This window comes from Qipengyuania sp. S6317L1, assembly GCF_023015615.1.
Lineage (GTDB): Bacteria > Pseudomonadota > Alphaproteobacteria > Sphingomonadales > Sphingomonadaceae > Erythrobacter.
This window is the reverse complement of record NZ_JALKAJ010000002.1, coordinates 395,395-453,065: the sequence shown is the minus strand read 5'-3', so window position 1 is coordinate 453,065 and position 57,671 is coordinate 395,395. Positions and strand designations below refer to the sequence as shown.

At 58.2% G+C, this 57,671-nt stretch carries 51 protein-coding genes and 2 riboswitches (2 of these 53 only partly in view); of the genes, 26 read left to right on the top strand and 25 right to left on the bottom strand.

The annotated features are described in order from the left end of the window. The 4 genes in view from MWU38_RS03445 to MWU38_RS03430 are tightly spaced (at most 36 nt apart) and all read right to left on the bottom strand, a layout consistent with a single transcriptional unit that may run on beyond the window. Positions 1–1,026, bottom strand: the 5' portion of a protein-coding gene (locus tag MWU38_RS03445; protein WP_247270431.1) for an acyl-CoA dehydrogenase family protein. The gene continues 45 nt to the left of window position 1, outside the view; the window shows 1,026 of its 1,071 coding nt (coding positions 1–1,026); the start codon lies at positions 1,024–1,026; its stop codon lies off the left edge, out of view. Between the two features lie 16 nt (positions 1,027–1,042). Next, on the bottom strand, positions 1,043–2,254 hold the full coding sequence (locus MWU38_RS03440) for an acyl-CoA dehydrogenase family protein (RefSeq protein WP_247270430.1): 1,212 nt from the start codon (positions 2,252–2,254) through the stop codon (positions 1,043–1,045). A 36-nt stretch (positions 2,255–2,290) separates the two neighbouring features. Further along, positions 2,291–3,796: an MFS transporter gene (locus MWU38_RS03435; protein WP_247270429.1), complete on the bottom strand. Its 1,506-nt coding sequence runs from the start codon at positions 3,794–3,796 to the stop codon at positions 2,291–2,293. Next, on the bottom strand, positions 3,793–5,097 hold the full coding sequence (locus MWU38_RS03430; RefSeq protein WP_247270428.1) for an acyl-CoA dehydrogenase family protein: 1,305 nt from the start codon (positions 5,095–5,097) through the stop codon (positions 3,793–3,795). Before MWU38_RS03430 ends, MWU38_RS03435 begins: the two co-directional genes overlap by 4 nt. 274 nt (positions 5,098–5,371) lie before the next feature. Between MWU38_RS03430 and MWU38_RS03425 the strand changes: the two genes are divergently transcribed. Together MWU38_RS03425 and MWU38_RS03420 are read left to right on the top strand one after the other, a co-directional pair. Beyond that, positions 5,372–7,186, top strand: a complete 1,815-nt coding sequence (locus MWU38_RS03425; protein ID WP_247270427.1) for a CAP domain-containing protein — start codon at positions 5,372–5,374, stop codon at positions 7,184–7,186. Between the two features lie 57 nt (positions 7,187–7,243). Beyond that, the gene (locus tag MWU38_RS03420) at positions 7,244–8,113 is read left to right on the top strand and encodes an NAD(P)-dependent oxidoreductase (protein ID WP_247270426.1); all 870 of its coding nucleotides are present in this window, start codon (positions 7,244–7,246) and stop codon (positions 8,111–8,113) included. A gap of 28 nt (positions 8,114–8,141) precedes the next feature. Here MWU38_RS03420 and MWU38_RS03415 read toward each other — a convergent pair whose 3' ends face one another. The 8 genes from MWU38_RS03415 to MWU38_RS03380 form a co-directional block, all read right to left on the bottom strand. Then, the gene (locus MWU38_RS03415) at positions 8,142–10,091 is read right to left on the bottom strand and encodes a hypothetical protein (protein WP_247270425.1); all 1,950 of its coding nucleotides are present in this window, start codon (positions 10,089–10,091) and stop codon (positions 8,142–8,144) included. A 169-nt stretch (positions 10,092–10,260) separates the two neighbouring features. Further along, a complete protein-coding gene (locus tag MWU38_RS03410; RefSeq protein WP_247270424.1) occupies positions 10,261–11,061 on the bottom strand; it encodes an ABC transporter ATP-binding protein in 801 nt (266 codons plus the stop codon). Beyond that, positions 11,058–12,035 (bottom strand): iron ABC transporter permease, encoded by a 978-nt coding sequence (locus MWU38_RS03405; protein WP_247270423.1) that lies wholly within the window; start codon positions 12,033–12,035, stop codon positions 11,058–11,060. Before MWU38_RS03405 ends, MWU38_RS03410 begins: the two co-directional genes overlap by 4 nt. Then, positions 12,032–12,886, bottom strand: a complete 855-nt coding sequence (locus MWU38_RS03400) for an ABC transporter substrate-binding protein (RefSeq protein ID WP_247270422.1) — start codon at positions 12,884–12,886, stop codon at positions 12,032–12,034. The genes MWU38_RS03405 and MWU38_RS03400 overlap by 4 nt, the downstream gene beginning before the upstream one ends. Positions 12,887–12,891: 5 nt before the next feature. Further along, positions 12,892–14,817 (bottom strand): TonB-dependent receptor, encoded by a 1,926-nt coding sequence (locus MWU38_RS03395; RefSeq protein WP_247270421.1) that lies wholly within the window; start codon positions 14,815–14,817, stop codon positions 12,892–12,894. Positions 14,818–14,978: 161 nt separating this feature from the next. Beyond that, a riboswitch (cobalamin riboswitch) is annotated at positions 14,979–15,203 on the bottom strand. 45 nt (positions 15,204–15,248) lie between these two features. Beyond that, positions 15,249–16,505 carry a UDP-N-acetyl-D-mannosamine dehydrogenase gene (gene wecC, locus MWU38_RS03390; RefSeq protein ID WP_281494510.1) on the bottom strand — a complete coding sequence of 419 codons (1,257 nt, stop codon included), beginning with the start codon at positions 16,503–16,505 and terminating at the stop codon, positions 15,249–15,251. A gap of 89 nt (positions 16,506–16,594) precedes the next feature. After that, complete coding sequence (gene wecB, locus MWU38_RS03385; protein WP_247270420.1) at positions 16,595–17,716, bottom strand: UDP-N-acetylglucosamine 2-epimerase (non-hydrolyzing); 1,122 nt, start codon at positions 17,714–17,716, stop codon at positions 16,595–16,597. A gap of 24 nt (positions 17,717–17,740) precedes the next feature. Next, positions 17,741–18,754: a CDP-alcohol phosphatidyltransferase family protein gene (locus MWU38_RS03380; protein ID WP_247270419.1), complete on the bottom strand. Its 1,014-nt coding sequence runs from the start codon at positions 18,752–18,754 to the stop codon at positions 17,741–17,743. Positions 18,755–18,867: 113 nt separating this feature from the next. Here MWU38_RS03380 and MWU38_RS03375 point away from each other — a divergent pair, with 113 nt between their 5' ends. Next, entirely contained in the window at positions 18,868–19,758 is an 891-nt protein-coding gene (locus MWU38_RS03375; protein ID WP_247270418.1) for a CDP-alcohol phosphatidyltransferase family protein, read from the top strand. On the opposite strand, the gene MWU38_RS03370 is transcribed toward MWU38_RS03375, so the two are convergent. After that, positions 19,737–20,627 carry a glycosyltransferase family 1 protein gene (locus MWU38_RS03370; RefSeq protein ID WP_247270417.1) on the bottom strand — a complete coding sequence of 297 codons (891 nt, stop codon included), beginning with the start codon at positions 20,625–20,627 and terminating at the stop codon, positions 19,737–19,739. The two genes, MWU38_RS03375 and MWU38_RS03370, sit on opposite strands and share 22 nt — an antisense overlap. A gap of 627 nt (positions 20,628–21,254) precedes the next feature. Here MWU38_RS03370 and MWU38_RS03365 point away from each other — a divergent pair. From MWU38_RS03365 to MWU38_RS03335, 7 genes are read left to right on the top strand one after another with little or no spacing between them, the layout of a single operon-like run. After that, positions 21,255–22,358, top strand: a complete 1,104-nt coding sequence (locus tag MWU38_RS03365) for an inositol-3-phosphate synthase (RefSeq protein WP_247270416.1) — start codon at positions 21,255–21,257, stop codon at positions 22,356–22,358. 47 nt (positions 22,359–22,405) lie between these two features. Further along, on the top strand, positions 22,406–23,161 hold the full coding sequence (locus MWU38_RS03360) for an NTP transferase domain-containing protein (RefSeq protein WP_247270415.1): 756 nt from the start codon (positions 22,406–22,408) through the stop codon (positions 23,159–23,161). Beyond that, on the top strand, positions 23,158–24,402 hold the full coding sequence (locus MWU38_RS03355) for a glycosyltransferase family 1 protein (RefSeq protein ID WP_247270414.1): 1,245 nt from the start codon (positions 23,158–23,160) through the stop codon (positions 24,400–24,402). Before MWU38_RS03360 ends, MWU38_RS03355 begins: the two co-directional genes overlap by 4 nt. Then, on the top strand, positions 24,387–25,493 hold the full coding sequence (locus tag MWU38_RS03350) for a hypothetical protein (protein WP_247270413.1): 1,107 nt from the start codon (positions 24,387–24,389) through the stop codon (positions 25,491–25,493). The genes MWU38_RS03355 and MWU38_RS03350 overlap by 16 nt, the downstream gene beginning before the upstream one ends. Continuing rightward, on the top strand, positions 25,493–26,308 hold the full coding sequence (locus MWU38_RS03345) for an ABC transporter permease (protein WP_247270412.1): 816 nt from the start codon (positions 25,493–25,495) through the stop codon (positions 26,306–26,308). Before MWU38_RS03350 ends, MWU38_RS03345 begins: the two co-directional genes overlap by 1 nt. Next, positions 26,305–27,792, top strand: coding sequence for an ABC transporter ATP-binding protein (locus MWU38_RS14980; RefSeq protein WP_348646861.1), 1,488 nt, complete (start codon positions 26,305–26,307; stop codon positions 27,790–27,792). Before MWU38_RS03345 ends, MWU38_RS14980 begins: the two co-directional genes overlap by 4 nt. A 45-nt stretch (positions 27,793–27,837) precedes the next feature. Continuing rightward, a complete protein-coding gene (locus MWU38_RS03335) occupies positions 27,838–29,058 on the top strand; it encodes a polysaccharide biosynthesis/export family protein (RefSeq protein WP_247270411.1) in 1,221 nt (406 codons plus the stop codon). Between the two features lie 22 nt (positions 29,059–29,080). Here MWU38_RS03335 and MWU38_RS03330 read toward each other — a convergent pair whose 3' ends face one another. From MWU38_RS03330 to MWU38_RS03320, 3 genes are read right to left on the bottom strand one after another with little or no spacing between them, the layout of a single operon-like run. Next, a complete protein-coding gene (locus MWU38_RS03330) occupies positions 29,081–30,220 on the bottom strand; it encodes an acyl-CoA dehydrogenase (RefSeq protein ID WP_247270410.1) in 1,140 nt (379 codons plus the stop codon). After that, positions 30,183–31,391: an acyl-CoA dehydrogenase family protein gene (locus MWU38_RS03325; RefSeq protein ID WP_247270409.1), complete on the bottom strand. Its 1,209-nt coding sequence runs from the start codon at positions 31,389–31,391 to the stop codon at positions 30,183–30,185. The genes MWU38_RS03330 and MWU38_RS03325 overlap by 38 nt, the downstream gene beginning before the upstream one ends. 11 nt (positions 31,392–31,402) lie before the next feature. Beyond that, entirely contained in the window at positions 31,403–32,197 is a 795-nt protein-coding gene (locus MWU38_RS03320) for an SDR family oxidoreductase (protein ID WP_247270408.1), read from the bottom strand. A gap of 124 nt (positions 32,198–32,321) precedes the next feature. On the opposite strand from MWU38_RS03320, the gene MWU38_RS03315 reads away from it, so the two are divergent. The 4 genes from MWU38_RS03315 (at position 32,322) to MWU38_RS03300 (ending at position 34,691) form a co-directional block, all read left to right on the top strand. Further along, entirely contained in the window at positions 32,322–32,885 is a 564-nt protein-coding gene (locus tag MWU38_RS03315; RefSeq protein WP_247270407.1) for a hypothetical protein, read from the top strand. Between the two features lie 144 nt (positions 32,886–33,029). Then, positions 33,030–33,491 (top strand): DNA starvation/stationary phase protection protein, encoded by a 462-nt coding sequence (locus MWU38_RS03310; protein ID WP_247270406.1) that lies wholly within the window; start codon positions 33,030–33,032, stop codon positions 33,489–33,491. A gap of 94 nt (positions 33,492–33,585) precedes the next feature. Then, on the top strand, positions 33,586–34,194 hold the full coding sequence (locus tag MWU38_RS03305; RefSeq protein WP_247270405.1) for a 6-phosphogluconolactonase: 609 nt from the start codon (positions 33,586–33,588) through the stop codon (positions 34,192–34,194). Next, positions 34,182–34,691: an NUDIX domain-containing protein gene (locus tag MWU38_RS03300; RefSeq protein WP_247270404.1), complete on the top strand. Its 510-nt coding sequence runs from the start codon at positions 34,182–34,184 to the stop codon at positions 34,689–34,691. The genes MWU38_RS03305 and MWU38_RS03300 overlap by 13 nt, the downstream gene beginning before the upstream one ends. Here MWU38_RS03300 and dinB read toward each other — a convergent pair. Further along, positions 34,673–35,812, bottom strand: a complete 1,140-nt coding sequence (dinB, locus tag MWU38_RS03295; RefSeq protein WP_247270403.1) for a DNA polymerase IV — start codon at positions 35,810–35,812, stop codon at positions 34,673–34,675. The genes MWU38_RS03300 and dinB overlap by 19 nt on opposite strands. A gap of 87 nt (positions 35,813–35,899) precedes the next feature. Here dinB and MWU38_RS03290 point away from each other — a divergent pair, with 87 nt between their 5' ends. Continuing rightward, a complete protein-coding gene (locus MWU38_RS03290) occupies positions 35,900–37,219 on the top strand; it encodes a multidrug effflux MFS transporter (protein ID WP_247270402.1) in 1,320 nt (439 codons plus the stop codon). On the opposite strand, the gene MWU38_RS03285 is transcribed toward MWU38_RS03290, so the two are convergent. From MWU38_RS03285 to crtY, 7 genes are all read right to left on the bottom strand, one after another. Then, complete coding sequence (locus MWU38_RS03285; protein ID WP_247270401.1) at positions 37,220–38,770, bottom strand: carboxyl transferase domain-containing protein; 1,551 nt, start codon at positions 38,768–38,770, stop codon at positions 37,220–37,222. 112 nt (positions 38,771–38,882) lie between these two features. Then, positions 38,883–40,805 (bottom strand): acetyl/propionyl/methylcrotonyl-CoA carboxylase subunit alpha, encoded by a 1,923-nt coding sequence (locus MWU38_RS03280; RefSeq protein ID WP_247270400.1) that lies wholly within the window; start codon positions 40,803–40,805, stop codon positions 38,883–38,885. Beyond that, the gene (locus MWU38_RS03275) at positions 40,805–41,296 is read right to left on the bottom strand and encodes a hypothetical protein (RefSeq protein ID WP_247270399.1); all 492 of its coding nucleotides are present in this window, start codon (positions 41,294–41,296) and stop codon (positions 40,805–40,807) included. The genes MWU38_RS03280 and MWU38_RS03275 overlap by 1 nt, the downstream gene beginning before the upstream one ends. 88 nt (positions 41,297–41,384) lie before the next feature. Then, positions 41,385–42,353 (bottom strand): phytoene/squalene synthase family protein, encoded by a 969-nt coding sequence (locus MWU38_RS03270; RefSeq protein ID WP_247271232.1) that lies wholly within the window; start codon positions 42,351–42,353, stop codon positions 41,385–41,387. Positions 42,354–42,385: 32 nt separating this feature from the next. Then, positions 42,386–42,967 carry a TIGR00730 family Rossman fold protein gene (locus MWU38_RS03265; RefSeq protein ID WP_247270398.1) on the bottom strand — a complete coding sequence of 194 codons (582 nt, stop codon included), beginning with the start codon at positions 42,965–42,967 and terminating at the stop codon, positions 42,386–42,388. Positions 42,968–43,045: 78 nt separating this feature from the next. Then, on the bottom strand, positions 43,046–44,578 hold the full coding sequence (locus tag MWU38_RS03260) for a phytoene desaturase (protein WP_247271231.1): 1,533 nt from the start codon (positions 44,576–44,578) through the stop codon (positions 43,046–43,048). Positions 44,579–44,622: 44 nt separating this feature from the next. Continuing rightward, positions 44,623–45,900, bottom strand: a complete 1,278-nt coding sequence (gene crtY / locus MWU38_RS03255; protein ID WP_247270397.1) for a lycopene beta-cyclase CrtY — start codon at positions 45,898–45,900, stop codon at positions 44,623–44,625. Positions 45,901–46,274: 374 nt separating this feature from the next. Between crtY and MWU38_RS03250 the strand changes: the two genes are divergently transcribed. Beyond that, positions 46,275–46,874 (top strand): DUF2585 family protein, encoded by a 600-nt coding sequence (locus MWU38_RS03250; RefSeq protein WP_247270396.1) that lies wholly within the window; start codon positions 46,275–46,277, stop codon positions 46,872–46,874. 104 nt (positions 46,875–46,978) lie between these two features. Continuing rightward, positions 46,979–48,280, top strand: coding sequence for an amidohydrolase family protein (locus MWU38_RS03245; protein ID WP_247270395.1), 1,302 nt, complete (start codon positions 46,979–46,981; stop codon positions 48,278–48,280). Positions 48,281–48,293: 13 nt separating this feature from the next. Here MWU38_RS03245 and MWU38_RS03240 read toward each other — a convergent pair whose 3' ends face one another. After that, positions 48,294–49,412: a nitronate monooxygenase gene (locus tag MWU38_RS03240; RefSeq protein ID WP_247270394.1), complete on the bottom strand. Its 1,119-nt coding sequence runs from the start codon at positions 49,410–49,412 to the stop codon at positions 48,294–48,296. Positions 49,413–49,556: 144 nt separating this feature from the next. Here MWU38_RS03240 and MWU38_RS03235 point away from each other — a divergent pair, with 144 nt between their 5' ends. The 9 genes from MWU38_RS03235 to MWU38_RS03195 all read left to right on the top strand — a co-directional run. Continuing rightward, on the top strand, positions 49,557–50,156 hold the full coding sequence (locus MWU38_RS03235; protein WP_247270393.1) for a thiamine biosynthesis protein ThiC: 600 nt from the start codon (positions 49,557–49,559) through the stop codon (positions 50,154–50,156). Between the two features lie 70 nt (positions 50,157–50,226). After that, entirely contained in the window at positions 50,227–51,366 is a 1,140-nt protein-coding gene (locus MWU38_RS03230; RefSeq protein ID WP_247270392.1) for a hypothetical protein, read from the top strand. A gap of 33 nt (positions 51,367–51,399) precedes the next feature. Next, positions 51,400–51,510: riboswitch (TPP riboswitch) on the top strand. 34 nt (positions 51,511–51,544) lie between these two features. Next, positions 51,545–53,443, top strand: a complete 1,899-nt coding sequence (gene thiC / locus MWU38_RS03225; RefSeq protein WP_247270391.1) for a phosphomethylpyrimidine synthase ThiC — start codon at positions 51,545–51,547, stop codon at positions 53,441–53,443. A gap of 277 nt (positions 53,444–53,720) precedes the next feature. Continuing rightward, positions 53,721–54,035: a hypothetical protein gene (locus MWU38_RS03220; protein ID WP_247270390.1), complete on the top strand. Its 315-nt coding sequence runs from the start codon at positions 53,721–53,723 to the stop codon at positions 54,033–54,035. 84 nt (positions 54,036–54,119) lie between these two features. Then, positions 54,120–54,638, top strand: a complete 519-nt coding sequence (locus MWU38_RS03215; protein WP_247270389.1) for a hypothetical protein — start codon at positions 54,120–54,122, stop codon at positions 54,636–54,638. Then, positions 54,635–55,168 carry a hypothetical protein gene (locus tag MWU38_RS03210; RefSeq protein ID WP_247270388.1) on the top strand — a complete coding sequence of 178 codons (534 nt, stop codon included), beginning with the start codon at positions 54,635–54,637 and terminating at the stop codon, positions 55,166–55,168. Before MWU38_RS03215 ends, MWU38_RS03210 begins: the two co-directional genes overlap by 4 nt. 21 nt (positions 55,169–55,189) lie before the next feature. Next, positions 55,190–56,068 (top strand): RidA family protein, encoded by an 879-nt coding sequence (locus MWU38_RS03205; protein WP_247270387.1) that lies wholly within the window; start codon positions 55,190–55,192, stop codon positions 56,066–56,068. Positions 56,069–56,302: 234 nt separating this feature from the next. Further along, entirely contained in the window at positions 56,303–57,295 is a 993-nt protein-coding gene (locus MWU38_RS03200) for a hypothetical protein (protein ID WP_247270386.1), read from the top strand. A gap of 288 nt (positions 57,296–57,583) precedes the next feature. Beyond that, positions 57,584–57,671, top strand: partial view of an HPF/RaiA family ribosome-associated protein gene (locus tag MWU38_RS03195; RefSeq protein WP_247270385.1) — the 5' portion only. It continues 257 nt past the right edge of the window; 88 of the gene's 345 nt are visible here — the first part of the coding sequence; its start codon is at positions 57,584–57,586; its stop codon lies beyond the right edge, outside the window.

The following is a 57,671-nucleotide window of genomic DNA, read 5'->3' as shown; positions in this document are numbered from 1 at the left end:
GCTGCCCCAACTCGCTTCGAGTACACGGGCACGCTTCAAATAGAAGCCCATATCGTATTCATCGGTCATGCCGATCCCGCCGTGCAACTGTACACCTTCGCGGCTCATCATGTGCAGCACGCGGTTCGCTTCGGCCTTGGCAAGTGCGGCTGCCTGCGCAGCCCGGAAGCCAGAATCCAAAGCCTGCAAACCGCCTTCGACCGCTGAACGCATCATCGCAAGATCACCGAACAGGTCGGCCATACGGTGTTGCAATGCCTGGAAGGTTGCGAGCACCTGATTGAATTGCACGCGTTGTTTGAGATAGTCGAGCGTTGTGTCGAACACTGCCTGCGCCATGCCGAGCATTTCGCACGCGGTCAAAATGCGCGCTCGGTCAAGCACGTCGTCGAGCAGGCTGTCCTTACCGCTCGCCAGTTTGTCAGCAGCTGCGCCTTCGAAAGTTACCTGCGCATGGCTGCGCTGGTCGGTCAGCTTGCGGTCAGACAGCGAAACGCCTTTGCCCGCTTCGACCACATAGAGGCCATCTGCGGCAGCGACGATAAACAGTGTTGCTGCGTGCGGTTCGTGGACGAAAGCCTTGGTTCCGCTGATGGCCCCGTCCGATATGGTGGTCGCGAAATTGGAAGGGGCGTGGCGCGCGCCTTCATCGACTGCGAGCGTGCCGATCGCTTCCCCTCTGGCGAGTTTGGGCAAATATTTTGCCTTCTGTTCGTCACTGCCGCCCAGCACGATTGCCGCGGCTGCGATGGTGGTCGCAATCAGCGGGCTTGCAGTGAGCGTTTTGCCGAGTTCCTCGACTATCAGGCCTGCAGAAAGCCAGCCAAAGTCCGAACCTCCATATTCTTCCGGAATAATCACTCCAGCCCAGCCCATTTCCGCCATCGCGCCCCAAGCGCCATCGTCGAAAGCCTTGGGATCGCCGCTCGATCGCACTTTGCGAAATTCGGTCACCGGGCTTTCATTGGTCGCCCATTCGCGCGCCATATCGCGCAGCATTTCCTGTTCTTCGTTGAGAACCGCCATTTTCAGCCCCCCCTTCTTACTGGTGATCGAGCATACCAAGCACGCGCTTGGCGATGATGTTGTTCTGGATCTCGGTTGAACCGCCGTAAACCGTCGTCGCCTTGCCAAACAGCCAGCCGCGCACGCCCGAAAGCTCTGCGTCGCTGAAGCCTTCACCTTCCCAGCCAAGCCCTTGCAGGCCCATGATCTCGATCATCATTTCGGAGCGTTCCTGCCCAAGTTTTGTCCCGAGTTTCTTGAGGACCGAACTGATTTCCGAAACGCCCCCATGCGCTTTGCTTTCCTCGGTGGCACGGCGGGCGGTAAGTAGGAAGGCGCCCCAACGGATTTCGAAATCGGCGATCCGGTCGCGCAGCGCCTTATCCGCGATCTCTCCCTTGTCATCTGTCTCCATATACTTCTTGGCGAAAGCAGACAGGCTCACACCCATTGCGCGAGCCACGGAGTTGCCGCCCGACAAATTGGTGCGTTCGTGCTGAAGCAAACGCTTTCCGATGGTCCAGCCTTGGCCTTCTTCGCCGACAAGGTTCTCCTTGGGCACCTTCACATCGGTGAAGAATGTTTCACAAAACGGGCTCATTCCGCTGATCATCTGGATAGGGCGAACCTCGACGCCCGGCGTATCCATGTCGATCAGAAGGAAGCTGATACCTTTGTGCTTGTCGGACCTGTCAGTGCGCACGAGGCAAAAGCATTTGTGCGCCCATTGCCCGCCGCTCGTCCATGTTTTCTGTCCGTTGACGAGGTAGTAGTCTCCCTTGTCCTCAGCGGTGGTTTGCAAATTGGCAAGATCCGAACCGGCATTGGGTTCGGAGTAGCCCTGACACCAGCGGATTTCACCGCGGCAGATGGGCGGGATGTGTTCGCGCTTCTGCTCCTCGTTTCCATATTCGAGGAGTGTAGGGCCAAACATCATGACACCCATTCCGCCGATCGGGTTGTAGGCGCCGGCTTTCACCAGTTCTTCGCCCAGAACCGCGGCCTGTTTGCGTGTGAGGCCGCCGCCGCCGTATTCCCGGGGCCAGGTGGGGGTGCCCCAACCGCGTGCGCCCATCGCCTCGCGCCATGCTTTTTGCGCATCGCTTTCGCGAAGGGCGCTCTCGATACCGGCTAGCGGGTTGCCCTTGGCTTTCAGTTCTTGCGGGAAGTTCTCGGCCAGAAAGGCGCGCACTTCTTCGCGAAACGCATCTGTCTCACTTCGATCTGCGGTGTTAGTTTGGGTCGCCATCTTTGCTTCCTTTTCCGGTGTGTTGTCGCGCAGGCTCTACCGCGCCGGACTGCCGATGGGCGCATCGCGCAACTCTTGCTCGCGCGCTTCGGCTTCGCGGGCACGAAGCACCTCTACATTGCGTTCGTGCCGCTCTTGCGTGATCGGGTAGAACAGCAGGATCAGCGCTCCCACAGTCCATAGCCCCAATGATGTCGGGACATAATGAAGGATCAGACTGTCGACCGTCGCATCGGCAATCGTCGCGGGGTCGGCTCGTTCTGGGAAGCTGGATGCAGCCAGCACTTGGCCTGCCAGAAAGATCCCCACCGCGTTCGAGCATTGCTGCATGAAGCTTGAGGCTGAGAAGAAGGTCCCTGCTTCGTGCCGCCCCGTTTCCACCGCGCTGTCTTCGACCACGTCCGCGAGCATGGCCGATGTGTTGATCAAGGAAATCGCCACCATCGAACCGTAAACCGCGCCTATGGCAAAGAGCGTAGGCAACAACATGGGATCCCCCGGCAAAAAGAACGCATCGAAATAGCTCAGGATGAGAGGGGAAACGCCAATCGAGACCCCCACGATGGCAAATATCATCGAGCTTGCACGTTTCCCGATCAATCTCGAAAATACTGGCGCAAGCGGGGCGGCGAGCGTCGCTGCGACAAGGCTATCAACCGTAAGGATCGCGAGCTCGACCGTGTTCAGCTTGAAAAGATATGTGCCGAAATAGAGGGTGGTGGCGCTGTACAGTCCGATCGCAGAATACTTGCACACGCCAAATCCAAAGATCGCCAGAAAACCGCGATTTCGAAATGCGGCTAACATTTCGCCCAGATGTTGCCCGAAGGACAGTTTTTCATCATCGGGTACAACGCTCGCCTGCCGCATATAGGGCACGCGGTTTTGCGTCCCTACGCTGCAGATCACCATGGCAAGGAACATGAGGCCCGCACCCAGCGCGGCAAAACTTTCGTAGCTTGCCGGGTTCAACTGGCCTTGCGGGAAAGCTTGCGTCTCAACGAAAATGAACGCGAGACAGAAGCTGGTGAAGCCATAGGCCCCTGCATATCCAAACCAGTAGCGCAGGCTGAACAGCTTGGTTCTGTGTGCGTAGACTTCGGTCAATTCCGCAGCCATCGCCGAGGTGTTGATCTCAAATGCGCTGATAGAGGCGCGCGTCGCCGCAGCTAATGCGAATATCCATAAGCCCAGCTGGATATGGGAGAGCCCGTCAGGCGGGAACCATGTCAGGAAGAAAAATATCGAGGTCGGAATGATCGCTGCATACATGAATGGGTGGCGTCGTCCCAACCGGCTGTGGGTCATGTCTGCCCACCGTCCCAGGAACGGATCGACCACTGCATCAACCAAAAGAGTGCAGGCCAGCGCCGTGCCCACGATAGACGCCGGCACGCCCACGACCTGATTGAAGTAGAGCATCAAATAGCTGGAAAACGCAGCGCCCTTGATGCCATTTGCCATCGCGCCGGTCCCGTACGAGACGCGGTTCACCAGCGACAGGGGCGGGGCGGTGTTCACCGCTTGAGATGCCTCGGTCACTCTGCTGCTTCCGCTGCCTCGACCAATTCTTCAGGAGGGCCGTACCTCTGCAACGCCTGCTCCCTCCGCGCTATCAGCGAGTAATCGGGAAATATCGGATCGCCGACATCCTTGTAATCGCGCAGGTGCTGCTTTGCGACAGTCACCTTATGGACTTCGGTTGGACCATCGGCGATGCCCATCACCATCGAGCCAATAAGGTTGCCCACGAAGGGCATTTCGTTCGACACGCCGAGCGAGCCGTGGATGTGGATGCAGCGCTTCGCGATGTTGTGGTACACCGTCGGCATCAAAGCTTTGATCGCCGCGATGTCTTTGCGAACCTTCAGATAATCCTGATATTTGTCGATCATCCATGCGGTCTTGAGCACGAACAATCTGAATTGTTCCAGTTCGATATAACTGTCTGCGATCTGCATCTTCACTGTCTGGTAGTCAGCGACGACGCCGGTGCGCGTCTTGCGGCTGACCGCGCGGCGGCTCATCGCATCGAGGAGGCGCTTGCAATTGCCTACGGTGCGCATGGCATGGTGCACGCGGCCACCACCCAGGCGCGTTTGCGAAATCGCAAAAGCTTCGCCCTGTTCGCCGAGCAGATGATCGGCAGGGACGCGCGCGTCGGTATAGCGCACATAGCTTTCCGAGCCGTCTTGCTGACCATAGACACCGACATTTCGGATGATTTCCACGCCGGGCGTATCAACCGGCACGATAAACATGCTCATGCGCTTGTGACGCTGTGCATCGGGATTGGTAACGGCCATGACGATCAGGAAATCGGCCCATTTGCCATTGGTCGAGAACCACTTCTCGCCGTTGATTTTCCAATGATTGCCGTCGAGCACGGCGGTGGTAGCAAAATTTGTAGGGTCGGAACCACCTTGTGGTTCTGTCATCGAAAAGGCCGAAACGATTTCATTCTCGAGCAAAGGTTCAAGATACCGTGCCTTCTGTTCGTCGGTCCCGTAATGCGCAATGATCTCTGCATTTCCGGTGTCGGGAGCCTGGCAGCCAAACACGATCGGCGCAAAAGTGGCACCGCCCAAAATCTCGTTCATCAGGCCCAGTTTAACCTGACCATACCCTCGCCCGCCCAGTTCAGGCCCAAGATGACAAGCCCACAAACCCCTATCCTTAACTTCCTGCTGTAGCGGGCGGACCAGTTCGTTCCTGCGGGGGTTTTTGACATCGTATGGGTGTATTCCGAGCATTCCGAGCGGCTCGACTTTTTCACGGACGAACTCTTCCATCCAATCGAGTTGTTCCTGAAATTCTGGGTCGGTTTCGAAATCCCATGCCATCAATTTCTCTCCCAATGGCACCATTCTTGGCGCTCTTGACAAATGGCATACCCATTTTTTGAAAAACGGGCAAGGTTCATAGGGCTCGCCCCATTTCCCCGTCCGGCCGTTTACTTGCCGTTGAGATCCCGAATACTGGAGGGGGCAAACGGTGGTCGCACCGCGCGCCCCGCTTGTCGCAAAGCACCTCTCATTTGCCGCATTCAGGAGTGATAAAGCGGGTTAACGATAGTTTTCTACCCCGTGATAATCATCCTTGGGGGAAGGTGAGTGTATGTCGACTGCAACCGATCTTGAGCAATATAACCTCGAACTGATCAATGACGCGCGTCTTGATCCGATGGGGAACGCGGCGCGTTATATTTCTTCCTATGACCCGTTGACGGCACGCTTTTCGAACATCCAATCGGCGCTCAATTTCTTTGGCGTGGATGCAGACGATCTGCTTTCGGGGTTCGAGGCGCTCGTGCCCACCGCTCCGGTTGCCTGGAATGATAATCTCGCGCTCGCCGCGCGCACCCACAACGGTGAGATGATTGCGGCTGACGAGCAAAGTCACCGGCTGCCCGGAGAGGCCGGGCTCGGCGATAGGATTACGGCGGCCGGATACACCGGGTGGTTTACGGTCGCCGAGAACGTCTTCGCTTTCACGCAGGATATCATGTACGGCCACGCAGGTTTCATGGTCGATTGGGGATTTGAGCCCAACGGTATCCAGAATCCGGCCGGCCATCGCATTGCGATCATGAACCCCAATTATTCTGAGATCGGCATCGGGGCGACCCCTGAAAACAATCCCGGCACCGATGTCGGTCCGCTTGTGGTAACGCAAAACTTCGGCAACCGGGGCGGCATATTCCTTCTGGGCGTTGCCTACACCGATAGCGATCAGGACGCGTTTTACACGCCTGGCGAAGGGCTCGGCACGCTCAATGTGACCGTGGGTGGGCAGCAATTCACGAGCGGCTCGGCGGGGGGCTATAATGTCGAGCTTTCCCAGACCTCCAATGTTCAAGTGACCTTTGGCGGGGCTGCAACCAATCAATCTGCCTCCCTCACTCTCACGAATGTGACGCAGAACGTGAAAGCAGATGTGGTCAATGGCGACACTCTGCGGCTGTCTGGTTCGGGCCATGTTGAAGGCTTTGCCAACATTGTCGTGATATCGCTTGCCGGCCTCACGGTTTCATCGGGCGAGGGTGCGCAGACATTCCTTGGCCACGCCGGCAATGACACATTCGATGGCGGGAGCGGGATCGATACGGCGGCTTTCGGCGGGGCTTCATCCAGTTTTACCGTCACCCAGACCGCGCTCGGCGTGTTCGAGGTGTCCGGCGCAAATGGCACCGATACGCTCACCAATATCGAATATCTCGAGTTTGATGATACTGTCATCCGCCTGCTTCGCGGTACCGGGGTAAGTGTCAATTTCGATACGGTGGACCCATCGGTCTATCAGTCGGCGATGGACAATATCCTCGATTTCGACGGCAATGCGCTTGGTGGAAATGGCGCATGGCTGCGCATTGGCTCGACCGACGTGAACGGCGATGGCGATGTGGATCAGATCCTCGTCAACGATGCAATTGGCCGCTTTGCGACGGTTGGCACGGCAGATGACGGGCTTGTCTATTTCAACGACAACACATGGGCCGGTGAGACCCGGGTAGCGGGCATTTACATCGACCCGCTGGTTGAAGCCGGCATCGTCGAGCAGTTTGGCCCCAACGATAGCCAGCAACGCTTCCAGAACGACCTTCAGATCGAGAACATCAACAGGGTGCTTGGTTCAAACGACTATGATGGCGACGGCATCTGGGAGGTCTATTTCGCGCTTACCGACGGCACGGCATACCTGCGCGCGCTGATGCACGCGGATGGCAACATTCGCTATGCCAACTATCAGTCTGAGCAGGGGGTGCGCGATTACCTGACCGCGCACGGTTTTGGCGAAGAAACATTCGGCACGTGGTTTGGCGGCGGCGCTGACGGACAAAGCGCCGATAACCCCCCGGTCGCCCTGTCAGGCGCGGACACGAGCGCGATGTTGCACTTTCTTGATCCAATGCAGCACGAGTTCTTCGGCTGATTGGCGCAGCGCCAAAAGACTTTGCCTGTTTCCCGTTCAATGGATTAGGCAATGCGCATGGCACGCTACGCTATAACAGGCAGTTCGGGGCGCATCGGGCGGGCGATCCACCGCGCGCTTCTTGGCGATCATGATGTCGTCGGACTAGATCGTTCGCCGTGCTCGGCGACCAGCATGATCGGCGATCTGTGCGACGAAGACCTCCTGAAGCGCGCCTTTGAAGGGTGCGAGGCGGTGTATCATACTGCGGCTCTGCACGCCCCGCACGTGGATATTTTGCCAGATGAAGAGTTTGAACGGATAAATGTCGAAGGGACTGCGAATGTCCTGCGGATCGCGAGCGAACAAGGAGTGCGGCGGGTAGTCCTGACAAGCACAACCGCGCTTTATGGTTATGCTTCGCATGACGATGGCAAAGCCACCTGGATCACGGAAAAAACCACACCGCAGCCGCGCACGATCTATCATCGCACCAAGCTTGCAGCAGAAGCGCTTGCTTGCGATGCTTCCAGTGACGCGCTTAAAATTGGCGTCATCCGCATGTCGCGCTGTTTTCCAGAGGCAGCTCCACTCATGGCGGTCTATCGGCTGCACCGGGGCATTGATGCGCGTGATGTGGCAAAGGCGCATCTGGCGGCCGCACAGGCGGATTTCGGACGATTTGGCGTGTTCATCATTTCAGGACAAACCCCCTTCAACCCCGGCGATTGTGGGGCGCTCAAGTCCGATGCTGGCGCAGTGCTGCGCGAAAGGGCGCTTGATCTGGCAGAAGCCTTCGACGCCCGCCATTGGACGCTTCCTCATAGCATCGACCGCATCTACGTGGCTGACAAAGCGCAAGAAGTGCTTGGCTGGAAAAGCGAATTTGGCTTTGCCGAAGTGATCGACGAGCTTGATCGCGGCTCAAGCGAAGTGTTGCCAGCATGAGGCGGGCACGCGCGCTTATCAGGCAGCTCTAGCCATGTGACTGGCTGTTTCTCTTGCGCAGCCACACTGCCCACATGCTCAAACATGCCTGCATGATCGAGTTGAGAAGAAGCAGGAGAAACAGAACCACGACCGGCGCGAACGGGCGATGTTTGCCGAATAGACATTCTACCCAACCCTGCACATGATCGAGCCCCATGACGCATTTGACAACAGCGTCGATCGCACTTGCGAAGACCGCCATCCAGATGACAATAGTCGGAAAACCGAACAGGATATTGGCCCAGTAGGACACACGATCGATTGTGATCCCGATTTTGAGATCACGCGCTCGCTCTTCGCTTGGTTCGGGACTTGCGTTCAGCTCGTATCGGCATTCGGCAAGATCGCGGCTCACCTCCTGACGATAGCGGGATATGCCCGCGGTATAGACCCCGCCCATCATCAAGCTCAGCCAGAACATCCCCCAACCCAGTATTGTAGGGATAAGCTCACTCCAGCTCCATTTCTTGGAAATGGGAACGGCATCCGGACTGAATTGGAAGCCAGCGGGAAGCGTTCCTCCCAATGCGGTTATCAAAAGACCGAGGAGTACAAAGCACGCGAGGTAAACGACCATCGTTGCCCAGAATGAATTGTTCAGCCTCTGGCGATCATGGGTTCGGACCGTGGCCTTTAGCGAAGCGATATGCGGAGGCTCGCTTGGTTCCCGGATGAGTTGATCGATCACTTCATCGTGAAAAGTCGCATAATGGCTGGGCTGTGTGGCTGTCCCACGCGCGCTTGACCATTCCGGCCTGAAATACGCCGTGTGCGATGCGCCATATAGCGCCCGGCTTGGACGCACGAGGTTCACCTCTTCAGGCAGGTCCCTTTGCTGCTCGGCAGGCAGATATTTTCTGTAGCGTTCCAGAAGGCCCGAGACGGGGTCTCCGCCTGACACGATGTTGATCCAGCGCGTGTTGTCGAAAACGCCGTGATCGCGCGCAATACCTTTGGCGCCAACCCCTTTTTCGAAAGCCACAATCCGTGGCCAAATGGCGCCGAAGCTGCCCAGCGGGCTGCCGTAGGTGACGAAATTCGTAAGGTTTGCGAACAGTTTGCCCTTGTTGATGCAGTCCGGGTGATCCAGCCATGCAGGCCGCGCGGGGATCATATCATGGGTATCATCGCGCAGGCGGCAATCGGGATCTCGTTTAAGGTCGTCTGGCAGATCATCCCAAAGCTCCTTCTCGCAATAATTGGGCAAGGTGTGCCCGATCTCACCGATCCCGTTGAAGGCGAGGACCGAGCCGAGTGAATGGGCAAGGATGCTCCAGGTGTCGTAATCGCGTGCGCCCATGGCGACCATCTGGCTTATCATACGCCGCCTGATCGCGACCCGCGTCGCATGACCGGGATCGCTTGGAACGCCCCGGTTGGGTGTTCCGCGCTTCTGATAAATTTCGACATCGCCCATGTAATCTACAATCAGGTCGAGCGAGACCTTCTTACCGGTGATAAGGCTCAGAACGCGAAAAATGCCCCATGTGCTGATGAAAAGGAGCGAGGCGACGATACCCGCCCACGCAAGGCTCATGCGGGAATAAACCTGTATGAGCGGGGACAAGGACGTCGATCGCGGCACGTGGACGCTCGGTCGTTTGGTCGTCTCGGGCATGTGCGAAAGCTTGGTCGCATCGCGTTTGGCGTAGATCGGCGCGTTCCATTGACCGAGCCCCCAAAGCCAGAAGCTGATCGCTTCGCCAAGACCACGCCGTTTCCCAAGATCCGCCCACCACACCTCGTGGCATTCGAACGCCACATCGATGCCTTTATCGGGCACGCGGTAATGAATGGTCATGGGCGCAGCGGGATGTTCGTGATTGCCCGCACGTCTGATGCGAGGTGTATCGAGCGGATCGCCCCACTCATGCGTGCGATCCACAATCGAAACGTGCGCATCTCTATGGGGATGGACGCGGAGTAATTCAGCCAATCGGGCCGCTGTTTTTCGCAAATGCTCCCACGGCTTTTGCTGGCCGATGCCATGCACGAACAACAGGCCAATTCGTTTTGGCTGGCTCACATCATATCCCCCAAATCTTCAGACCTGCACCAGTCAGAACCGCAACATTGCCGAGAGGGGATACAGGTTCGGGGACGGGCTAGATGTGACGTTTGACCATATCGCCCGCAGGGCCTTCAATGTGCAGCTTAACCGCGCCCTGCGCCGTCCTATCAACGCGGGCCTCAATGCCGAAAACATCGCTGAGCCGCTCAGGGGTCAGGGTGTCGGCAGGACTTCCTTCGGCCACGATCTGCCCTTCCTTCATCCATACGATGCGGTCGCAATAGCGCGCAGCAAGAGCAAGGTCATGAATTACGCAAAGCACCGCGCGGCCATCGGTCGTGGCGCGTTTGAACAGGCTGAGCACCTCGTGCTGGTGCCGCGGATCGAGTGCGGCGACGGGCTCATCAGCGACTAGCACTGGCGTTTCGGCGGCAAGGGCCCTCGCTAGGTGGACGCGCGAAAGCTCTCCGCCGGAGAGAGTATCTGCCGGGCGGTTTTCAAAACCATCGAGGTTACAAGCGGTAAGGGCGCGGGCGATGGCCTGTTTATCGGTGTCTGAAAGCCGGTCAGGCGCGGCCCCATATGCGAACCGGCCAAGCGCCACGAGGTCGCGCACCGGTTGCGGCCAGGCGAGCGGGCGAGTTTGCGGCAAGTATGCGATTTTGCGCGCGCGTTCGATTGGCGAGAGAGATGCGATGTCACTGCCTTCGATGGCGGCGTGCCCTCTATCTGCTTTGAGCAGCCCCATGATAAGACGCAGAAACGTCGTTTTGCCCGCGCCATTGGGGCCAATCAATGCCGTAAGCGTGCCGGGGGTGAGGGAAAGGTTCGCACTCTGGACAAGTGGGCTTGCCTCGGCCGAATATGACAAATCGTGCGCTTCTAGCAGCGTCATGCCAGCCTCCTCCTGCTCGCGATCCAGATGAAGACGGGCGCACCGATAAGCGCAGCAACGACCCCCAGTTTGAGTTCCGCATCGGTCGGGATGACGCGCACGCCAATATCGGCGAGCACCAGCAGCACTGCACCGAGCAAAGCGGAAGGGACCAATAGGCGGCTGGCATCATAGCGAACGAAAGGGCGCACCAGATGCGGCGCGACGATGCCGACAAAGCCAATTGCCCCCGCAAGCGCGACCGACGCGCCTGTGGCAAGCCCCGCGCCGACGATTATGGCGATCCGTTGCTTCTTGAGGTCCAGGCCGAGCCCTGCGGCTGCCTCGTCCCCGAGCGTCAGGGCGGATAAGCCGCGCCGCATTGCCAGAAGTATCGCCATTCCCGCAAACGCGAATGGCGCTGCAAAGGCCAGGTCCTGAAAGCTGCGATTGGCGACCGTGCCAAGGGTCCAATTGACAAGATCGGCAAGGCTGAAGGGGTTGGGTGACAGGTTCATCAACAACGCCATGAGCGCGCCGGCAAAGCTGGACAGGCCAACACCGATAAGGATCAATGCAACTACCGATTGCGTACGAAGTGCTGCCGCTGCGACCAGAAATGTTGCGAGCAATGCTCCCGCGACCGCCGCGACGGGGAGCACGAAAGGTCCGCCCGCCGCGAGCCCGAAATAGAGCGTCACACTGGCGCAAAGGGCTGCGGTTGCAGAAACGCCGAGGATGCCGGGTTCGGCGAGAGGATTGCGCAAGAGGCCTTGCAACGCGGCTCCGCTCATTCCGAGGGTCGCTCCCACAAATGCAGCAGCGAGGCTCCTCGGCAAACGGATGTCCCAGATGACCAATTCATCGCCAGGGGATCCTGCGAATGTGAGCGCGCCAAGCACTCGGTCCAAGGGCAATGGTACTGAACCCAAGAGGAGCGAGGCGAGGATTGCTGCGGCCAACGCAAGCCCGAAAAGCATCGACATCCGGCTCATTTCTCGTCCGCCTTTGCCGCGCCGGCGGTGTTTGCCATCGCCTCAACCGCTTCGACCAAAAACCACCCACCGCACGCGGTCCAGGCGCCTTCGACCTTGGCGACCGGAAGCTCGCTCAACTGCTTTTGCGCAATGGTGTGGCGCGCGGCGCTCCAACTGTGGGTGCTGCCTGCTTCGTTTTCGAAGAATGATGCGACCACCACATCAGGCCGTTCATAAACAAGCCGTTCCAGCGGGATCGGGTTCCACCCGGCGCGATCCTGAAAGTTGGAAAGGCCTGCTGCGACCATGAGTTCATGCACGAGCGATCCCTTGCCCGAAGTTACTCCGCCTTCGGCCATGTAGAGAGCTTTGGGCAAGGGGTTTTTGGTCGCCTTGAGCCTAGCCAATCGGGCATCCATATCCGCAACCAGCGTGGTCGCCTCATCGGCTTTACCAAGCGCGCTGCCAATGCGTATTACTTCGCCGCGCACCTCGGCAATGGTTCCCGGATAGCCGATTTGCACAAGCTCGACCCCTGCGCGCTCGAGAAACGATCCTATCTGCGGACCGCCGCCATAGGAGCGCACGACCAGATCGGGTTCAAGCGCCAAGACATCGGCGCTGCGTGGGCGCACTTGCGCAATGTCGGAGGCCTCAGCGCGCAGATATGAGAAGGACTTGTCCGCATCGGGTGACAGCGCCACGATGTCCTCTCGCTCGGCAAACTGCAGGACATATTGGTCAGCACAATAATCGAGACTGACAATGCGCCGCGGCGCGTGCGCTGCTTCAGGTGCAGACGAAGCCTCCTCCGCTTCGGAACAACCGAAGAGGAAGAGGCTCAACAGCACTGAAAGACCCGCGCGCATCAGCATCACATCCGGTAGCGGACACCGCCAAAGACCGCACGGCCCGGCGTTCCAAAACTGGCGACCGTCTCGTAATCTTCATCGGTGATGTTCTCGATCCGGCCAAAGATTTCAAGAGCGTCGGTCACGGCATAGCTTGCTCGAACTTCTCCGACGAAATAGCTGTCGATGGAAACAGTGTTGAAGCTGTCATCGAAACTGTCACCAACCATCGAGACAGTCACACCAAAGCCAACGCCGCTGTCCGTCTGATAATCAGCGACAAGGCTCGCGGTATCCTTTGCTCGGCGTGCCAGACGGTTGCCGGTTGTGTCGTCAAAGGCGCTGATTGTGGTGTAATTGAGTGCAAGGTCGAAACCGTCGACGGGCTGCAATGCAACGCTGAATTCCCATCCATCTGCGCTTACGCTGTCAACATTGACATAAGTGCCAAACGGGCGAGGGGTGGCGGGATCGTTGCACACCGGGATGCTCGCGTCACATCCGGCAAAACCGATTTCATTCGTGCCATCGCGCACAAAATATGTGACGCCCACTTGCGCAGCGCCATCAAGGAAGCTGTGAGTGATGCCTGCATCCCAGCTTTCGGATTTTTCCGCAGTAAGGCCCGGATTGCCGAAATCGCTGAAACGTTGGAACAGGGAAGGGGCCTTGAACCCCTCACCATAACTAGCGCGGAGCACCGTTGCTCCACCGTTTGGCGAATACGCACCGCTCGCAGCAAAGATGGTCGCGCTGCCGAATGTGTCGGTATCGTCATAACGAAGCCCACCAGTGAGCGAGAGGCCTTCAAAGGGACTTACGGTGATTTCGGCATAGATGGAGTTGATCCATGCATCCTGCGGGTCGGTTACAGCGCCAAAGCTAACCGAAGAGTATTCGGATTCCTCGCGCTCTGCCCCGAACACGATTTCAACCGCATCGTCAGCGTCAATCACGCCTTGATATTCGAACCGGCGCGTTTCCCCGCTGCCGACAAAGGTTTCAAAGTTCGTGTCGTTGTTGAAGTTGCGGCGATCGATATCGGTGTAGCCAAAGCCGATCCGGTTGCGAAATGCGCCGTCGAAGAGGGCGGCATTTATCCCGGCATAGCCGACAAAATCCTCGCGAAAGGAGACTTCGCCCGTATCACCGAAAGAGAAATCAGGCAGGAAACCGTCAATCTCGGTCTCCCCATCAGCATAGAAAGCGCGAAGATCGAGCGAGACACCATCCGTGATTTCGACGAAAACTTTGCCGTTCACGCCAAAGCTCTCAAAGCCGTCATTCTCGACCCCGCCACGATCTTCATTAAACGTTGAGAAGCCGCCTGTTGTGAAATAGGTACCGCCAAGGCTCGCTGCCACGGGACCAAATTTGCCCGAGACGTTTCCGACAAATTCTGCGGTGTCGCGGCTGCCGTATTCGGCCTTGGCAAACACACCGAGCTCTTCGGTCGGCGCGCGGGTTAGAAGATTGACAATCCCGCCGATTGCCTGGCTGCCATAAAGTACAGATTGCGAGCCGCGTACGACTTCGACGCGGGCAATATTGCCTGTGAGCAGAGGGCCAAAATCAAACCCGCCGCCGATGGAAGAAGGGTCATTGATCTTGATGCCATCAACCAGAACGACTGTTTGCGCGCTCTGAGCGCCCCGAATGGAAACACCCGTGGCGGTCCCGATCCCGCCGTTGCGGTTGAACGTAACACCGGGAACGGTGCGAAGGATGTCCACTACATCGCTTGCCTGACGGGTAATGATTTCCTCTTCGCCAATCACAGTGACGCTTGCGCCCACTTCAGCAATAGGCCGGGCAGTGCGGTTGGCGGTGACGACGATTGCGTCAGAGCCCGGCATTTTCGCGCCTTGAGGGTCGGTGGTTTCCGCCTGAAGCGCGGCGGGAAGCAGCGCCAGGGTCGAGGCGGCTGCAACCAGATTAATCGGTTTCATTGCAATGCATTTCCAAAGTCTCGCCACGCAGAGGCCCCGAACCCCACACGGCACATTCGACAGTGGGCCCGCCGTGGTCGACAAACCACGAACGAGGGAGACACCCAAAGCTGTCGCTACTTCGGAAGCAATCTTCCTGTCCCACTGGGCTGGACCCGGCCCCGGACGAACGACGCGATGGCAGGTCTCCTGGCTTGCTGATCATTGCACCTGAACCGTCTTCCCAGCCTTAGTCCTAACGGACGCCGGCCAGTGACTTTGGTGGTTCAGGGCTCCCAGTTTACAGTTGCGGGCACAGCGCCGGACTTGCCTGTTTCTGGCTCACCGGCTTCCCTCTTAGCTGCGAACGCTTGCGCGCTCTCAGCACCATCTGGGACGCGGGCTAGAGCGGCGTGGCTTTTGTGTCAATTTTATCAGACTTATGAAAAGTGTTAGCTCCACACGCCGCGCGTGTCGTAGACCACCGCGTCTCCGCGTTCTTCGGGCGGGATGGCCTTGAAGACATCGTGATCGACGAGCAGCAACAGAATGCCGCAGTCCTCAAGCGCCTCGTCAATGTCGACAAGCTCGGCGTTCGTTCCGTCAAATTCGCGGGGTAGCTCGGAGGTGTAAGGTTCGACCACTTTGACACGGTTGCCGTAATCCTTGGCGAGTGACACCGCGATATCGAGCGCGGGGCTCTCCCGGAAATCGTCGATATTGGCCTTGAAGGCGAGGCCGAGACAGGCGATTTTTGCGTCAGGATTGGCGTCAGCGATCGCCTCAGCGCGGGCAAGCACGTGGTGCATTTTGCCATCGTTTGTCTCGCGCGCTTGGCGGATGATATTCGCCTCGTCGGGAGCGCCGTGGACGATAAACCACGGATCGACCGCAATGCAGTGGCCGCCGACACCGGGGCCCGGTTGCAAAACGTTCACGCGCGGGTGACGGTTGGCGAGGCGAATGACCTCCCACACATCAAGAGCCTGCTTGTCGGCGATCATCGACAATTCGTTGGCAAAGGCGATGTTCACGTCGCGAAAAGCGTTTTCGACAAGCTTTGTCATTTCCGCCGAACGCGCATCGGTGACGACGCATTCGCCTTTTACAAAGCGTTTGTAAAAGGCGAGCGCCTTTCTCGCGCAGCGCGGCGTGATCCCGCCGATCGAGCGATCATTGTGGATCAGTTCTTCCAGAATACGGCCCGGAAGCACGCGCTCTGGGCAATAGGCGATGGAAACATCGGGCGTGCCTTCGCACAGGCCCGGCATGGCAAGATCGGGGCGTTTTTCCGCGAAAACATCGCGCATCTTCTCGGTTGTCCCCACGGGCGAGGTCGACTCGAGGATTACGCAGTCGCCTTTTTTGAGGACGCCTGCGACTTTTTCGGCAGCTTGCAGGATGTAGGAGATATCCGGCGTGTGCTTCCCATCGTTCGAGAACGGGGTGGGCACCGCGATCACGAAAACGTCCGAAGGCTCAACATCGAGGCTCGCGGTAAGCAAACCGTCGTTGACGACCGCCTGAACAAGGCCGTCGAGATCGACCTCTTCAATATGCACTTCGCCGCGATTGATCGTTTCGACCACCGCTTCGCTCACATCCACGCCCTGCACCTTGCAGCCTGCGCGCGCCATGACCGCAGAGGTCGGCAATCCGATATAGCCAAGGCCAATCACACTGGCGTTGAGGGTCGTCTTCTTAAGCAATTGAGTGCTCCATGCTTGGGGCACGCTTTGCCCCGCGTGGCACACGCGTTAACTGCAAGAAGATAATAATCGGTAAGGACGAACCCGGTTTAGCGCGCGAGGAGATCGCAAATACGCTGTGAAGCATGTCCGTCGCCAAAGGGATTGTGCGCGCGGGCCATCGCTTCATAGGCCGTCTCATCGTCGAGCAACACGTTGACTTCGTGGACGATTTTGTCGGCATCGGTGCCGACCAGCTTGGCCGTGCCGGCCTGGACCCCTTCGGGCCTCTCGGTTGTCTCGCGCATCACCAAAACCGGCTTGCCAAGCGCAGGCGCCTCTTCCTGGACACCGCCACTATCGGTCAGCATGATCGTCGAGATATCGAGCAGGCGGGCAAAATGCGGATAATCGAGCGGCTCGATCAGCGCGACATTATCGAGCCCTGCAAGCTTCTCGTTCATTACGCTACGCACATTGGGGTTGAGGTGCACGGGGAAAATGATCGCCACGTCCTTGCGGGCAGCAATTTCGTGCACGGCACGGGCGATCGCCTCCATCCCGTCTCCAAAATTCTCGCGCCGGTGGCTTGTCATGCCGATGATGCGTTTGCCTGCAAAGTGGTCTTCGATCTCGGCAAGGCCCGCCGCGAGGTGGGGTTTTGCCGCAACCTCTTTCGTCACCCAATGCAGCGCATCGATCACCGTGTTGCCGGTGACGTGGATGGTCGCAGGATCGACGTTTTCCGCGCGTAGAGCAGCAGCGGCCGTTTCAGTTGGCGCGCAGTGGAGCTTGGCAAAGCCTCCCACGACCTTGCGGTTCACTTCTTCTGGCCACGGACGATAAATGTCTCCGCTGCGAAGTCCGGCTTCGACGTGGCAGACGGGGATCTGGCGGTAATAGGCGGCAAGCGCGCCTGCCATAACCGTCGTCGTATCGCCTTGGACGATTACCCAATCGGGTTTTTCCTCGTCCATCACCGCGCCAATCCCGGTGAGCGCTGCTGCTGTGAGCGCGTCGAGCGACTGGTTGGGCTTCATCAGATCAAGATCGTGATGAGGCTGGACACCGGCAATCTCAAGCACGGAATCGAGCATCGAGCGGTGCTGAGCGGATACGCAAATCCGGCTATCAAAGCGCGCATCCGCCTCCAGCGCGTGGAGCACGGGGAAGAGCTTGATCGCCTCGGGCCGTGTGCCGAAGACTGTGAGGATGCGCTTTTGATCAGACATGACGCCTCCGTTAACCGCTTTTCGTTAGGATTGTCTTGCGCTTGTGCGAACCAGGACAGCAAGGACGGTCACGAGCCAGATCGCGGTCGCGCAGGCAAAGATCAGAAGCATCTCCCGGGCAAATCCGAGCACGAAGGTAAGCGCAAAGATTGCCGCATAAACATCGCGCGAGGTGATCGCTGCGAGAAAGCTTGTGATCTTTGACGGGCGGGCACGGAAATTGTTCTTCACTGCATCGAATGTGAAGGGGCCGCCCATCGCCACCGACCTTAATCCCAATGCGGTCAAACCAATTGCCAATATGCCAAGCCCGATAGCGCCATAGGACGCTCCCCCGGTATCGCCCTGCCAGTAAAGGTTGAGCGAGGCGAAGCACAGAAAGGCGAGATTGGTGATGCCATCTGTTATCGTGTCGAGCTTCGCCCCGAACTGTGACGAGCGCATGGTAGCGCGCGCGATTTCGCCATCGACCCCGTCGATGACTGATGCCGCATGGAAGAGAAGAGCGCCCGCGATCAGGCCCTGTGCGCCATCAAAAAGCAGTGCTGCGGCCATCAGGAGCCCGGTGAAGGCTGCCAATCCGGTGGCGTGGATCGGTGTCACTCCAGGTATTTTTAGTAGCACTCGCGTGATCGAGCGCGAAATCGGGCGGTTCAAATAGCGCGAAACAAGGCCATCGGAGGGCTTGCCCGTGGCTTTCAATATGTCTGCGCCAAGAGCGCGGAGGGCCTTCTGAGGCGAGGCTGAATGCCTCCCGCAGAGCAATTCAATCGCGTCAATGGTCTCTACGGTTTTTTGAGATGCGCGTGCTGGAGGCTCGAAAGCCTCAACACCATTCGTTGGCAAAAGGCGCGCAAATTCGCTTTTCGACCATTCAGACGGGCTCCATCCGTCGCTTGCGGCGATTAAAACACTGTCACCTTCGGCCAAAGCGGCGCGCTCTTTCAAAGCAATCCCTGCACGCACCGCGGCCGGAACCCCTGCTACAAGCTGGTTTGCCACTGCGTTGCTGGGAAAAGACAGGTGGGCACGCGCCATGGTCTCTTTCTTTCTCCGGCGAAAAATCATTTTCAAGCCCGCGCCTTGCGCCTAATCGTGATCACATCGGCGGACAAGTGCGCCCGCGCAAACGGAGCGAATCAAAGGCATTCATGGGCAAGTCGCCATCATCAGCGCAAGGCCCGCAAACGCCAAAACCGCGCCCGCGCGAACTTGAAGACTGGCTTAATTTCTACCTCTATCACCCGCTTTCGATGGCGCTCGCCAGAGCGTTGGCACCGACCCGGGTCACTCCTGATGTGCTTTCGGTCATCGGTGGGGTGATGATTGTCTTCGCGACAATCGCCTACACGACCTTGCCGGGAATTCTTGGGGTCGTCCTGGGCCTCGCTTTCCATATGAGTTGGCATGTTTTTGACGGGGCTGATGGGGATCTGGCACGGCTGACCGGGCGATCATCAAGCCGGGGCGAAGTTATCGACGGGGTGTGCGATTATGTCGGCCACATTATCATGTACGTCAGTTTTGGCATCATGCTTACAGCCGAGGTGGGGGCTGGGCTGGCGTGGGCGCTTGCGATTGGTGCAGGCGCCGGGCGCATTGTCCAAGCGGCCCATTATGAAGTGCAGCGCCGCCAATATCAGCACTGGGTTTATGGCACGCATTTTTTGCGAAGCACAGCGAAGCGAGCCGACCAACCCAAAGGCATTCTGGGCGGCTTTGCAGCCTACTACGTCTGGCTTGGCAGCATATTGGCTCCCGGAGGGTCGGCGATCGATGAATTGGTGGCCGAGAGCGATGACGCGCGCCTTGCGGGCATGCGTCAAATCATCGTTGAACAAACGAAGCCTGTTCTTCGCTCGACTTACCTTTTAAGCGCAAATTACCGCACGCTTGCGATTGGCGCATCAATGGCGGCAGGCTCGCCTATCTATTTCTTCGCCTTTGAGGCGATCGGGTTGACGCTGGTTCTCATTGTGTCGATCCTCGTGTCAGCGAAGGCCGGGCGTCGTATCCGTGATCAAGCCAAGAGCTTGGTGTAAATCTCGACGTTCTTCCGGGCAAAGCTTTCCCAGGACAGCTCTTCGGCCCGTTGCAATCCCCTTTCGCGCATGGTCGTCGCAAGTTCGCCATCCTGCGCGACCCTGCGCAGGTTTCTGGCAATGTCATTGCTATCGTGCGGGTCCACTAACAGCGCCGCTCCGCCAGCGACTTCTGGCATGGCGCTCAGATTGCTGGTTATGACCGGACAACCGCAAGCGATTGCCTCTGCTACCGGATTGCCAAACCCTTCGCACAATGAGGGATGAAGAAGAGCAAGCGCGCCGGAATAAAGCTGCAAAAGCGTGTCGAAGCCGACCGTTCCGGTGAAATGAACGCGGTCTTCAACCCCAAGCTTGCGTGCCAATGAGGACAATTCGGCCGCGCCAGAACCGCGCCGCTGAACCATGACGAGCGCTATGTCGGGCCGGTCTGCAAAGGCCTTGGCGAAGCCTTCGACGGCGCCTCTGTGGTTCTTGTAGGGGGCGTTTTGCCCCGCTGTGAGGATAAATTGCTGACCGGGCGCAAGGCCGATACGGCGCAAGGCTGCCTCGTCGATCTGCACCCGGCGGAAGCGTTCAGACACCCCTGACATCGTCACGTGCGCGCGATCTTCGGCATCTGGTCGATGCTCGACAATTGCCTCTTTTGTAGCCTCGCTGACAGTCGCAATCGCCGATGCCTCACCAAGCGCGCGGTTGATGCCTTGCCTATAGAAACGGCGTTCGATCATGCCGTAGGCATTAGGATTGCACCATTTCGGATGGGTCAACCACATGATGTCGTGCACCGTCGCCAGCGTTTTCATATTCAGCCCGCGGGGAAGAATATTGAACGGGGCATGGAACAGGTCGACATTGCGCAAGTCCACCAGAAAGGGCAAAAACCACAAGGTCCCCGGCCCATTCGCAGGGGTCTTTAACGCGATTTCGGTGACATTGTCTGCGGCACTCAGTGCCCTTGTCCGGGCAGCATTTCGGATTAATAAAAACTTGTATTGCGGGGCAAGAAGTGGCGCGTGGTCGACAAGAGCGCGCGTTACTTCGCCTATACCGCTTGGCCTATCGCTTAAATAGCGGCAATCGATACAAATGGTTCTCACAGATCACTTGCCCGATATTGCGATGTTTTAATCTGCTCAATTGTGTCTTTTGTGATGGTGTGTCCGTGACCCACTCACGAATCGCTGCACGCGATATAGGGCAAATGCAAGTCGCGGTTCGCAAGAATTGCGTCAAACCTGGAGGAAATTCACGGCAAAGCGTTTCTTTTTAAGGTTGTATGCGCACTCGAATTGTGGGACCCACGTCTATAGGTAAGCGTAGTGATTGCAAAAGAGAATTGTCCTTCAGGGGGAAGGCAAGACTCCTTTGATGTGACCTGACATGGTGTAATTTTCGTCGCGTCGCAACACTATCGCAAACACTACCGAGGTGAGGGGGTAACGCAACAGTGCGCAGTGATGCGTACTGAAATGATGGGTGTTCTAGGAAGTAAAATGCAGTCAATTAAAGTTGCTGTGATCGGATTGGGTAATTGCGCTAGCTCACTTATCCAAGGCGTTTCATTTTACAGGTCGACGGGATCGACCAGCGGGCTGATCCGCGAAACTGTCGGCGGCTACGCTGTTTCAGACATACAATTCGTCCTCGGCATCGACGTGGATGCGCGTAAAGTCGGCAAGGACCTGTCCGAAGCCATTTTCTGTGCGCCCAACAACACCACCGTTTTTCACAAAGACGTGGAGCCCACAGGCGCGAAAGTCATTCGCGGGCCGGTTTTGGACGGCGTCGCCGCACATATGACGGGCGCGGGCGAGCGCGGCTTCATGCTCGAGGATGATTATCAGCCGGCAACGAAAGCCGAAATTGTTGAAGCGTTGCGTTCGTCAAAGGCCGATATTCTGGTCAACTTCTTGCCCGTCGGCTCTCAGGAAGCGACGGAGTTCTACATGGACTGCGCGCTCGAAGCGGGCGTGGCTGTGGTCAATTGCATCCCGGTCTTCATCGCCAGCGATGAGCAGTGGGAAAGCCGCTTCAAAGCCAGGGGCCTGCCAATTGTGGGCGACGACATCAAGGCGCAGGTGGGCGCGACGATTGTTCACCGCGCCTTGTCGAGCCTGTTCGCAGCGCGCGGTGCAGCGATTGAGCGCACCTATCAACTCAACACCGGCGGCAACACCGACTTCATGAACATGCTCGACCGCGACCGATTGGGTTCCAAGAAAGAATCGAAGACACAGGCCGTGCAAGCCGCGCTGGCTAAGCGTTTGGAGGACGAGAACATCCTGATTGGTCCGTCCGAATATGTCGCATGGCAGAACGACAACAAAGTCTGTTTCCTGCGGGTCGAAGGCACGCAATGGGGCGAGGTGCCTATGAACCTTGAGCTGCGTTTGTCGGTCGAGGACAGCCCGAATGCTGCTGCCTGCGTGGTGGATGCCATCCGCTATTGCAAACAGGCGCTTGATCGTGGCGAAAGCGGGGCTTTGACGCTGCCATCGGCATATTATTGTAAACATCCGCCAGAACAAATCCCCGAAGATGTCGCAGCAGGCCTTCTCGACCAATATCAGACAAGCTTACCGGAAGCGGCCGAGTAACGCGCCGCCCGCCCGTCACCCAAAGATTGCAATCGAGAGGATTGACAATGGACGGTCTTATTCTTGCCGCAGGTTTCGGAAGTCGTTTGCGCGACAAGTTCGCTTGCAAGCCTCTTGCCTTGGTAAACGGTGTTTCATTGTTCGAAATATCGCTGCGTCAATTGGCGAGCGCGGGGGTGAACCGTGCGGTCGTGGTGACGGGATACCAAGCCGCCGCCGTCGAGGCGGCTGTCGCTGACCTGCGCGCGAAACTGGATATCGAGATACTGACCATCCGCGTCGATGATTGGGAAAAGCCCAATGGCTATTCGGTCATGGCAGGCGCGAGCGTTTTGCCGGGCGAATATCTCCTCGTCATGTGCGACCATCTGCTCTCCACTCCGATTTTGAAGGGCTTGTCGCAGGCGAGTTCAGAAACGCGCGATGTGACGCTCGCGATTGATCGGCAAACGGTGAGCCCGCTGATTGATCCAGACGATGCGACATGGGTGGAAATGCGCAGCGACGGATTCATCGCGTTTATTGGCAAGGAAATCCCGCGATACAACGCAGTTGATTGCGGGGCATTTCTGGCTGGGCCCGGTCTTGCCAAGGCTATCGAAGAGGCAATTTGTCAAGGCAAACCGGGTTCGCTTTCGGATGGTATGCAATGGCTGGCCGATAGAGGCCGCGCTGCGACGTTCGATATTGGTCATGCGTGGTGGATGGATGTCGACGATCCCAAGGCGCACGCGCAGGCTGAGTCCGAATTGGACGGCAGTTTTGCGCTCCTGGACCAAGGGTGCGAGGTGGCCACCGCATGAGCGCCCACGACATCTATCTTGATGTCACACGGTTGGTGAGCCGTGCGTGGACAAAACGGCGCTCCACCGGGATCGACCGTGTTTGCGAGGCCTATTGCCGGCATCTGCGGTCGCGTGCGCGTGCTGTGGTTCAGCATCGGGGCATTGTGCGCGTTCTGGACCAGCGTTGCTCGGTCAGGCTGTTCGAAATGCTGCTAGAACCCGGTGAACACTTTCGGCTTGAAGCGCTGCGATTTGCATCGCTCACCTTGCCGCTCGCTCCCTCGCGTATTGACGGGAAGGGCGCGCTCTACATCAATACCAGTCACACGGATTTCGACCTTCCTGCGCATCATCGTTGGGTCGAGGAATGCAATCTTCGGGCGGTCTATTTCCTCCATGACCTCATTCCCTTGACCCATCCCAGATTGACCAGTGCACATGCGGTCAAGAGGCACCTCGGGCGCGTGCGCGGCGCGATTTGGCACGGGGCAGGCGTAATCGTGAACACCCGCGCAACCGAGGCCGAGCTTCGCCGCTTTGCGACCAAGCGCGGCCTTGAATTGCCACCGGTGGTGGTCGCGCCGCTTGCAAGCGGGCAGGTTTGCGATGCCTCTTCGATACCCTTGGAAAACGCAGTGAGTTCACACGATGTGACACCTGATCGCAATGCGCCCTATTTCGTGTGTCTTGGTACGATCGAACGGCGCAAGAATTATCGTATGCTGCTGCGCGTTTGGGGGGAGTTGTCCGAAATCTACGGGCAAACCTGCCCCAAGCTTGTCATCATCGGTCAGGAAGGCCGCAAGGCGGAGGAAATCTTCGCAGCATATAACGCCAATCCCGACCTTGCGAACCACGTCACATTCAGGACAGATGCCTCGGATGCGGAGGCAGGCCGCCTTATCAAAGGCGCGCGCGCTCTCTTGATGCCGAGCCACGCCGAAGGTTACGGCCTTCCTGTAATCGAAGCGCTGCAAATGGGCGTTCCGGTAATCGCAAACGACATTCCGAGTTTCCGCGAAATCGGGCAAGGGATAGCTTTATTGCTCGATATCACCGATGAAGCAGAGTGGAGGCGGGCAATTGGCCGATTTGCCTTCGAAAATGGTGAACGTGATCGGCAGCTTGAGATGATGGGGCGGTTTTCGCCTCCGACTTGGGCGTCGCATTTCGCAATCCTTGATCCGTGGCTGGATCGGTTGAAAACTGTGCCGCAGGCGCAAGATGAGAGAATGAAAATCGAGTGTCAGACCGTCTGAAAACGATCAACCCACTGTTTATCCTCACAGTAATCGCCCCAACTCTGATCGCCATCTTGTACTTCGGGGTTCTGGCGAATGACGTTTACGTGTCCGAATCGCGCTTCGTGGTGCGCACTCCGGCGAATGAGAACGCTTCGCCGCTGTCTGCGGTTCTGGGCCAGACGGGAATTGGATCCGGCTCGGTTGGCGGGGTTGAGGGCAATGGCACGATCAGCGAATACCTTCTGTCGCGCCGCGCGCTCGAAGAGGCAAATCGCGATGATCTTGTGGTGGACGCCTACACTGATGACAGCATCTTTTTCGTTGACCGCTTCGGCTCGCTTTGGGGAAGGAGCAAGGAGCAGCTCTATCAATACTTCCTGGGCAAGGTTTCGATCGCCGAAGGTGTGACCGGCCAGGTGATGACCTTGCGGGTCAACGCCTATACCCCTGACGAAGCGGCCAAAATTAACTCCCGCCTGCTGTTGCAGTCGGAAGAACTCGTCAACGGCCTGTCGGAAAGATCGCGCGAGGACACAATCGCTCTCGCGCAGGAGCAGGTCGATGAGGCCACCAATAAAGCGCGACTTGCCCGGCTCGAACTGGCGCAATTCAGAAGCAAAGAGCGCATCGTCGACCCCGAGCAGCAATCCGAGGTCGGTTTGCAAATGGTGGGCAAGCTTCAAGACCAGCTCATCGCAGCGCGCACGCAACTTCGCCAACTGCAGACCTACACGCCGCAGGCCTCGCAAATCCCGTTTTTGCGCACGCAGATCCGCCAGCTTGAGGCCGAAATTGAAACAACCCGGCAAGAGTTAACCGGCGGCGCTAATTCCCTGTCTTCGGCAATGGTGCGTTATCAGGAACTTCTCGCCAATTCCGAATTTGCCGAGCAGCAATTGGCGATATCGCTCGCTTCGCTGCAGGAGGCGCAAGCCGAAGCGCGGCGCAAACGCGCCTATATCGAGCGCATCGCCGATCCCAGCCTTCCTGATTATGCCGAAGAGCCGCGGCGACTTCGCTCTATCTTTGCGACCCTTATCCTCGGTCTTCTGACCTGGGGCGTTCTCAGCATGCTTCTGATCGGCGTGCGCGAGCACCGCGACTGATGGCTTCGAACGCTGCCCCCGATACCCATGCAAAGCCCCCCTTGCGTGAGAGTTTTGCGGTACAGGGACGCGTCGTCGGCGCGCTGCTGATCCGCGAGGTCATCACCCGCTACGGGCGGCATAACATCGGTTTTCTCTGGCTGTTTGTTGAGCCTATGCTCTTCACCCTGGGCGTGACCGCGCTTTGGACGGCGACAAAGAATTTGCACGGAAGCGATCTTCCCATCGCAGCCTTTGCGCTTACCGGGTATTCGACGGTGTTGCTCTGGCGCAATATGCCGGGTCGCACGATCGGGGCGATCAAGGCCAATTCGGCGCTACTCTACCACCGCAATATCAAGCCGCTCGACATCTACCTGGCGCGTGTTCTTCTCGAAGCAGGCGGTGCGACAATATCCTTTATCGTGCTTGGCGTCGTATTCATCGCGATTGAGTGGATTGAGCCGCCCGAAGATATATTGGTGGTCACCGCTGGCTGGCTTATGCTTGCCTGGTTTGGCGCTGCGCTTGCGATTGCGCTTGGGACCTTGTCCTATCTCTCAGAGCTGGTGGACAAATTCTGGCACCCGTTCTCCTACCTCATGTTCCCTCTCTCGGGCGCTGCCTTCCTTGTGTCTGCATTGCCCGTTTCGTTTCAGGAAATCGTGCTGCTTTTCCCGATGGTCCACGGGGTCGAATTCATCCGCGAAGGCTTTTTCGGCTCCAAGATCATTGCGATTTATGACCTTTCTTATCTGCTCGTTTTCAATCTGGTGTTGAGCGTTTTTGCGCTACTGTTCACCCGCTATGTATCGCGCCGGGTGGTACCGGGATGATCACGATCGAAAACCTGCACAAAACCTATCCCACTCGCTTTGGCGAAAAGGAGGTTTTGAGCGATGTGAATTTCGAGCTTCGCAAGGGCGAAAAACTCGGCATTCTGGGCCGCAATGGCGCAGGTAAATCGACATTGATCCGTTTGATCAGCGGCGCGGAATTTCCAACCAAGGGCCGCGTTCGCGCGGATATGAGCGTCTCTTGGCCGCTTGCCTTTGGCGGCGCTTTTCAGGAAAACCTCACCGGCGTCGACAATGTCCGCTTTATCAGCCGCATCTACGCACAGGACTTTGAAAGCAATCTCGCCTTTGTCGAAGAGTTTTCCGAGCTTGGCGCATACCTTCGCGAGGAGGTGCGGACCTATTCCTCTGGCATGCGCGCACGGCTTGCCTTCGCGATCTCGATGATCACCGAATTCGACTGCTTCCTGATTGATGAAATCAGCGCGGTTGGCGATGCGCGTTTTCATGACCGGTGCAATTACGAACTGTTTGAAAAGCGCAATGACCGCGCGATGGTGATCGTCTCTCACGACCCCAGTTACATCAGCGATCATTGCGACCGTTTCGCGATCCTGAACGATGGGCGCATGACGTTCTATTCCGATTTTGACGAGGCATATGGCCTGTTCCGCAACACAATGGGTCTTGCGCAGGCGAACGCTCCAGAAAAGCGCGAGATACCCAAATCCCGCAAACAATTGATCGAATACACGCATACAGCCGCGATGCGCGATGAGCTGTTTCAGGCCACGGTGTTTGAGGCAGATATCAAAGGTAAGGCCAAAGAATGGGAGCGGGCCGAGGCGCTTTATCGCGAGGCGTTGGAGCGGCAGCCTTACCAGCGTTCTTACTGGGTGCAGGTGGCGCATATGGCGAAAGAGGCGGGCTATATCGTGCGCGCCGAGAGTGCCTACCGCACGGCCTGCGCACTGGGCGAGCCGCTTGCCGAGGTGGAAATGTTTGTCGAAGATCTGATGCAGCGGCAAAACCTCGACCCGACCGATTTTCCGATCCAGGCTTACATCGCTGCTGCTGCGTTCAAGCAGCCTCCCGCAAATCCCGACATTGAGCTTTTGTGCGACCTTTGCTGGGGCAATGCCCGGTTTTCGGATGATGAGACCTGCGATGCGATGCGCCACGTCGTCTGCTTGGACGAGCTATTGTCGAAGATCATCGCCGACCCGCGATTTGAGGCAGCGCACAAGGATTGGCTCGGCCATTATGTGAAAGGAGAAGCGCCCACAGCGCCCCTGCCAGAGCCGATTGACCCGCAGGGCGCGCAAGCCTCGGTTTCTTCGCGCAATCTGGTGAGCGTTCTGGCTCTAAGCGACAGGGCCGGGGTGCAAGCGGCGATGGCAACCGAGCTTGACGCGAGCGATGACCGCTGGGCACTTGTCCAAAGCTGGGGTGGTTTCGGCGATTGGCCGCAAACTGTCCAAGCCCTGAAGCAATTCAAGAACGAGCCCGCAGCGGTAGGCTAGCGCTGGCAATCAGAGTACCATGTGATGAAATTTGGACCCAATGAGATGAACCGGAAAGCAAATATGGCCGATGTAAACCCCTCTCGCTTGAGCGCTTTTCAGGCGGTCGCGTTGGGGCTTGTCGCGCTCACCATCGCCGGATGTTCATCGCTTGGCGCCAGCGGGCCTGCAGGGGGTGATGTGCGCAGCGCCGACAGTGCAGACTATCAGGGCGAGGGCATTGAAATCGTCGATCTTGATGGCAGGGCGATCGAACGGCTTGGCCAGTACGGACGTGCATCTGAATTTGCTGAAGTGTTTACCGATGAGGCGCCGTCTGCCGAACTGATCGGCTATGGCGACGTCCTTGATATTGCTATCTGGGAAGCGCCGCCCGCCGTGTTGTTCGGGACGACATCCACAGGTGCCGATCTGAGTGCAATGCCCGAAACAGCGCGCAGTGCGCCCATTCCTCAACAAATGGTAGGTGAGGCTGGAACTGTCTCTGTCCCCTTTGTCGGGCCAATCAAAGTGGTGGGCCGCAAGGTTGATGAGGTGGAGCGGGCGATTGTTTCAAGCCTTCGCGGGCGCGCCCATGATCCGCAAGCCATCGTTCGCCTGATCCGCAATGAAACACGCACCGTCACGGTGCTGGGTGATGTGGCGCAATCCAAACGCATGGCTTTGAGCGCACGGGGCGAAAGGCTGCTCGATGCGGTCGCAAGTGCTGGCGGTACCCGCAATCCGGTTGATCGTTCGATCGTGCAAATTACGCGCGCGAGCAATGTCGTCTCCATGCCGCTTGCCCGTGTGATTGAGGACCCGGCGCAAAATGTGCAGCTGTTCCCCGATGATGTGGTAACCGTGCTCCACCAACCGTTCAGCTTTGTCGCTTTGGGCTCAGTCCGGGGCAGCGCCGAGGTCCCGTTCGATGGTGCTGGACTTTCTCTGGCTGAGGCGCTTGGCCGGGTGGGCGGCCTCAACGATGCGCGCGCCGATGTAAGGGGGGTGTTCATTTTCCGCCTCGAGGATCGCGAGGCGTTGGGCGCTGGGCTTGGCGAGAATGTTCGTACGACTGCCGATGGCCGGGTCCCTGTGATCTATCGGCTGGATATGTCCGATCCAGCGAGCCTTTTCGCCATGCAGGACTTCGCAGTGCGCGATGACGATGTGCTCTACGTCTCGACTGCGCCGGGGGCTGACCTCCAGCGGTTTGTCTCTACCATTTCGAGCGCGGCATTCTCTGTCATTGGCATCACGAATGCGCTTTCGACGAACAATAACTAACAGCTGGCTATAGACCGTCGCCTCAAGCCATCTGGCCCACGCGGCGCAAGTGGTATTGATAGCTGCCAAGCGCTGCATCAAATGCCAGAATACGCTTGTGATAGTGGCTGACGCTCAATTCATCGGTCATGCCGACCCCGCCGTGGGTCTGGATTGCAGCTTCTCCGATCTCGCGACCAAGCTTGCCGATCTGGCCCTTTAGCGTGGCGATATCGCGAGGACTGGCTACGCCCGAATTGGCAAGGGCCGTGGTGTAAGTGAGAGTCGAGAGCGCCTTGGTGTAGGCAATTTTCATATCTGCCAAACGATGCGCAACCACCTGAAACATACCGATCGGCTGACCGAATTGCTTTCGCGTCATCGCGTATTCGCATGTGTCGTTGAGGAGCGACTTCATCGCCCCCAATGCTTCTGCGCTTTGTACGATGACGGCTTTCGTGAGGACCGCGTCCAGCGCCTCGCCAGCATCTTCGAGGATTGTAGTGGCGCTCACCGTGTCGAAACGCACGGTTGCCGCGGCGCGCCCGTCGATTGTCTTGTAAGCGTTGGTCGTAAGGCCGCTTGCACCCTTTTCGACAAGGTAGAAACCGAGCTTGCTCGTGTCAGCAGTCCTTGCGACAACCACGAACGCATCGGCAGTTTCCCCTGCAATCACAAGGCGCTTTTCCCCCGAGAGAGTTGCGCAATCGCCTGAAACATCAGCCTGCATCGAGATTTGCTCTGGGCTTGCTGTGCCATTGCCTTCTTCATAGGCGAAAGCGAGTACAGCCTCGCCGCTGCCTAGCTTTTCGATCCATTCCAGCGCCTCTGGTGTGCCACTGGCCGCCAGTGCGCCTCCAGCGAGCAGTGTCGATGCTACATAAGGCTCGACCACCAGATGCTCGCCAAACGTTCCTGCAAAGGCGACTAGGTCGGCAATCGATCCGCCGAGCCCGCCGTGCTCTTCACTGAACGGCAGCATGGTGAGGCCCAGTTCAGCAAACGCGTTCCACACGTCCGCCGACCACGGCGCATCCGATGCGACCAGTGCCTGACGGGTGTCGAAATCGTATTTGCGTTCCAACAGCTTTGCGACGCTGGTCCGCAGCATGTCCTGCTCTTGGGAGAAGCTAAATTCCATCGGGTTATACTCCTGCCGCAAGGCTGCGAGAGATAAGGTCACGCTGGACCTCGTTGGAGCCGGCGTAGATCGAGGCCGCCCGGCTGTTGAGGTAAAGCGGCATCGAAATGAGGTCGAATTCGCTTCCCTGTGGCTCAACGTTCGAGCCCACGCGAAGCGCCTCCAATTGTCGCGCCAGGCCGCCAACGCCCGACACCTTGCTCATAAGTGTGGAGGCTCGCTGGAGAAGCTCGGAATTGATGGTCTTGTTGAGCGACGGAAAGGCGGGGTCATTGGCAATCGGATGGCCGCTGATCGCGAGTTTTTCCATGTGGCCAAGGCTGGCGACATCGGCGTGGAGCTCGCCAAATTCGCTTTGGAACACCGGGTCGTCCGCCAACATTCCGCCAAAAGGCGAGGGCGTCCTGGTCGCGGCTTCTTTCGCGCGGTCGAGATAGTGTACCAGCGTCGGAGAGGCCGCAGAGCCGCCGCGTTCGTGTTTGAGCAGATGCTTGGCGACGCTCCACCCGTCATTTTTTTCGCCCACGCGGCCCGATTGGGGCACGCGGACATTGTCGAAGAACACTTCGCATTGCTCTGGCATCCCGTCGAGCCCGACGATAGGCCGGATTTCCATGCCCGGATAATCCACGCGGTCGAGCAGAAGGAAGGTGATGCCCTGCTGTTTCTTGCCCGAATTGTCGGTGCGAACCAGCATGAACATGCGGTTGGCATGATGGGCGTAAGTGGTCCAAATCTTGGAGCCGTTGATGATATAATCATCGCCGTCGGGTTCGGCGCGGCATTGAAGCGAAGCGAGATCGGAACCCGATCCCGGCTCTGAATACCCCTGCGCCCAGAAATCTTTGCCAGCAAGGATTGGCGGCAGATATTTTGCCTTTTGCTCGTCTGTGCCCAAGTCGATCAGGAGCGGCCCCACCATGCCAAGGCTTTGCGGAAGGAGCGGCGGCAAATCGGCCTTGCGATACTCTTCGGCAAATATGAAACGCTGCTCGACGCTCCATCCTGTACCGCCATGTTCGACCGGCCAATGCGGCGCAGCCCACCCCTTTTGTGCAAGGATCGCGTGCCATTCCATGCACTGATCGAAGGGGGCAAAGACGCTTGTGGTCTTGCGTCCAGCCTCGCGGATGGCTGGCGTAGGAGCGGTGGCGAAGAACTCGGCAACTTCGGCGCGGAAGGCTTCGAGTTCTGGTGAGAAATCGACGTTCATTTGGCCAGCCTTTACTTTGGAGGCATCCGGATAGCGCCATCCAGGCGGAATTGATGCCCGTTGATATAGGAATTGCGCGCAATCTCGCAGATGAGCGAAGCAAATTCTTCAGGTTCACCTAGACGTTTGGGGAAGGGGACGCTCGCGTTCAGCTGGTCCCACATCTGCGGGTTGCGGTCCTTCATTCCCAGCATAAGCGGGGTCGCGAATATCCCGGGCATGACCGAATTCACCCTGATCCCCAAGTCCATCAGGTCGCGCGCCATAGGAAGCACGAGCCCGTTCACGCCCGATTTGCACGACCCGTAGATTACCTGCCCGATTTGCCCGTCTTGCGCGGCGACACTGGCAGTCAAAGTGATCGAGCCGCGCTCGCTATCGTCGTTCAGCGGTTCGCTGTTCGCCATGCCCAGCGCCGAAATGCTCGCCACCCGGTAGCTCGCGACGAGAATGCCCTCTGCGCCAAAGGCATAATCTTCGGTCGAGAGGCGCTTGAATCCGCCGGTCGCCTTGTCAAAGCCGACGGTCTTGCCGCGTTTCGATGCCATGGCGCAGTGAACGGTGACGCGCTCCTGACCATTTGCTTTGCGCGCTGCGGCAAAGCCTGCTTCGACGCTTTCTTCATCCATGATGTCAACGTGGTGGAACGTCCCACCAATCGCAGCAGCGTGCTCTTCGCCCGCTTCATCGTTGATGTCGAAAATCGCGACCTTAAGCCCCGCATCCGCCAGCGCCGCCGCGCTTGCGCGGCCAAGCCCCGACGCGCCGCCGGTCACGACCGCGGCCATACCCTCAGTGAGTTTCATTGCCTCTCCTCGTCTCTCTTTGTCGCCACGCTAACCCGCTTTTGGCGCGCACGCTAGGTTTCAATTTGCCATTGTTTCAGGAGCGGCGGCTAGCCACTGGGCGAGGGCATGCTAGAGGGAGGCGATGGACGCCTTTCTTCTTGCCCTCATCCTGACTTTCCTGATTGCGCTGGGCGGGCGTGAACAGTCGATTGTCGCGCAATTTTCCAGCGCTACTGATCGCAATGCGCCCCTTCTCGTCATCGCAATTGGCTGTGCGGTCGCAACAGCAGCGGTCATGGCCTATGCGGGGGCGGCTATCGCGGCCATCCTGCCCCGACGCGCGGCAGAGATGCTGGTCGCCTTTGCTCTGGTTGCGGGCGCGGTGGAGCTTTTCTGGCCAGTCAGGGTAAAGCCGATGAAGGAGCCCACTCGTTCCTATGTCGCGATTGGCGCGGTGTTGATCTTTCGCCAGATGCAGGACGCGGCGCGCTTCGTCATTTTCGCGCTTGCCGCATGGGCCGTTTACCCGACCACCGCGTTTGTCGGAGGCGCTTTAGCCGGCGTCGCGTCCGTGATGTTGGGCTGGTCACTGGGTTTGGAAACACTGCGACGACTTCCCTTGCGGATCATCCGCCTTGGATTCGGCCTTTGTATGATTGTTGCGGGCATACTGATCGGATTGAATGCTCGTTTCGTGTTCTTGTGATCGTTTTGTGCGATCACTGCGATTTAGTTTTTCTCGAAACGAATACCGGGTGCTGTGCGTAGAACTCATGAACGCATCGAACGGCGCACGTTCCTCGAATGTCTCGAGCTTTTGGCGCCCGAAGCAAAATCAAGGAGTAAAGCTATGCTTGACCCCAACAATTCAGAAACCACCCAAATGGTGTCGGAAATCAATGCCCTGCTGGCCGATCACTTTGCACTCTATGTGAAGACCAAGAACTTTCACTGGCATGTGAAGGGCCCGCGTTTCCGCGATTTGCACGTCCTTTTTGATGAACAAGCCATCGAAATTCGCGACCAGATCGATGATATCGGTGAACGTGCCCGTAAAATCGGTGGCGATACGATTACCTCGCTTGGCATGATCACCCAGCACACGCAGGTGAAGGATGAAGACAACACCGATCTCACCGCAGAGGAGATGGTGGTCAAACTGCGCGACGATAACCGGCGCATGGTCGAGCGCCTAAAATCGATGAAGAGCACTGCCGAAGCCGCTGGCGACAACGCCACCGACGGCCTGATTGATGACTGGACCGACATGGCCGAAGAGCGCGTTTGGTTCCTGAACTCGGTACTTGGCTAATCGCGACACGGGTTTTTGTCCCGTGAAAACCTATTCATAAGCCATCAGGGCCGTTTCCGTTTCGCGGGAGCGGCCCGTTTGCTATGTGCAGATCATGGACAACCTCACATTGATTGAAGATCAGGACGCAGGCGAAATCGCACGGTGGATCGCGGAAAAGCTTTGCGCGACATCGAGCGAGATCGCGATCAGCGTGCCGGGAGGCTCAACCCCGTTTCCAATCTTCGAAGAGTTGGTGAAGGCTGACCTTGAGTGGGGCCGCGTAAATGTCTGGCCCGGTGATGACCGCATCGTGCCCGAAGATCACGAAGCGTCCAACACCGGCAAAATTCGCAAGATTTTTGAGCCCGCAGGCGCGCACGTCATGACCCTTACCGAAGACGCTCAACCGCCGCATTTTGCGCTGTGCTGGATGGGCATGGGAGGTGATGGACATATCGCCTCGCTCTTCCCCAACACCGATCCCAAGGTGGACGATCCGCAAATGATCCGTCGGCTGACCCCTGACCCGTTACCGCCTGAGGCCCCGTTTGACAGGATTACACTCACTATTCCGGCTCTGCTGAACAGCGACGCCCTGATGTTCGTCATCAGGGGCGAAGACAAGGTAAGCGTTTTGAAGGCGGCACTGGCAGGCGAACACGACCTTCCCATTGCGCGGCTGTTGGGTGCTGCTGATCAGCAGGTGACATGCTTCACCTGATCGAAAAAACGGCTGAAAAGGTGCTGCCAGCGTCGCTGCACCGATCTTTACTGAAGGTCGCGCACCGCGTGCGCCACCGCTGGCGCAAATGGCGCAAAACGCCGATTTCAGGGATCAGCGTCATTGTCACTAACCAAGCGGGCGAAGTGATGCTTTTGCGCCATTCCTACGGGCCAAAAGCGTGGGGGCTGCCGGGTGGCGGTATGGCGCAAGGCGAAGATCCGGTGGTGTGTGCAAAGCGCGAATTGCGCGAAGAAGTAAGATTGGATGTCGAGCACTTGGAGCCGCTTGGGATCCTTAACGAGACGCTTTCAGGATCGCCGCACACAAGCCATGTGTTCACGGTCGAGGTGACCCAAGACCCCGAACCCGATGGCCGCGAAATACTGGAAGCGTGCTTTTTCGCAGGCGATGCGCTGCCCGAATTGCTCACCCGCAATGTGCCAAAACGGCTCGCTATGTGGAAGGCTTGGCGCGATCACAGCAAAGATAGCTGAGCGCTGTCCTTTTTAGGGCTCTCCTCATCGCCCCGGTCGAGATTGGACAAGGTCAGACCCATTAGCCGGATCGGCATGGGCAGGGGCAGCGCCTCTTCGAGCAATTCGCGCCCGAGCCTTGCAAACTCATCGCGGGTTTCCACCCAATGCGAAACCGACTTGGCACGGGTCATGATCTGGAAATTGTTGTATTTGACCTTGAACGTCACCGTTCGCCCGCGCACTCGCCGGTCGGGCGAGCTGGCGTTCTCGATCCTCCCCCATACAATTTCGATGATATTTTCGAGCGTTTCGCGCATGGCGGAGCCGCTTGAAATATCCTCGCTAAAGGTGCGCTCTCCCCCCACAGACTTGCGCGAACGATGCGCACGCACGGGTCGCAGGTCGATGCCACGTGCCGCGCGGTAGAGGTAGTCGGCAAAGCTTCCGAAATTGGCCTTGAGAAAAGCAATGTCTTTCATCGCCAGATCGGCGCCCGTTTCGATGCCGAGCCGCTTCATCTTCTCTTCCGCTTTGGGACCGACACCGTGAAAGCGGCGGATCGGAAGGCCTGCCACAAAATCCGCGCCTTGACCTGGTCGGATGACGCAGATGCCATCGGGCTTGTTCTGGTCGCTCGCAATCTTCGCTAGAAATTTGTTGTAAGAAACACCCGCGCTCGCGGTCAATTTTGTCTTTGCGCGGATTTCCTGCCGGATCAGCTCTGCGATGCGAGTGGCAGAGCCGATGCCGAGCTTGTCCTCGGTCACATCGAGGTAAGCCTCATCAAGGCTCAGCGGCTCGACGAGCGGGGTGTGATGTTCGAAAATCGCTCGGATCTGGCGGCTGGCCTCTTTGTAAGCGTCAAACCGGTGCTTTACGAAAATGAGGTCGGGGCATAGCCGCTTGGCCGTGACCGACGGCATGGCCGATTTGACCCCGAAACGCCGCGCTTCATAGCTTGCCGCCGCCACCACGCCGCGCCCGCTGGAGCCTCCGACAGCCACGGGTTTTCCTTGCAATTCCGGATTATCGCGCTGCTCCACGCTTGCAAAAAAGGCATCCATATCAACATGGATGATCTTCCTGAGGCCCGCCGCCTCATCAGGAAGTTCTTCATCCTTGTCTGCTCCATCAGCCATATCGTGCGAAATAGACGCTTTGGGTCTGCGAAGAAAGCATTGCCGCCCCCTTCTGGAACCAAGTCCGCCTCTACCCATTTTGTGCATATGCGAAATGAAGTATGGTCTTCCGGCGAAGCTGCGGGCAAAGAGCCTTCCATGCATGGTTCTGCGCGCCCTTCTTCGCGTCCCAAACGCGCGATCAAAGCGATCGGTGAAACCGAGCTTATCTGGATGATGGCGATGCTGATGGCGCTTCAGGCCTTCGGGATTGATGCAATCTTGCCCGCTTTGGACGACGTGGCCGCCTCGCTCGCGATTGAAGGCAATGACCGCCAGTTTATCGTTGGCGTGTATCTTCTGACCGCTGGCATTGGCGCGCTTGTCCCGGGCGCATTGGCCGACCGTTTCGGGCGGCGTCCAATTTTGATGGGCTCTATCGCGGTTTACATCGCGCTTTCCCTCGCAAGTGCTGCCGTCACCTCATTCGAAGCGCTTGTCGCAGTTAGAGCCGCGCAAGGGTTCTTCGGCGCAGGCATCGTCGCTTTGCCGCCCGCGATTATTCGCGACCGGGTAGGGGGCGACAAGATGGCGCGGATGATGAGCCTTATCTTCGTGATCTTTCTCATGGTTCCCGCCATTGCGCCCAGCCTTGGCGAGGTGATCCTGCTGGTCGCCGACTGGCGAGCGATCTTCCTTGCCATGGCGATGCAAGGGCTGATCATTGGCACTTGGGTCTATTTCCGCTTGCCCGAAAGCTTGACCGAGGAAAACTGCCAGGAAATTCGCCCGCGCGTCATTGCACGCAATATGGGCCGCGCACTCAGCCTCCCCAGCGTTGTCGGATATGTGTTTGGCGGAGGCATCGTGTTCGGCGCTTTGTTCGGCTTTATCAATTCCTCGCAGCAACTAATCAGTGAGGGGTTCGACTCACCCGACCTCTTCCCGATTGTCTTTGGCATATGTGCAGGCTCCATGGCGCTGGCGAGCTGGTCCAATTCGCGAATTGTCGAACGATTCGGCGCGCGCCGGGTGAGCCACACTGCGGTTTTCGCCTTTATCGCGGTTGCCTCGGTTCAGGTCTATTTCGCATTTCAGCACGACGAGAAGCTGTGGCAATTCGTGCCGCTGATGGCGATCAATATGATGCTTTTGGGCTTTATCGGGTCGAACTTTGGCTCAATCGCGATGAACCCGTTCTATAATATCGCAGGCGCGGCAAGCAGCGTGCACGGTTTCGTGCGGTTGACCTTGGCTGCTCTTCTGGGCGCGGCGGTTGGCTATGCCTATGATGGCACCGCGCAGCCGCTTGCGCTTTCGCTTTTAGGCGCAGGGCTCGTGTGCCTGGCGCTGGTGCTTTTCAGCGAGAAGGGCAAGCTTTTCGGACCGCCTGAACCCGATACGGCATATGGCACAGAAGGCGATTGATCACCCGTCCGCTTTAAGCTTTCGCCAAGCCAGATCCGCAAATTCGCAAAGCAAGGGCCGTGTATCGCGCGGGTCGATGATATCCTCGACATTGAAAAGTTCTGCTGAGCGGAACGGCGAGGTGACCTTGTTCAGGCGCTCCTTGATCTTCTCAAGCTCGGCCTGCGGGTCGTCTGCGGCTTCGAGTTCGGACTTGTAAGCCACCTCAAGACCGCCTGCGATAGGCAAGCTGCCCCAATCGCCCGACGGCCAGCAATAGCGATACTGGTAAAGGTCCGCATTGCTCATCGCGCTGCCCGCAATGCCATAGGCGCGGCGCATAACGACACTCGCAAGCGGCACTGTGGCACGGTAAATCGCGTTCATCGCCTGCACGCCATAACGGATCGTCCCCGCCATCTCCGCCTCGCGCCCGATCATAAAGCCGGGGTTATCGACAAGATGGACAATCGGCAGGCGGAACTGGTCGGCCAGTTTGACGAAACGCTCGACCTTTTCGCTCGTTTTTGCATCCCACGAGCCACCAAGGAAGCTGGGATCGCTCGCCACCACCGCAACGGGCCAGCCGTCAAGACGCGCCAAGGCCGTAATCGCCGCGCGACCCCAGTTTTTGCCGATCTCGAAGACAGTTTGTTGATCAAACACCGCCGTGAGGCAGGAGCGCATTGAATAAACCTTGTTGGATTCTCGCGGCACCAAATCCAACAACATCTCCTCACGCCGATCGACCGGGTCGGTTGGCGCGGTGCGGCGGGCGTGCTGGCCCACGTGTTCCGGCATGAAGGAGAGGAAATAGCGCGCTCTTGCGAATGCCTCGGCTTCGCTTGCGACCTCATCATCGACTACGCCGTTGCGGGTGTGGATGTCGACGCCGCCGAGTTCTTCCTTGGCCTGTTGGTGGTCGGCTGCGCTTTTGTAGGCGTCACCAAGGCCATCGACCACGGCGGGGCCTGCGGCGAACAATTGGGAGAGCCCGCGCACCATGATTGAATAGTGGCTTGCCGCAATCCGCGCAGCCCCAAGGCCAGCGGTGGGCCCGAGCGCCAGAGCCACCACGGGCACGGTGTCGAGGTTCTTGACCGTATCGCCCCATCCCGGAACCGCAGGGATGTATGTCGCGCCGATCTGCTCGAGCGTTTTGACACTGCCGCCACCGCCCGTGCCGTCGATCATCTTGATGATGGGAAGCTTTAGCTCATGCGCCATCTGCTCGGCCTGCACCATCTTGCGCTTGATGCCTGCATCCGCCGCGCCCCCGCGAATGGTGAAGTCGTCTGCTGTGGCGACCACTGGCCGCCCGTTTACCGTCGCCTTGCCAAACAGGAAGGGGGCAGGGGTGACACCTTGGAGGTCGCCGTTCTCGTCATAATGGCCTTTGCCAGCGATCTTGCCGATCTCGCGGAAGGAACCGGGGTCGCAAATGGCGTCCAGCCGTGCGCGCGCATCCATCTTGCCGCGCGAATGTTGGCGGGCGACCTTGTCGGCCCCACCCATTTCCTCGGCGAACGCTTCACGTTGGCGCAATTCTGCGAGTTCTTTTTCCCAGCTCATAGGTCCTCCCCAGCATGGGGAGGGGGACCAGACAAGGTCTGGTGGAGGGGCAAGCTCGCGAAAGGCCCCTCCGTCAGCGCTTCGCGCTGCCACCTCCCCAGTTCGGGGAGGATCATGAGCCTTCATCCACTTGCGACGGCTCCACCACGCACAGCACCGCTTCAACCTGCACCTGCCCGCCTTCGCTCGCCGTGAGGCCCGTCACCGTTCCATCAAAGGGCGCGGTGAGCGCGTGCTCCATCTTCATCGCCTCCAGGACCATCAAGCGCTGCCCAGCGGTGACTTGGTCGCCCTCGGCCACGTCCACAGCGATGACCTTGCCCGGCATAGGCGCGAGGATAGCGCCGTCTGCTGCGGAGGCGGAGCCGGAGGCATCGCCCCTAGGAGGAGCAACAAAGACGAATGCCTCTCCGCGTTCGGTTACGATAACCTCAGTGTCGGAAAGGGCAGTGTGGAATGGCCCGGAATCCGGGAATGCTCCAATGGCTTCGTCCGAAGAACCAGAAACACATTCCCCGCGTGTTTCCATGATCAAGGATTGAGCGCTCTGCGCGTTGAGCCTGAACGATTGTAGGCCTTCGGGAAGAACGACTGATGGCAGATCCTCAAAGGCAAAACTGGCCTCAAGATAGGTTGCAGCAGCTCGATCTCTTGCTGCCTTACTAGGCAGTGAAGCGGGTAGAAGCGCATCGCCTGCCTTCTCGATGAAACCAGTCGTAAGATCCGCTTCCGCGAACTCGTCGCTTTCTAGGCACGCAAAAAGGAAGCCGCTATTGGTCCTGACCGGAGCGACAAACGACTTCGAAAGTGACCGCATCAAGTCGGTTCGCGCCTCGTCGCGACTTGCTGCATGTGAAATGATCTTCGCGATCATAGGGTCATAGAAAGGCGAGATTTCGTCGTCTTCTTCGACACCCGTGTCAACGCGGTCCCCATCGTGAAGATAGAAATGTGTGAGCCGCCCCGTGCTCGGCAAGAACCCTTTCGCCGGGTCCTCGGCATAAAGCCGCGCTTCAATCGCGTGGCCGTCAATCGAAAGCTCTTCCTGCTTCAGCGGAATCGGCTCGCCGCTGGCCACCCGCAGCTGCCATTCCACCAAGTCCACGCCGGTGATCTCTTCGGTGACGGGGTGTTCGACCTGAAGCCTGGTGTTCATCTCCATAAAGAAAATGCGGTCGGCGCGCAGGCCTTCGCTCGCGTCGGCGATGAATTCGATGGTGCCAGCGCCCTCATAGTCCACCGCTTTGGCAGCGCGCACGGCGGCTTGGCAGATTTCTTCGCGGGTGGCCTCGTCCATGCCGGGGGCCGGGGCTTCTTCGATCACCTTTTGGTGGCGGCGTTGGAGCGAGCAGTCGCGCTCAAACAGATGAACGACATTGCCGTGGCTATCGCCGAAGACCTGCACCTCAATATGGCGCGGGGAGGTGATCCACTTCTCAAGCAGGACCTCATCATTCCCAAAGGACGCCTTGGCCTCGCGCTGGCAGCTTTCAAGAGAAGCTGCGAAGTCCTCGGGCGCATCGACCTTGCGCATCCCCTTACCGCCGCCGCCTGCAACAGCTTTGATCAGCACGGGGTATCCGATTTTCTCGGCCTCTGCGGAGAGGCGCTCCAATGATTGGTCCTCGCCCAGATAGCCCGGCGTCACTGGCACGCCCGCAGCAATCATGCGCTCTTTGGCGGCATCCTTCAGGCCCATCGCTTCGATGCTCTCCGGCTTTGGTCCGACCCAAATGAGCCCAGCCTCAATCACAGCGCGTGCGAAATCTGCATTCTCGGACAAGAAGCCATAACCGGGATGGATCGCCTCCGCGCCCGTCTCCTTGGCCGCCGCAATGATCTTTGCGCCCACAAGGTAGCTTTCAGCGGCAGGCGAGGGGCCAATATGCACCGCCTCATCAGCAGATCGCGTGTGCAGTGCCTTGGCATCGGCGTCGGAATAAACCGCGACAGTGGCTATGCCCATTTCACGCGCGGTGCGCATAATCCGGCATGCAATCTCGCCCCGGTTGGCGATAAGGAGTTTGGTGATCATTACTGGTCGTCTCTGATTTCTTCTGCGGGGAAGCCCGGCACGCCGAGCCGTTCACATTCACTCGGGCGTTCCATCGTGAAGCTTGTATTGGCGACTTTCCAGCCGTCTTGGGTTCTGACAAGGTTGAGCGAATTGATCCCGCAATGGGAAAGCTCGTAATTCACCCAAAAGGAATAGGGGCCCCAAACATGGGCCATATCGCCGTCCAAGAGCACGCTGGTAAAAGCCATGTCCTCGATATAGCGCGCATCGCGCTTGGCCCAGTTTTCAAGGTGCTGTGCCACGGTAAGGTGATCGACGCGCGGGTTGGCAGGGTCCATCCGGTTGTGCACGAAGATCATCGCCTCGGGGACCATATGATCGGCAAGCGCCGTTTTATCGTCGCTGGCGATTGCGTTCATGAAACCGTTGACCGCGAGCTTTGCCTCCTGCGCTGGATCATCATCGGCCAAAGCGGGGGCGGCGCAAAGAAGCGCTGTTGCTAAAATCAAGGGTCCTCTCATGGGCGAGAGACGTAGCGCAATTTTATTACAATGGAAACTACTTGCCTTACCCACTTCGCCGGGATTGCTGGAGGGTTCAGGAGGGCCGGAAGTCCTTGATGCCCCAAGTGATCTCGCCATCAGGGTGCTTTTCGCGGTTGATCGCGGCGGAGAGGAAGGCGCGCATGCCATAAAGCGCCTTTTCCCAGCGCGGCACGACGGTGCGGCTGTTCCACGCCTCAGGCCCCCGCTCGCGCACCTTGCGGCCAATTGCGCCGTAAATGCGCGCTGCCGATAGCACGGCCCAGCGGCTGCGGAAGGGGAGGCGCTCGGCTCCCACGCGCGCGGCGGCTTCGTGTTTTTCGACCAGTTCCACCAGCCGTGCGGCCATTTCGGCAAGTTCTTCGCGGTGGTGGGGTTTGGTGTGCTGGCCGGGCTCGATATCCTGCTCGACCAGCCACTGGATCGGAAGATAGCAGCGTCCTGCCGCGTCATCTTCGACAATATCGCGGGCGATATTCGAAAGCTGGAAGGCTAGCCCTAAATCATTGGCACGGTCCAATGTATCCTGATCCTTGGGATCAACGCCCATGACCACCGCCATCATCACGCCGACCGCGCCTGCCACGTGGTAGCAATAGCGCAGCATATCGGCCTCGGTCCGAGGGCGCCAATCGTCAGCGTCAAGCTCGAAGCCCGCGATTACGTCCTCGGCCATTTGCGCGGTGATACCGACCTCGGAGGCGACGAGGCCAAAGGCGTCGAACGCCGGGTCGGCGGTGGGGTAGCCGTCGAGCGCGCGCTGTGTGAGCAGGCGGATCTTGGCGATGCGTTGCTTGGCATCTGACTGGTCGCCCAATTCGCCGCCCATGTGCTGATTATCGGCAATGTCGTCGCAGCGGCGGCACCAGGCATAGAGCAGCCAGGCGCGCTCGCGCGTGGTCTTGTCGAACAATCGCGCCGCGGCGTGGAAAGAGTGCGAACCCTCTCGGATTGCGACACGCGCCTTCTCGACCAGAGCCGCCCTATTGCGTCCACCGCCCGGAACGGAAGGGGTTGCCCGCAGCTCGTTAAGGACGAAAGGGCGCGCCTTGTCGCTCACAAATCATCCGCCTTCATCCGGAAGATCGGCGTGTGCGGTTCGTAAGCGGCCATTTTGTCCAGCAATTCCTCAATCGAAGTCGCGGCGACGAGGATGTTCTGGTGCGCTGGACGGACAAAGCCGACCTCGGCCATCTTGGCGTTGAAGGCGATGAGATCGTCGTAAAAGCCAAAGGCGTTGAGAATCCCTACGGGGTCCGAGTGGTAACCCAATTGCGCCCAGCTCATCGCTTCCCACAGCTCGTCCATGGTGCCGACGCCGCCGGGCAGGGTGACAAAACCATCGGAGAGGTCGGTGAAACGCTGCTTGCGCTCGTGCATGCCCGAGACGGTGTAAAGCTCGGTGCAATCGTGATTGGCGACCTCGCTATTGGCGAGCGCTTCGGGGATCACCCCGATGACTTCGCCGCCAGCATCGAGAGCGCCCTTGGCGACCGCGCCCATAAGGCCAAGGCGACCACCGCCATAAACGGTGCCAATGCCGCGCGTCGCTAGCGTTTTGCCGACTTGCGTGGCGAGTTCCATATAGCGCGGGTCTTCGGGCGTTGCCGAACCGCAGTAGACAGCGAGACGTTTCATGGGTGAGCGTAATCTTCGGTAGCAAAATTCACGACCGTACTCCTAGCGGACGGACGCGACCTGTCAAAAGGTAACCGTTCACTTCACCGCCAGATCTTCAAGCATCAGACCAGCGGTAGCCTTCGCGCTTCCCACAACGCCGGGGATGCCAGCGCCGGGGTGGGTGCCCGCGCCCACGAGGTAGAAATTGTCGATCACGTCATCGCGGTTGTGGCCGCGCATATAGGCGCTTTGCCACAAGACCGGCTCAAGGCTGAAGGCGCTGCCCATATGGGCGTTGAGATCGGCTTGGAAATCCTTGGGCGCATAAGAGAACTTGGTGACGATCCGGTCGTGAATGTCCGGGATTAGGCGGCGGCCCACTTCATCGAGGATTGCCTTTTCAAACTTGGGCCCTTCCACGTCCCAATCGATCGGCATCTTGCCCATGTGCGCCACGGGGACGAGCGCGTAGAAGGTGCTCATGCCCTTGGGCGCCATTGAGGGGTCGGTGACGGTCGGGTGGTGGAGGTAGATCGAGAAATCCTGCGGCAGGACGCCGTGCTTGTAGATGTCGTCCACAAGCCCTTTGTAGCGCGGGCCGAACAGGATCATGTGGTGGGCAATACCCGGCCACGTGCCCTCAAGCCCGAAGTGGACGACGAAAAGCGATGGCGAATAACTCTTGCGGGAGAGGGATTTGGCGTATTTCTGCCCCCGGTCTGATTGCCCGAGCAGGTCCTTGTAGGAGTGCATGATGTCAGCGTTGGAGCAGACCGCGTCAAACCGCTGTTTCCAGCCGGACTTGGTTTCCACCTCGGTCGCCTTGGTCCCTTGCGTGTGCACCTGAGTGACTGCGTCGCCCACGCGCATCGTTCCGCCGAGGCGTTCGAAATGGCGCACCATTCCGGCAATCAGGCGGTTGGTCCCGCCGCGTGCCCACCAAACGCCGCCATCTTTTTCAAGCTTGTGAATGAGCGCGTAAATCGCGCTGGTTTTCATTGGCGAACCACCGACAAGCAGCGTGTGAAAGCTGAACGCTTCGCGAAGGCGCTCATCCTTGATGTAGCTTGAAACCATGTCGTAAACGCTGCGCCAGGCCTTTTCTTTGACGAGCGCAGGCGCGGCCTTGAGCATGCTCTTGAAATCGAGGAAGGGCTTGGTGCCAAGCTTGATATAGCCCTCTTCGTGCACGCGCGCCGAATATTCGAGGAAGCGCTGATAACCGATGACATCGTCGGGATTGAGCTTCGCGATTTCGGCGTTCAATTCCTCGTCAACATTCGAGTAGTCGAAGTTGGTGCCATCGGGCCAGTTGAGGCGATAGAAGGGGTGCACCTTCATCAGCTCGACATCTTCAGAAATGTCATGGCCGGTCAGTTCCCACAGTTCCTTAAGACATGGCGGGTCGGTGATGACCGTGGGGCCAGCGTCAAAGGTGAAGCCGTCTTTCTCCCAGAAATAGGCCCGTCCACCCGGCTTGTCGCGCGATTCAACAACTGTCGTTTGAATACCGTGCGATTGCAGGCGCAGCGCCAAGGCCATGCCGCCAAAACCAGACCCGATGACGCAGGCTGTCTTGCCTTTATACTTTTCCGCGATCACCGGATTGATGCCGCGTTCTCCGCTCATCGGCGGTGTAAAGTCGAGCCCTGGAGCCATATTTTGATCGGCGTTCATGCCCCTGTTTCCTTTTGCAGTTCGTTTGTCTGCGCGGCCTGCTGTGTGCCGCGATCAGACTTCTCCGACTTCAATGCCGGACCCGATTTGAACATGGCCGCAATGGCCGAGTGTATAGCTACGGGGGGCTCACCCCATAAGACGCGGACCTTGTCAAAGGCGTTCGACCGGGCGGCATAGAACCGCTCGATCAAGCCCTCGCGAAGACCATAAAAGCGCTGGAAAACCTTTACGCGCTTCTCCGGCTTGGCCGCGAAGAAGAGGAAACGTGCAAGCAAGCGGTAATATCCCGTCTTTCTCCAGTGACGGCGGGCCCGCGCATCGAAGAAAGCGGCGAGTTGCTCGCCTGAAAGATCGGCCTGTTCTGCAATCGCAAGTGCATTTTCGACCGCGACACACATGGTATAGCTGGTGAGCGGGTGGGTGAAACCACCGCGCGCGCCCGCAATCGCGACGCCGGGAATGCGCACTTCGTCCTGATAGGCGGCAAAGTCGCCTCCGGTGAGGACCGGCAAAACGCCCGCCTCATGGTGAACGGGCACCCCGTCCTGCCAGCCATTTGCGCGGGCATACTGGTCGATCCGTCCTGAGAGCGCGCCGCGATCGAGCAGCGGATCATCGGCGTAATAGGTGTCCTCGATGAAGACATCGTGGCCGCCCAGGGGAAGAACATAAACAAAGCGGTATGAGCCGCCATTGCCGTGGGGCGCGAGTTGATCGACGGTTGCGTCCATAATGACCGGCCGCTCGACACCGTGGGGTTCATCAAGCCGAAGGTGGCGCCCCAGAAACACCTGCCAGCCGCCTTTGAGATGTTCGCTGGGCTTGAAGCTGCGACAGTCAATGACGCTGCGCGCCGTTATCCGTTCGGCAGGTTCGTATTGCGAAGGGGCAAGATCAACGCCGCGCGCGTCCAGACTGGCCGCTTTACGGCCCAAGATCACCGAACCTTCGGGCAGCGCGCGCAACAACCCTTCGTGGAAATCGGGCGATGCCATCGAGCGATAGGTGGTCTTCAGCTTGCGGCGATACTTTGGAAACTTGACCTCATAGCCATCGACCCAATCGGTCTGGCGAAAGGCCGCGAGCAGCGCGCGGCCTTCATCGGAAAGGTCGCTGTCAAACCAGCTCCAGCGGTGGTTGCCGCCGATCGTGCGGCCAGCCTCGATCACGCGGATGCGAAATTCCGGACGCGCACGGTGCAGCGCAAGCGCAATCAATCCGCCCGCAAGGCCGCCGCCAACAATTACGCAATCCACTTGTGAGTCGGTCATTCAGGCCCTGTTGACATAAGTGGTGTGGTCATGGCGAGGTCCAATTTGGTGTCTGGCTAGGAATGAGGAGCGCGCGTGGTGGGGCCACGTAAGTGACGAATGACGACGTCAGGCTCCAAATTGGACCGCGTCCTGAAGGGATTTGTTCAAAATTCCCGCCTTCAGCGTCCCTCGCTTGGCACATAGTGCCCGCTATGCACCCGCACTCGCTTCTTGAAGGCAAAAATTTTGAACAAACCATGTCGCACACCACTTATTTCAACAGGGCCAAAGCTAGATGCCCTAGGCGCTGGCGGGTGTGGGGGCAATCTTGCAGTGCGGCAGTATCTGAGGAGCCTTGCGTATTTTGTTTCTTTGATTCAGAAGTTTGCGGCATGGCCACGCTTACTCCGACGCGCACGACAATTTTCGTCTCCATCGCTATCGCGGTTCTGACCGTGGGAATATTGCTTGCAATGGGGCGTCCGCCGATCTGCGAATGCGGATATGTGAAGCTGTGGCATGGCGACATCAACTCAATGGGCAATTCAAAGCATATCGCCGATTGGTACACGCCAAGCCACATCATTCACGGCCCCATTTTCTACGCCCTTGGTTGGCTTTTGTTCGCCAAATGGAAAATCGGCGGCGAGGGAGCGGTCAAATGGGGTTTGCCCCTTGCGGTGTTCCTTGAGGCCGCTTGGGAAGTGCTGGAGAACACCCAGATGGTGATCGAGCGTTTTCGTTCGGTCACGGCCAATTGGGGGTATTCGGGTGACAGCGTGCTCAACTCCTTTGCCGATATCGGCTGGATGGCCTTCGGGTTTTACCTCGCGATGCGATTGCCGGTTAAGGTCACGATTGTGGGCGCGATTGTGCTCGAGGTGCTGGCGGCATGGGTTGTGCGCGACGGGCTGACGCTGACCGTTATCATGCTGCTGTTCCCCATTGATGCGATTGCCGAGTGGCAAGCAGCCGGCGCTGCCGGAGCATGATCCGGGACGCTCGCACTCCTCTGTAAGCAAACAAGCACGCTTGTCAGATCGGGTGTCACGTTCCATCACGGATGCGAAAAGAATATGAAGAGAGGTCTCGTTCCATGAAGAAGTTCAACCCTTCCCGCGCACTGTACGCATCCTTTGGCGCGGCACTGGCTGTGTTCGCGTCGCCTGCGATGGCACAGATGACCGTGATCGAGGCGGGGAGCGTTATCGTCGATGCACGCAGCGATCCGACCGGGCCAGCCCTGATCCTTGTCAAGGACGGCAAGATTGTTGAAATCGTCGAAGCGGGATCGAGTGATGTCGTCATTGGCGCAGATGACACGGTGATTGACCTTTCAGACAAGACCGTATTGCCCGGCCTGATTGACCTGCACACCCATCTGTCCGGCGATCCTTCGGGGGAATTCTGGCGCGCGGCTACGACCCCGCCTGAATACTATACCTTGATCGCGGCGAAGAACGCGCGGCTTACGGCTTTGGCGGGCTTTACCACGATCCGCGACCTCGGCAGCCGGACCGATCAGGTGATGCAATCGCTGCGCCGCGCGACCGAAGAAGGCATCGTTCCCGGCCCGCGAGTGATCACCGCAGGGCAGACGATCTCGATCATTGGCGGCCACGGGGACGTAAATGGTTTCCACAAGCACGTCGATGATGTGCTGACATCTGGCTATACTTGCACCGGTCCTGTCGAGTGCGCCGCAAAGGTCCGCCAAGCGTCAAAATATGGCGCTGACCTGATCAAGATTACCGCGACCGGAGGCGTGCTTTCGCAGCAGGGCAGGGGACTTGAAGAGCATTTCACGTCAGCTGAAATGGAGGCGATTGTCGACACGGCCAAGCTCCTTGGCCTCAACGTCGCCGCTCATGCACATGGGGCACGCGGGGTCGAGGCGGCGGCGAAAGCAGGCGTGCAGACAATCGAGCACGGCACTTATCTTGATGAAGGTTCGGCAAAGGCGATGCGGGACAATAATGTGACGCTGATCCCGACCTTGATGGCGTTTCAGGGTGTCACGAGCAAGCTGGGTCAGGACTTCTATACGCCAGTGGTCGAGGAAAAGATCGAAGCGGTTGCAACCTACGCGGAAAGCCTGATCGGCCGCGCGCGCGAACTGGACGTGCCGATCGCCTTTGGCACAGATGCAGGCGTTTTCCCGCATGGTGAAAATGCAGGCGAATTCGGCTTGTTGGTAAAAGGCGGTCTGACCAATCGGGAGGCTTTTGCAAGCGCCACAACCGTCGCCGCCAATGTCCTTGGCATGGGTGATTCTATCGGCCAGCTAAAGGCGGGCTATTCCGCTGATATTATCGCGGTTGATGGCAATCCGCTTGCCGATGTGACGGTTCTCGAAGACGTGGACTTTGTCATGGTCCGTGGCCGCGTCATCGAATAGCTGCGCGAGGGCCCTACTCAAGCGATTGGCTCAGCTGTTCGACCCCGCGCGCAAAGCCTTCCTTGAAGTCTTGCACGATGGTGCCGACGCCGCGCTGGTCTTCGACCAGTCCCAGGCCTTGGCCGACCCAATAGCTTGAAAGCGCCCGGGCTTGAGGGTTGCCCGAAACTGCCGCCTGATCAAGCGCGCGCAACACGGGTTCGGCAAGCAGGCTCATCAGTGGCATGGGCAGGGCAGGAAGCCCCACCTGCTCCCAGCGATCATGCCATTCGCTTTTAAGCTGCCGCGAAAATTTGCCCGTGCGGTGCTTGGAACGGATGGTGTCGCGCGATCCGGCTGCGACCATTTTTTCACGAAAGACCGGCGTTGTCTCTGCCTCGGGTGAGGCGAGCCATACGCTCCCGCACCACGCACCTGCCGCGCCCATGGCCATCATTCCGGCCATCTGCTCGCCGGTCATGATCCCGCCAGCGGCCAACACCGGAATATCCGCGCCAGCGTCCTTGATCGCGCGCACGACTTCAGGGATCAGCACCACGGTCGATACATCGCCGCAATGCCCGCCGCCTTCGCCGCCTTGGGCAACGATGATGTCGACGCCCGCCTCGACCTGTTTGAGCGCGTGTTCCTTTGCCCCGACAAGAGCCGCCACGGGAATACCGTGGCGTTTGCCCGCTGCGATCATTTCAGGAGGCGCCGTGCCAAGCGCATTGGCGATCAGGCGCACCGGATGATTGAAGCTGACCTCCAGCAGTTCCTGCCCCAATGAAGTGTTCGGCGCCTGGCTGCCGCCTTGCGGCGCGCCTGCTTCTTCACTGATCCCTGCATCGCGCAGCAATTGCCTTGTAAAGTCGCGGTACTGGCTCGGAATTTTTGCTACAATTTCATCTGCGCTGACCGAATGATCGACTGCTTGCACCTCGGGGATGAGAACATCGACACCGTAGGGCTTGCCATCCACGTGATCGTCAATCCATTGAAGCTCCTGCTCCAGTTGTTCGGGCGTGTAAGACACCGCCCCCAGGACCCCGAAACCCCCTGCGCGGCTTGCAGCGACCACCACATCGCGGCAGTGGCTAAAGGCGAACAGCGGGAATTCGCATCCCACCATCTCGGTCATCTTGAAGGGCATATCTGGGCATCCTCTCTCGTCTCTCTCGCGCGCACCTTTTCCATGGGAACAAAATTCTCGCAAGGGGCATGAAAGTCTGTAACCTTCGGGCGCGATGTCCCGAACCGCCTTGGGATAACAATGCGCACAGGGGCTTTTTCGAAAATGGATTTTTCATTCGACCGCAACGTCAAACTGACGGCTGTCCTGCTGCTGATCGCAGCGGTCACGCAAGGCGCTTACACTGCGCTCTACGCGGCTGAGGCCGATGTGCCGCGCCAGCTGATATGGGGTTTTGAGGCGGCTCTTTTCGTGATGACGGCGCTGTTCGCTGGCACGGCGATGGTGCAGGCGAAAGCCTTGCACATCGGCTTTGTCGCGATTGCTTTTGCGGCCGTGCTGAACATCATTCAGGTCGGCATTGGCCTTACGCAATTCGGCCCCTTCTTCGAGGCTGCCGGAGCGGTTGATGGCATGCAGCCAGCTGCCGCATCGGTCGTCGCCTATTCCTTCATGGTCTATAACGCCGCCAAAGCGATGATCGCGTTCGCGGCGATCATTTTCGGCATGGCGAAACTTGCCGAGGGCGCCAAAGCACTTGGCGGGCTCGCCGCAGTCGCCGGCGCGGTCGCGTTTGTAAGCAACATGCTCTCCATGGCGATGGGCCGCGATTTTTCGGGCGACTTGCCAATCGCTGGCGGTTCCGGCGTGCTCGCGACGGTGCTGCTGGCGGTGTGTCTGCTGACGCTTGCCAAAGAAGACTGATCCAACCCTCTCATTGCGACCTTTGGGCCAATGCCTTGACACCAACGTGCGTCAGGCGACAATCAACCGCATGGCAAGATCAGAGTTACGCGTCTTTGATGGGATTGATCGCCGGTTGTTTATTGCCGGTGCGATGGCTGGTCTGGTTGGCTGCGGGTCGGAGCAAAGCGGTCCGTCCAAGCTTCAAATGGAAGATCTTCCGCCCTCGGCGGTGCCGCGAAGTCCCGCTGGAAACCGCATCCTTGGCCTCGTCCCGACCGAGCGAGAGGCCGGGGATTTCAATCCCGTGATCGACCTTTTGGAAGAGGCCGGTGCGCGCAACTCATCGCTTAGCCTGTATTGGGATCAGATCGAAACATCTCCCGGTGTTTTTGACCCAGACCCCAATTTTGTGAGTATCGCCAACCAGTTCTACAATCTTCGCAGGTTTCCGCTGACTGTGTCTCTTTCAGGGATAGACACCAATACTGATCGCAGGCCCCCGGACCTTGCAGGCCTGGCTTATGATGATCCGGCAGTGGTTGAGCGATATGTTACAGTGGCGCGGTGGGTGATCGATAATCTCGCCGATGTGGCGATCTCGTGCTTTTCGATGGGCAATGAAATTGACGCGACCCTCGCCGCCGATACCGAAGCATGGGCGGCCTATCGCTCTTTTTTTGCGAAGGTTGCCCCTGCATTGAGAACGATGCGTAAAGGCCTTGTGATCGGCAGCAAAGCCACCTTTGGCGTGATCAATGAGGAGCCAGCGCGAAGCGAATACCGCGCGCTGTTGCAAGATGCGGACGCTGCGATGCTGACCTATTATCCTCTCAGGCCGGACTTTTCGGTGAAGCCGCTTGACCAGATTGCGACCGATTTCGAAGCGATGGTGGCTTTCGCCCGGGAAAAGCCTGTGCGTATTCTCGAATGCGGATTTCCGAGCTCGCAGCTCCTCGGATCGAGCGAGGCTATGCAAGCGGATTTCATTTCCGCCGTCTTTGCCGCATGGGATGCTAAAGCCGCGCAGATATCCCACATCGACTTCTTCTCATTGCATGATTTCTCCCCAGCCATCGTACAGGAATTGGGCGCGTATTATGGGATCGGCTCTGACCGTTTCGCGGCTTTCCTCGGCACCTTGGGGTTACGTGAATGGGCTGATGAAGGCTCGGATAAGCTGGGCTGGCGACGATTTATGCAAGAAGCAAAGGCGCGCGGTTTCTCTTAACCCTTTCGCTTTCAGGCATCCTGCGCTAATCACATCGCATCCCCGGGGAGCGAGCTTTCGCTGAGAGGGACGTGTAAGCACCGTCCGACCCGTTGAACCTGAACCTGTTAACACAGGCGGAGGGAGCGGGCCTGGCATAGACCATACGCTCGCCATCCGCCTTAAGGAGCGAGCAATAATGGCCGACATCAATTCACCTGTCGAAATCGGGGTCACCACCGGACCCATTCGCGGCAGCCGCAAGGTCTATGTCGGTGCGCGCACGGGTTCTGGCGTCCGCGTCGCCATGCGCGAGATCGACCTTGAGGGCGATGAGCCATCGGTGCGCGTCTACGACACCTCCGGCCCCTACACCGACCCCGATGCGAATATCGACATTAACGCAGGGCTTCCTGGTCTGCGCTCCGACTGGATCAAGGCGCGCGGCGATGTTGAGGAATATGACGCGCGCGAAGTAAAGCCAGAGGACAACGGCCAGCTTGGTCCCGACCGTTCAGGCGGCGTCCCCCAATTCCCCAATGTGGTGAAGCGCCCCTTGCGCGCCAAAGCGGGCCAGAACGTGACCCAGATCCACTACGCCCGCAAAGGCATTATCACCCCTGAGATGGAATATGTCGCCGAGCGCGAGAACCTTGGCCGCGAGCTTGCCAAGGACTTTGTGCGCGATGGCGAAAGCTGGGGCGCGGAAATTCCTGATGTCATCACGCCTGAATTCGTGCGCGATGAGGTCGCACGCGGCCGCGCGATCATCCCCAACAACATCAACCACCCCGAAACAGAGCCTATGGCGATCGGGCGCAATTTCCTCGTCAAGATCAACGCCAATATCGGCAATTCCGCCGTCGCCTCAGACGTTGCGACCGAGGTCGACAAGATGGTGTGGGCGACCCGCTGGGGCGCGGATACGATCATGGACCTCTCCACGGGCCGCAACATCCACGACACCCGCGAATGGATCATCCGCAACTCAGCCGTGCCGGTGGGCACCGTGCCAATTTACCAAGCGCTTGAGAAAGTGGGCGGGGTGGCCGAAGAGCTCACCTGGGACATTTTCCGCGACACCCTCATCGAACAGGCCGAGCAGGGCGTCGACTATTTCACCATCCACGCAGGCGTTCGCCTCGCCTATGTCCCCATGGCGGCAAAGCGCGTCACCGGCATTGTGTCGCGCGGCGGATCGATCATGGCGAAATGGTGCCTCGCGCACCACAAGGAAAGCTTCCTCTACGAGCATTTCGACGACATCACCGAGATTATGAAAGCCTATGACATCGCCTATTCGCTGGGCGATGGCCTGCGCCCGGGCTCCATCGCGGATGCCAATGACGAGGCGCAATTCTCCGAACTCTACACATTGGGCGAACTCACCCACCGCGCTTGGGAGCAGGACGTTCAGGTCATGATCGAGGGGCCGGGCCACGTCCCCATGCACAAGATCAAAGAGAATATGGAAAAGCAGCTGCAGGTCTGCGGCGAGGCGCCTTTCTACACATTGGGCCCGCTCGTCACCGACATTGCGCCCGGCTACGACCACATCACCAGCGGCATAGGCGCTGCACAAATCGGTTGGTACGGCACCGCCATGCTTTGCTACGTCACGCCCAAGGAGCACCTCGGCCTCCCTGACAGAGACGACGTGAAAGTGGGCGTGGTGACCTACAAACTCGCCGCCCACGCAGCCGACATCGCCAAAGGCCACCCGGCCGCCAAAGTGCGCGATGATGCCCTGTCAAAAGCACGCTTTGAGTTCCGCTGGCGCGACCAGTTCAACCTGTCCCTCGACCCCGAAACGGCGGAAGAGTTCCACGACCAGACGCTCCCGGCAGAGGGCGCAAAAACCGCCCACTTCTGCTCCATGTGCGGCCCCAAGTTCTGCTCGATGCAGATCAGCCAAGAGGTCCGCGACTTCGCCGCCAAGCAAAACGAAAGCCCCGAGAGTTTTCTAGCAGCCGAGAAACTGGGCGCAGAGACCGCCGAGGCCAGCAGGCAAGCCGCGATCAAGGGGATGGAGGAGATGTCCAAACTCTACGACGAGAAAGGCCGCGAGCTGTATTTGCCGGAGGATGCGGCGGAGTGAGTTCGAACTCCAAGCCATCCATCGCTCATGCGACCAAACACCCGTTCGCCCTGAGCCGGTGGCCTTTGGCAGTCTTCGACTCCGAAGGGTAAGCACTGGGTTCGCCAATCGTACTTCGATAAGCTCAGCGAGAGCGATTATGCGAGTAAGATGACTCTGTCATTACGAAAAAGGGAGGGCGATTTGTGTTTGTCTGAGGAATAATAGGCTGTTGCCTTTGCTTTTTTGAATCCTTCGTGGAAACACTACGTACAAATAAGCAAAGAAAGATTCCATAATGGCAAACACTATTGGCCTTCGGTTTTATCGGGTTTCATTTCATGAAGGCCGAGGTGCTCCTTCATTGATGAATGATGATCGAAGACTATTTCAAAATGATGATCATTTGTTGAACGAGTTTGTCGTGAAACATCAGCAGGTGACGACCATAGAAGACGCACAACGCGGTTGGTTCTTCGAGGTACCTGACCAAAGCAAACCGCGAAAAGTCTCGGGCAGAATAACTTATGGAATACACGGAATCACGAGCCGCTTCGTCGATTTGAAGACGCGAGAAGAAGAGTTTAAGCGTAAAAACAACCACTTGGAATAAATTCCTCTGTACTTCCGATTTTATCGTCCCAAAGGCGAGCGCTATCTCATCTTTTGTTTTCAGTCTTTTGGTGTTCGGTCCTGTGTGAACCTTATCCAGCTAGCTTTCAGAAAGTATATTGAGGATACCTCTGAGCTTAGCGTCAGATATAAAAAGCTGATGCCAGCTGAGGTCGGACTTGATCCGTTCCAGGGCGGCACTGTCAAAGAAATGACCTTACTTAAGCGTTCGGTCTCAAGCGATAAAGTTGATGCATATAGAGACGATGCACCAGCGGAGTACGACGTTAAACTGTCGCTTATTGCGAAAGGTAAGGCATCATTCGGGGTTTTGAGAGAGCTTACCCCTGAGAAGGTAAGAAAAGCAGGCTATTCTATTGCCTCGTTTGAGGAGTTTGACAAAGCGTCGGTCAAAGTGAAGCTGAACGGCGCTTCGAAGCAGGTAACTATGATCGGAAGTCAGGGCGAAGCTGGTGTTATTGATGTGACCGACGAGGAGGACCTAGTGCTTGATGAAGGTCATCCAACCATTGCGTCGTTGGACAAGGTGTCGAAGCCTTTGCTAAAGCACTTCCACGAAGCCTTGATTGGTTACAAGAAATGAAGATCAATATATTCCGTATCGTGATTGATCACATGTCGACGCTTAGAAATGCGCGGAATGGATATATCTCGATCACGGACTTGTTCGTTTTTTATATCGTACCAGTAGGGCTCGCAGTCCTTGCATTTTGGTCGCCTGTGGTGCTCGAAGACTCGATTTTCTCCCAATCAATAGCTGTCTTCTCAATTTTCTCCGCCCTACTGTTTAGTGTGCAGATTGCACTGTTTGGGATTTTTTCGAAAAGCAGGGCAGCTAGGGATGAATATGATGAGACGTTTGTTGCAGAGCGGGTAGAGGCAAGTCGAAAATTGATTTCGGAAACTAACTCTAACATCTCTTATTTGATTGTCTTATCAGCCATATCTGTGACGCTGTTTCTTGCCGCTTCGGTATTTGACGAAAGCAATCAATTCGAGTCCGCTTTCGCTGTGTTCCTGTATTCGCATTTCATGCTTACTCTGTTGATGGTGATAAAGAGGGTGCATGCTTTGTTTGCGAAGGAATACGAACAAGATGAGCCTCATGTTTGAAGTTGGTTGAGACGTATTTTCATGCCCCACCCAATCACCACCCTAACCGCACTCCTCACCCTAGCGCTCGCCGCCGCGCCAGCCCTTGCGCAAGGAGCGCCAGCCACCACCCCCGAGTTCCTCCCCAACACCGCCTCCTCCGCGCCGTTTTCGCGGGCGGTGCAGGTGGGGGATACGCTCTATCTTGCGGGGCAGCTCGGCCTTCCGCGGCGGATTACCGAGACCGAAGAAACCGGCATCGAGGCTGAAACGCGGCGGGCTATGGAGCGGATTGGGGAGACTTTGGCGCTATATGGCCTCACCCACGATGCGCTGTTCAAATGCACCGTTTGGCTGGCGGATATCGACGACTTTGGGGCGTTCAACGCGGTGTACGCCAAGTTCTTTCAAGAAGGTCGCTATCCCGTGCGCTCTACCATGGCGGTGAAGGACCTTGCCGCTGGTGCCAAAATCGAAATCGAGTGCACCGCGCACAACCCGCGCATCGGCTCGCAGCCCACTATCCCTTGGGGCATGGCGCTTGAGCATTTGCGCAGCGGCGCAGCGCGCAAGACCGGTGTCTACACCCGCAAAGAAGCCTCGCAGTGCGTGGGCCGCTGGCGCTTGCATGCCGACGCTCTCGATGATGGCGCTTTTCCGGCGACCGCGATGGAGAGCTTTCCCCCCGAACTGGGCCTGGGCAATGCGATTGCGAGCGCAGAGTTCTTCCGGCTCGATGTCATGGCAGATGGTCTTGTGCGCGAGGCATCCGACGAGGCGGAGAAACAGCTTCGCAAAGCGCTGCAAGGCGATGCGCAGGCTTTGCAGACCTATTTCGAGGCGCTGGGCGAGTGCTCGGCGACAGCCGAAGCAGCGAGTGATGAGTGCGATGGCGGCGATATTGAGGGCCCCGCCGGTTAGTCGGCCCTATGCCTGATCTGCACTCATCGCCGACCGGCAAACTCCGATCCGGCGCCACCCATGTCACAAGTTGTAACAGTGTGACTAACTTCACATTGGCTTATGTTGCGGTGCGATAAATTTGTTCTCAATTCGCGGCCATATGGCTTTCCCAGCCTCCCTTGCGGCCGATAGTCAGTGCCGGTTTCGCTCGCTTTCAAGGCGATGCACGCACCAGTTTGAGGAACACGCTTTATGCCTTGGAGAGGACCGCTTGGAGGAAATCCACTCGCAAAACTCCCCGGGCCTGAAAGCCCGTGGCTGGTCGGTGAGTGTGGCAACCCGCCGCGTCAAAGCCCGAGTGTGACTGCGATTGGCGGCGGCGGCAATGTGCCCGACTTTGCCGGGCTTGATCTGGCTGACCTGACAATTGACTGGAACAAGGTTGCCTGTGGCACGGCGATGGCATCTTGCGGTCTTTCCATACTCGCAGCGGCGATGGTGGGCGGTCTCGCGGTCAGCGCGGTTTTGCCGTCCACTGCAACCGGAACCGCCAAGGCAGGCCTTGTTGCCATCACGGGCAGCGTTCTTGTCGCAGGTGCATTGGTCCTGACCCAAGCAGGGGCGACAACGGTTGTTGGCGGGATTGACCCCAAGATCACCGATTACAAGAAACATGTTGCCGCCCTGCCGATGCGCAAACTCGCGCTTCCCGCAGACCTCGATCCCGGCGCGCTGCGTTATCTGTCGGCCATTGCCGAAGTTGAGCGGCTTTCGACAGCAGAAAGCGATATCATCGACCATGCGCGCGCCGCGGCAAAGGCGGGGGACAAGAGCTGGACCGAACTGCACCTTCGCGATCTTTATCACGTCGAAAACGCCAAACAGCACTTTATGAACGCGGCGGCCAAAGCATTGGATGAGATCAACGGGCTGTTTGGTGCAGAACTCGACTGCCACTGTGTGAACACTGGCGATGCTCTGCGCGATCTGGTCAATCCGGTGATCGAGATGCGCGCGACATTGCAGGAAGTCGCAAGCATCAGCAGCGCAGAGATCAACGCGCTTCTCGCGCTGGTGCGGATCCCGTCGCCGCTTTCCCAATCGCTTGAGCGGGCAGTCGCGGTTGAGGTGGATAAGGCCGGTGGGCAGCCCTCGCAAATCATTACATCATCAGCGGCACAATTGGCGGCGCTTGATGTGGTCGATCACGGCGCGTTTCACGAGCCGGCATTGGCAGGTGCCTGAGGTACCTTGCGCGGCCCTCAAATCCCGCAATCGTTCAATGCCTTACCTCAAGGGGGCACTATCTGCCTTCCCATCGCAGATGACCCGAGGACGCATAAATCCATCGCCGCTTCGACCAATCATCCCGCGCCAATACGGCGCGAGGGGCCGTTCGTTCGTGCTTTACGCCAATGGCCGGGCCTCTACGCATCCTTCGCTAGCTTACAACTTGCACAAGGGGGGTTAAATTTGGCCCATCAATCGCCACATTGATCAGGCAGATTGATGCAATAAAAAGGAGAAGCGCATATGCAATTTCAATTCAACTCCGACAGCTCTGTCATGGGAACCGACAACGTGGCTCAGCGAATTGAGGAAATGATGCGAGAGAAGCTTG

Bases quoted from the DNA above. Each gene is read 5' to 3' on its own strand.
- MWU38_RS03440 (WP_247270430.1), bottom strand. From the start codon at position 2,254: ATGGCGACCCAAACTAACACCGCAGATCGAAGTGAGACAGATGCGTTT.
- MWU38_RS03430 (WP_247270428.1), bottom strand. From the start codon at position 5,097: ATGGCATGGGATTTCGAAACCGACCCAGAATTTCAGGAACAACTCGAT.
- MWU38_RS03425 (WP_247270427.1), top strand. From the start codon at position 5,372: ATGTCGACTGCAACCGATCTTGAGCAATATAACCTCGAACTGATCAAT.
- MWU38_RS03420 (WP_247270426.1), top strand. From the start codon at position 7,244: ATGGCACGCTACGCTATAACAGGCAGTTCGGGGCGCATCGGGCGGGCG.
- MWU38_RS03410 (WP_247270424.1), bottom strand. From the start codon at position 11,061: ATGACGCTGCTAGAAGCGCACGATTTGTCATATTCGGCCGAGGCAAGC.
- MWU38_RS03405 (WP_247270423.1), bottom strand. From the start codon at position 12,035: ATGAGCCGGATGTCGATGCTTTTCGGGCTTGCGTTGGCCGCAGCAATC.
- MWU38_RS03400 (WP_247270422.1), bottom strand. From the start codon at position 12,886: ATGCGCGCGGGTCTTTCAGTGCTGTTGAGCCTCTTCCTCTTCGGTTGT.
- MWU38_RS03395 (WP_247270421.1), bottom strand. From the start codon at position 14,817: ATGAAACCGATTAATCTGGTTGCAGCCGCCTCGACCCTGGCGCTGCTT.
- wecB (WP_247270420.1), bottom strand. From the start codon at position 17,716: ATGTCTGATCAAAAGCGCATCCTCACAGTCTTCGGCACACGGCCCGAG.
- MWU38_RS03380 (WP_247270419.1), bottom strand. From the start codon at position 18,754: ATGGCGCGTGCCCACCTGTCTTTTCCCAGCAACGCAGTGGCAAACCAG.
- MWU38_RS03375 (WP_247270418.1), top strand. From the start codon at position 18,868: ATGGGCAAGTCGCCATCATCAGCGCAAGGCCCGCAAACGCCAAAACCG.
- MWU38_RS03365 (WP_247270416.1), top strand. From the start codon at position 21,255: ATGCAGTCAATTAAAGTTGCTGTGATCGGATTGGGTAATTGCGCTAGC.
- MWU38_RS03360 (WP_247270415.1), top strand. From the start codon at position 22,406: ATGGACGGTCTTATTCTTGCCGCAGGTTTCGGAAGTCGTTTGCGCGAC.
- MWU38_RS03355 (WP_247270414.1), top strand. From the start codon at position 23,158: ATGAGCGCCCACGACATCTATCTTGATGTCACACGGTTGGTGAGCCGT.
- MWU38_RS03345 (WP_247270412.1), top strand. From the start codon at position 25,493: ATGGCTTCGAACGCTGCCCCCGATACCCATGCAAAGCCCCCCTTGCGT.
- MWU38_RS14980 (WP_348646861.1), top strand. From the start codon at position 26,305: ATGATCACGATCGAAAACCTGCACAAAACCTATCCCACTCGCTTTGGC.
- MWU38_RS03335 (WP_247270411.1), top strand. From the start codon at position 27,838: ATGAACCGGAAAGCAAATATGGCCGATGTAAACCCCTCTCGCTTGAGC.
- MWU38_RS03325 (WP_247270409.1), bottom strand. From the start codon at position 31,391: ATGAACGTCGATTTCTCACCAGAACTCGAAGCCTTCCGCGCCGAAGTT.
- MWU38_RS03320 (WP_247270408.1), bottom strand. From the start codon at position 32,197: ATGAAACTCACTGAGGGTATGGCCGCGGTCGTGACCGGCGGCGCGTCG.
- MWU38_RS03315 (WP_247270407.1), top strand. From the start codon at position 32,322: ATGGACGCCTTTCTTCTTGCCCTCATCCTGACTTTCCTGATTGCGCTG.
- MWU38_RS03310 (WP_247270406.1), top strand. From the start codon at position 33,030: ATGCTTGACCCCAACAATTCAGAAACCACCCAAATGGTGTCGGAAATC.
- MWU38_RS03305 (WP_247270405.1), top strand. From the start codon at position 33,586: ATGGACAACCTCACATTGATTGAAGATCAGGACGCAGGCGAAATCGCA.
- MWU38_RS03300 (WP_247270404.1), top strand. From the start codon at position 34,182: ATGCTTCACCTGATCGAAAAAACGGCTGAAAAGGTGCTGCCAGCGTCG.
- dinB (WP_247270403.1), bottom strand. From the start codon at position 35,812: ATGGCTGATGGAGCAGACAAGGATGAAGAACTTCCTGATGAGGCGGCG.
- MWU38_RS03290 (WP_247270402.1), top strand. From the start codon at position 35,900: ATGCGAAATGAAGTATGGTCTTCCGGCGAAGCTGCGGGCAAAGAGCCT.
- MWU38_RS03285 (WP_247270401.1), bottom strand. From the start codon at position 38,770: ATGAGCTGGGAAAAAGAACTCGCAGAATTGCGCCAACGTGAAGCGTTC.
- MWU38_RS03280 (WP_247270400.1), bottom strand. From the start codon at position 40,805: ATGATCACCAAACTCCTTATCGCCAACCGGGGCGAGATTGCATGCCGG.
- MWU38_RS03265 (WP_247270398.1), bottom strand. From the start codon at position 42,967: ATGAAACGTCTCGCTGTCTACTGCGGTTCGGCAACGCCCGAAGACCCG.
- MWU38_RS03260 (WP_247271231.1), bottom strand. From the start codon at position 44,578: ATGAGCGGAGAACGCGGCATCAATCCGGTGATCGCGGAAAAGTATAAA.
- crtY (WP_247270397.1), bottom strand. From the start codon at position 45,900: ATGACCGACTCACAAGTGGATTGCGTAATTGTTGGCGGCGGCCTTGCG.
- MWU38_RS03250 (WP_247270396.1), top strand. From the start codon at position 46,275: ATGGCCACGCTTACTCCGACGCGCACGACAATTTTCGTCTCCATCGCT.
- MWU38_RS03245 (WP_247270395.1), top strand. From the start codon at position 46,979: ATGAAGAAGTTCAACCCTTCCCGCGCACTGTACGCATCCTTTGGCGCG.
- MWU38_RS03240 (WP_247270394.1), bottom strand. From the start codon at position 49,412: ATGCCCTTCAAGATGACCGAGATGGTGGGATGCGAATTCCCGCTGTTC.
- MWU38_RS03235 (WP_247270393.1), top strand. From the start codon at position 49,557: ATGGATTTTTCATTCGACCGCAACGTCAAACTGACGGCTGTCCTGCTG.
- MWU38_RS03230 (WP_247270392.1), top strand. From the start codon at position 50,227: ATGGCAAGATCAGAGTTACGCGTCTTTGATGGGATTGATCGCCGGTTG.
- thiC (WP_247270391.1), top strand. From the start codon at position 51,545: ATGGCCGACATCAATTCACCTGTCGAAATCGGGGTCACCACCGGACCC.
- MWU38_RS03220 (WP_247270390.1), top strand. From the start codon at position 53,721: ATGGCAAACACTATTGGCCTTCGGTTTTATCGGGTTTCATTTCATGAA.
- MWU38_RS03210 (WP_247270388.1), top strand. From the start codon at position 54,635: ATGAAGATCAATATATTCCGTATCGTGATTGATCACATGTCGACGCTT.
- MWU38_RS03205 (WP_247270387.1), top strand. From the start codon at position 55,190: ATGCCCCACCCAATCACCACCCTAACCGCACTCCTCACCCTAGCGCTC.
- MWU38_RS03200 (WP_247270386.1), top strand. From the start codon at position 56,303: ATGCCTTGGAGAGGACCGCTTGGAGGAAATCCACTCGCAAAACTCCCC.